This is a genomic window from Denitromonas ohlonensis, from assembly GCF_007625205.1.
GTDB lineage: Bacteria > Pseudomonadota > Gammaproteobacteria > Burkholderiales > Rhodocyclaceae > Nitrogeniibacter > Nitrogeniibacter ohlonensis.
The window spans coordinates 55,017-112,687 of the sequence record NZ_VMNI01000004.1 but is presented as its reverse complement, the minus strand read 5'-3'; the positions used below and the strand labels follow the sequence as shown (position 1 = coordinate 112,687).

The 57,671-nt window shown below is 66.4% G+C and carries 52 protein-coding genes (1 of these 52 only partly in view); 28 read left to right on the top strand and 24 right to left on the bottom strand.

Annotation, left to right across the window (positions count from 1 at the left end; genetic code table 11):
• Positions 1-139: 139 nt before the first annotated feature.
• Complete coding sequence (locus FHP89_RS04320; protein WP_144179222.1) at positions 140-1,981, top strand: phosphoenolpyruvate carboxykinase (GTP); 1,842 nt, start codon at positions 140-142, stop codon at positions 1,979-1,981.
• 124 nt (positions 1,982-2,105) lie between these two features.
• On the top strand, positions 2,106-3,275 hold the full coding sequence (locus FHP89_RS04315) for a pyridoxal phosphate-dependent aminotransferase (protein ID WP_144179221.1): 1,170 nt from the start codon (positions 2,106-2,108) through the stop codon (positions 3,273-3,275).
• A 45-nt stretch (positions 3,276-3,320) separates the two neighbouring features.
• Here FHP89_RS04315 and FHP89_RS04310 read toward each other — a convergent pair whose 3' ends face one another.
• A complete protein-coding gene (locus tag FHP89_RS04310) occupies positions 3,321-4,052 on the bottom strand; it encodes a transglycosylase SLT domain-containing protein (RefSeq protein ID WP_144179220.1) in 732 nt (243 codons plus the stop codon).
• 147 nt (positions 4,053-4,199) lie between these two features.
• On the opposite strand from FHP89_RS04310, the gene FHP89_RS04305 reads away from it, so the two are divergent.
• The gene (locus tag FHP89_RS04305) at positions 4,200-4,442 is read left to right on the top strand and encodes a hypothetical protein (RefSeq protein ID WP_144179219.1); all 243 of its coding nucleotides are present in this window, start codon (positions 4,200-4,202) and stop codon (positions 4,440-4,442) included.
• 16 nt (positions 4,443-4,458) lie between these two features.
• On the opposite strand, the gene lysM is transcribed toward FHP89_RS04305, so the two are convergent.
• From lysM to FHP89_RS04275, 6 genes are all read right to left on the bottom strand, one after another.
• Complete coding sequence (gene lysM / locus FHP89_RS04300) at positions 4,459-4,962, bottom strand: peptidoglycan-binding protein LysM (RefSeq protein ID WP_144179218.1); 504 nt, start codon at positions 4,960-4,962, stop codon at positions 4,459-4,461.
• 104 nt (positions 4,963-5,066) lie between these two features.
• Positions 5,067-5,609 carry a 1,6-anhydro-N-acetylmuramyl-L-alanine amidase AmpD gene (gene ampD / locus FHP89_RS04295; protein ID WP_222105306.1) on the bottom strand — a complete coding sequence of 181 codons (543 nt, stop codon included), beginning with the start codon at positions 5,607-5,609 and terminating at the stop codon, positions 5,067-5,069.
• A 5-nt stretch (positions 5,610-5,614) separates the two neighbouring features.
• Positions 5,615-6,994: a sigma-54-dependent transcriptional regulator gene (locus FHP89_RS04290; RefSeq protein WP_144179216.1), complete on the bottom strand. Its 1,380-nt coding sequence runs from the start codon at positions 6,992-6,994 to the stop codon at positions 5,615-5,617.
• Positions 6,991-8,544: a two-component system sensor histidine kinase NtrB gene (locus tag FHP89_RS04285; RefSeq protein ID WP_144179215.1), complete on the bottom strand. Its 1,554-nt coding sequence runs from the start codon at positions 8,542-8,544 to the stop codon at positions 6,991-6,993. Before FHP89_RS04285 ends, FHP89_RS04290 begins: the two co-directional genes overlap by 4 nt.
• Before the next feature lie 3 nt (positions 8,545-8,547).
• Complete coding sequence (locus tag FHP89_RS04280; RefSeq protein WP_144179214.1) at positions 8,548-8,805, bottom strand: PP0621 family protein; 258 nt, start codon at positions 8,803-8,805, stop codon at positions 8,548-8,550.
• A 68-nt stretch (positions 8,806-8,873) separates the two neighbouring features.
• Positions 8,874-10,031 (bottom strand): pyridoxal phosphate-dependent aminotransferase, encoded by a 1,158-nt coding sequence (locus FHP89_RS04275; RefSeq protein WP_144179213.1) that lies wholly within the window; start codon positions 10,029-10,031, stop codon positions 8,874-8,876.
• 89 nt (positions 10,032-10,120) lie between these two features.
• On the opposite strand from FHP89_RS04275, the gene mtnA reads away from it, so the two are divergent.
• The 6 genes from mtnA to FHP89_RS04245 all read left to right on the top strand — a co-directional run bounded on the left by mtnA (position 10,121) and on the right by FHP89_RS04245 (position 16,522).
• A complete protein-coding gene (mtnA, locus tag FHP89_RS04270; protein ID WP_144179212.1) occupies positions 10,121-11,179 on the top strand; it encodes an S-methyl-5-thioribose-1-phosphate isomerase in 1,059 nt (352 codons plus the stop codon).
• The gene (locus tag FHP89_RS04265) at positions 11,176-11,850 is read left to right on the top strand and encodes a class II aldolase/adducin family protein (protein WP_144179211.1); all 675 of its coding nucleotides are present in this window, start codon (positions 11,176-11,178) and stop codon (positions 11,848-11,850) included. The genes mtnA and FHP89_RS04265 overlap by 4 nt, the downstream gene beginning before the upstream one ends.
• The gene (locus FHP89_RS04260) at positions 11,847-12,167 is read left to right on the top strand and encodes a metal-sulfur cluster assembly factor (RefSeq protein ID WP_144179210.1); all 321 of its coding nucleotides are present in this window, start codon (positions 11,847-11,849) and stop codon (positions 12,165-12,167) included. Before FHP89_RS04265 ends, FHP89_RS04260 begins: the two co-directional genes overlap by 4 nt.
• Complete coding sequence (locus tag FHP89_RS04255) at positions 12,160-13,233, top strand: hypothetical protein (RefSeq protein ID WP_144179209.1); 1,074 nt, start codon at positions 12,160-12,162, stop codon at positions 13,231-13,233. The genes FHP89_RS04260 and FHP89_RS04255 overlap by 8 nt, the downstream gene beginning before the upstream one ends.
• A 75-nt stretch (positions 13,234-13,308) precedes the next feature.
• Complete coding sequence (locus FHP89_RS04250; RefSeq protein WP_186300368.1) at positions 13,309-16,053, top strand: putative bifunctional diguanylate cyclase/phosphodiesterase; 2,745 nt, start codon at positions 13,309-13,311, stop codon at positions 16,051-16,053.
• Positions 16,046-16,522, top strand: coding sequence for a hypothetical protein (locus FHP89_RS04245; protein ID WP_144179207.1), 477 nt, complete (start codon positions 16,046-16,048; stop codon positions 16,520-16,522). Before FHP89_RS04250 ends, FHP89_RS04245 begins: the two co-directional genes overlap by 8 nt.
• A gap of 807 nt (positions 16,523-17,329) precedes the next feature.
• Here the strand turns inward: FHP89_RS04245 and FHP89_RS04240 are convergent.
• The 4 genes from FHP89_RS04240 to FHP89_RS04225 all read right to left on the bottom strand — a co-directional run bounded on the left by FHP89_RS04240 (position 17,330) and on the right by FHP89_RS04225 (position 20,725).
• Positions 17,330-17,821 carry an LEA type 2 family protein gene (locus tag FHP89_RS04240; RefSeq protein ID WP_144179206.1) on the bottom strand — a complete coding sequence of 164 codons (492 nt, stop codon included), beginning with the start codon at positions 17,819-17,821 and terminating at the stop codon, positions 17,330-17,332.
• Entirely contained in the window at positions 17,818-18,708 is an 891-nt protein-coding gene (locus tag FHP89_RS04235; RefSeq protein ID WP_144179205.1) for an NAD(P)-dependent oxidoreductase, read from the bottom strand. The genes FHP89_RS04240 and FHP89_RS04235 overlap by 4 nt, the downstream gene beginning before the upstream one ends.
• Entirely contained in the window at positions 18,705-19,574 is an 870-nt protein-coding gene (locus tag FHP89_RS04230) for an NAD(P)-dependent oxidoreductase (protein ID WP_144179204.1), read from the bottom strand. Before FHP89_RS04230 ends, FHP89_RS04235 begins: the two co-directional genes overlap by 4 nt.
• A gap of 68 nt (positions 19,575-19,642) precedes the next feature.
• Complete coding sequence (locus FHP89_RS04225) at positions 19,643-20,725, bottom strand: CobW family GTP-binding protein (RefSeq protein ID WP_144179203.1); 1,083 nt, start codon at positions 20,723-20,725, stop codon at positions 19,643-19,645.
• 71 nt (positions 20,726-20,796) lie between these two features.
• On the opposite strand from FHP89_RS04225, the gene ybiB reads away from it, so the two are divergent.
• The 7 genes from ybiB to FHP89_RS21140 all read left to right on the top strand — a co-directional run bounded on the left by ybiB (position 20,797) and on the right by FHP89_RS21140 (position 31,461).
• Positions 20,797-21,717: a DNA-binding protein YbiB gene (gene ybiB / locus FHP89_RS04220; protein ID WP_144179202.1), complete on the top strand. Its 921-nt coding sequence runs from the start codon at positions 20,797-20,799 to the stop codon at positions 21,715-21,717.
• A gap of 127 nt (positions 21,718-21,844) precedes the next feature.
• A complete protein-coding gene (locus FHP89_RS04215) occupies positions 21,845-24,553 on the top strand; it encodes a nitrate reductase (RefSeq protein WP_144179201.1) in 2,709 nt (902 codons plus the stop codon).
• A gap of 136 nt (positions 24,554-24,689) precedes the next feature.
• Complete coding sequence (locus FHP89_RS04210) at positions 24,690-26,519, top strand: monovalent cation:proton antiporter-2 (CPA2) family protein (RefSeq protein WP_144179200.1); 1,830 nt, start codon at positions 24,690-24,692, stop codon at positions 26,517-26,519.
• Between the two features lie 163 nt (positions 26,520-26,682).
• The gene (locus tag FHP89_RS04205) at positions 26,683-28,008 is read left to right on the top strand and encodes an HD domain-containing phosphohydrolase (protein ID WP_144179199.1); all 1,326 of its coding nucleotides are present in this window, start codon (positions 26,683-26,685) and stop codon (positions 28,006-28,008) included.
• Positions 28,005-28,805, top strand: coding sequence for a response regulator (locus tag FHP89_RS04200; RefSeq protein ID WP_144179198.1), 801 nt, complete (start codon positions 28,005-28,007; stop codon positions 28,803-28,805). The genes FHP89_RS04205 and FHP89_RS04200 overlap by 4 nt, the downstream gene beginning before the upstream one ends.
• Positions 28,806-28,808: 3 nt before the next feature.
• The gene (locus FHP89_RS04195; protein ID WP_144179197.1) at positions 28,809-29,648 is read left to right on the top strand and encodes an HDOD domain-containing protein; all 840 of its coding nucleotides are present in this window, start codon (positions 28,809-28,811) and stop codon (positions 29,646-29,648) included.
• A complete protein-coding gene (locus FHP89_RS21140) occupies positions 29,641-31,461 on the top strand; it encodes an ATP-binding protein (RefSeq protein ID WP_144179306.1) in 1,821 nt (606 codons plus the stop codon). Before FHP89_RS04195 ends, FHP89_RS21140 begins: the two co-directional genes overlap by 8 nt.
• Here the strand turns inward: FHP89_RS21140 and FHP89_RS04185 are convergent.
• The 5 genes from FHP89_RS04185 to FHP89_RS04165 form a co-directional block, all read right to left on the bottom strand.
• Complete coding sequence (locus tag FHP89_RS04185; RefSeq protein ID WP_144179196.1) at positions 31,458-32,018, bottom strand: sensor histidine kinase; 561 nt, start codon at positions 32,016-32,018, stop codon at positions 31,458-31,460. The two genes, FHP89_RS21140 and FHP89_RS04185, sit on opposite strands and share 4 nt — an antisense overlap.
• A gap of 8 nt (positions 32,019-32,026) precedes the next feature.
• Entirely contained in the window at positions 32,027-32,467 is a 441-nt protein-coding gene (locus FHP89_RS04180; protein ID WP_186300367.1) for a GAF domain-containing protein, read from the bottom strand.
• Between the two features lie 340 nt (positions 32,468-32,807).
• Entirely contained in the window at positions 32,808-33,134 is a 327-nt protein-coding gene (locus FHP89_RS04175; protein ID WP_144179194.1) for an AzlD domain-containing protein, read from the bottom strand.
• Positions 33,131-33,835, bottom strand: a complete 705-nt coding sequence (locus FHP89_RS04170) for an AzlC family ABC transporter permease (protein WP_144179193.1) — start codon at positions 33,833-33,835, stop codon at positions 33,131-33,133. Before FHP89_RS04170 ends, FHP89_RS04175 begins: the two co-directional genes overlap by 4 nt.
• Before the next feature lie 3 nt (positions 33,836-33,838).
• A complete protein-coding gene (locus FHP89_RS04165; protein ID WP_144179192.1) occupies positions 33,839-34,753 on the bottom strand; it encodes a hypothetical protein in 915 nt (304 codons plus the stop codon).
• Between the two features lie 259 nt (positions 34,754-35,012).
• On the opposite strand from FHP89_RS04165, the gene FHP89_RS04160 reads away from it, so the two are divergent.
• Positions 35,013-36,092, top strand: a complete 1,080-nt coding sequence (locus FHP89_RS04160; RefSeq protein WP_144179191.1) for a calcium:proton antiporter — start codon at positions 35,013-35,015, stop codon at positions 36,090-36,092.
• Positions 36,093-36,838: 746 nt separating this feature from the next.
• Here FHP89_RS04160 and FHP89_RS04155 read toward each other — a convergent pair.
• The 8 genes from FHP89_RS04155 to nhaR form a co-directional block, all read right to left on the bottom strand.
• Positions 36,839-37,162 carry a hypothetical protein gene (locus tag FHP89_RS04155; protein WP_222105305.1) on the bottom strand — a complete coding sequence of 108 codons (324 nt, stop codon included), beginning with the start codon at positions 37,160-37,162 and terminating at the stop codon, positions 36,839-36,841.
• A 24-nt stretch (positions 37,163-37,186) separates the two neighbouring features.
• Positions 37,187-37,636 (bottom strand): DUF411 domain-containing protein, encoded by a 450-nt coding sequence (locus FHP89_RS04150; protein WP_144179189.1) that lies wholly within the window; start codon positions 37,634-37,636, stop codon positions 37,187-37,189.
• Between the two features lie 27 nt (positions 37,637-37,663).
• Positions 37,664-38,113: a c-type cytochrome gene (locus FHP89_RS04145; protein WP_144179188.1), complete on the bottom strand. Its 450-nt coding sequence runs from the start codon at positions 38,111-38,113 to the stop codon at positions 37,664-37,666.
• Positions 38,114-38,175: 62 nt separating this feature from the next.
• Positions 38,176-38,514 (bottom strand): hypothetical protein, encoded by a 339-nt coding sequence (locus FHP89_RS04140; RefSeq protein ID WP_144179187.1) that lies wholly within the window; start codon positions 38,512-38,514, stop codon positions 38,176-38,178.
• A gap of 1 nt (position 38,515) precedes the next feature.
• Positions 38,516-41,632: an efflux RND transporter permease subunit gene (locus tag FHP89_RS04135; protein WP_144179186.1), complete on the bottom strand. Its 3,117-nt coding sequence runs from the start codon at positions 41,630-41,632 to the stop codon at positions 38,516-38,518.
• Complete coding sequence (locus FHP89_RS04130) at positions 41,632-42,627, bottom strand: efflux RND transporter periplasmic adaptor subunit (RefSeq protein WP_144179185.1); 996 nt, start codon at positions 42,625-42,627, stop codon at positions 41,632-41,634. The genes FHP89_RS04135 and FHP89_RS04130 overlap by 1 nt, the downstream gene beginning before the upstream one ends.
• A gap of 87 nt (positions 42,628-42,714) precedes the next feature.
• Positions 42,715-43,488 (bottom strand): hydroxypyruvate isomerase, encoded by a 774-nt coding sequence (gene hyi, locus FHP89_RS04125; RefSeq protein ID WP_144179184.1) that lies wholly within the window; start codon positions 43,486-43,488, stop codon positions 42,715-42,717.
• Between the two features lie 69 nt (positions 43,489-43,557).
• Complete coding sequence (gene nhaR, locus FHP89_RS04120) at positions 43,558-44,487, bottom strand: transcriptional activator NhaR (RefSeq protein ID WP_144179183.1); 930 nt, start codon at positions 44,485-44,487, stop codon at positions 43,558-43,560.
• Positions 44,488-44,653: 166 nt separating this feature from the next.
• Here nhaR and FHP89_RS04115 point away from each other — a divergent pair, with 166 nt between their 5' ends.
• The 11 genes from FHP89_RS04115 to FHP89_RS04065 all read left to right on the top strand — a co-directional run.
• The gene (locus FHP89_RS04115) at positions 44,654-45,331 is read left to right on the top strand and encodes a Bax inhibitor-1/YccA family protein (RefSeq protein WP_144179182.1); all 678 of its coding nucleotides are present in this window, start codon (positions 44,654-44,656) and stop codon (positions 45,329-45,331) included.
• Positions 45,332-45,556: 225 nt separating this feature from the next.
• The gene (locus FHP89_RS04110; protein WP_144179181.1) at positions 45,557-47,842 is read left to right on the top strand and encodes a TonB-dependent receptor; all 2,286 of its coding nucleotides are present in this window, start codon (positions 45,557-45,559) and stop codon (positions 47,840-47,842) included.
• Entirely contained in the window at positions 47,842-49,095 is a 1,254-nt protein-coding gene (locus FHP89_RS04105) for a sialidase family protein (protein WP_144179180.1), read from the top strand. The genes FHP89_RS04110 and FHP89_RS04105 overlap by 1 nt, the downstream gene beginning before the upstream one ends.
• Positions 49,092-49,580 (top strand): TlpA family protein disulfide reductase, encoded by a 489-nt coding sequence (locus tag FHP89_RS04100; RefSeq protein WP_144179179.1) that lies wholly within the window; start codon positions 49,092-49,094, stop codon positions 49,578-49,580. Before FHP89_RS04105 ends, FHP89_RS04100 begins: the two co-directional genes overlap by 4 nt.
• A 48-nt stretch (positions 49,581-49,628) precedes the next feature.
• Complete coding sequence (locus FHP89_RS04095) at positions 49,629-50,450, top strand: AraC family transcriptional regulator (RefSeq protein WP_144179178.1); 822 nt, start codon at positions 49,629-49,631, stop codon at positions 50,448-50,450.
• Positions 50,451-50,522: 72 nt separating this feature from the next.
• Positions 50,523-51,488, top strand: a complete 966-nt coding sequence (locus tag FHP89_RS04090) for a DMT family transporter (protein WP_144179177.1) — start codon at positions 50,523-50,525, stop codon at positions 51,486-51,488.
• 509 nt (positions 51,489-51,997) lie between these two features.
• Complete coding sequence (locus tag FHP89_RS04085) at positions 51,998-52,336, top strand: hypothetical protein (RefSeq protein ID WP_144179176.1); 339 nt, start codon at positions 51,998-52,000, stop codon at positions 52,334-52,336.
• Between the two features lie 176 nt (positions 52,337-52,512).
• Positions 52,513-53,013 carry a disulfide bond formation protein B gene (locus tag FHP89_RS04080; RefSeq protein ID WP_144179175.1) on the top strand — a complete coding sequence of 167 codons (501 nt, stop codon included), beginning with the start codon at positions 52,513-52,515 and terminating at the stop codon, positions 53,011-53,013.
• Between the two features lie 227 nt (positions 53,014-53,240).
• Positions 53,241-55,682 (top strand): nitrite reductase large subunit NirB, encoded by a 2,442-nt coding sequence (nirB, locus tag FHP89_RS04075; protein WP_144179174.1) that lies wholly within the window; start codon positions 53,241-53,243, stop codon positions 55,680-55,682.
• Positions 55,683-55,779: 97 nt separating this feature from the next.
• Positions 55,780-56,121: a nitrite reductase small subunit NirD gene (gene nirD / locus FHP89_RS04070; protein ID WP_144179173.1), complete on the top strand. Its 342-nt coding sequence runs from the start codon at positions 55,780-55,782 to the stop codon at positions 56,119-56,121.
• Positions 56,122-56,251: 130 nt separating this feature from the next.
• On the top strand, positions 56,252-57,671 hold the 5' portion of the coding sequence (locus FHP89_RS04065; protein ID WP_144179172.1) for a NarK family nitrate/nitrite MFS transporter. It continues 50 nt past the right edge of the window; only the first 1,420 of its 1,470 coding nucleotides appear in the window; it begins with the start codon at positions 56,252-56,254; the stop codon falls past the right edge of the window.

Here is a 57,671-nt window from a genome sequence, read left to right as displayed (position 1 = left end):
TAGCACCTGACGCTCGCGTTTTTTGCCCAACGGCCGCGACGCTCGTTCAGATGCGCTCCGAGAGGACCGCTCGCCACGGCTGTATTGCCGGTGGCGGGCGTTACGGTTTACAACCTGCAATCCTGGAGAATTCCGCGCCATGAACCAATTCGCCGAGGCCGCTCTGTCTGCCGCTCCGGACTACGTCCGCCAAGAAAAGCTCAAACAGTGGGTCGCTGAAATTGCCGCCCTGACCGAACCCGACCGGGTTGAGTGGAGCGACGGAACGCAGGAAGAATACGACCGCCTCTGCGCTGAAATGGTCGACTCCGGCATGCTGATCAAGCTCAACCCGGAAAAGCGCAAAAATTCCTACCTCGCCTTCTCAGATCCGTCCGACGTTGCCCGGGTCGAAGACCGCACCTTCATCTGCTCCGCCGACAAGGGCGACGCCGGCCCCACCAACAACTGGGAAGATCCGGCCGTCATGCGCGGCACGCTCAGCGGCCTGTTCAAGGGTTCGATGCGCGGCCGCACCATGTATGTGGTGCCCTTCTCGATGGGCCCGCTGGGCTCGCCGATTGCCCACATCGGCATCGAAATCACCGACAGCCCCTACGTGGTCACCAACATGCGCACCATGACGCGCATGGGCAAGGCTGTGTATGACGTGCTCGGCACCGACGGCGAGTTCGTGCCCTGCGTGCACTCGGTTGGCGCCCCGCTGGCGCATGGCGAAAAAGACGCCCGCTGGCCGTGCAATCCCGACACCAAGTACATCGTGCACTTCCCCGAGACCCGCGAGATCTGGTCCTACGGCTCCGGCTACGGCGGCAATGCGCTGCTGGGCAAAAAGTGCTTCGCCCTGCGCATCGCCTCGACCATGGCCCGCGACGAAGGCTGGCTGGCCGAACACATGCTGATCCTCGGCGTCGAGTCGCCCGAAGGCGAAAAAACCTACGTGGCGGCCGCCTTCCCGTCGGCCTGCGGCAAGACCAACTTCGCCATGCTGATCCCGCCCAAGAGCTTCGATGGCTGGAAGATCACCACCGTCGGCGACGACATCGCCTGGATCAAACCGGGCAAGGATGGCAAGTTCTACGCCATCAACCCCGAAGCCGGCTTCTTCGGCGTGGCCCCCGGCACTTCCGAAAAAACCAACTTCAACGCCATGGCGACGCTGAAGGAAAACATCATCTTCACCAACGTCGCGCTGACCGACGACGGCGATGTGTGGTGGGAAGGCATGAGCAAGGAAGCCCCCGCCCACCTGATCGACTGGCAGGGCAAGGACTGGACGCCTGCGATGGCCAAGGAAACCGGTCGCAAGGCCGCTCACCCGAACTCGCGCTTTACCGCCCCGGCCAGCCAGTGCCCGTCGATCGACGACAACTGGGAAGACCCCGCCGGCGTGCCGATCTCGGCCTTCATCTTCGGCGGCCGTCGCGCCACCACCGTGCCGCTGGTGTACCAGGCCTTCAACTGGAACTTCGGCGTCTACATGGCTGCCACCCTGGGCTCCGAAACCACCGCCGCCGCCTTTGGCGCGCAGGGCGTGGTGCGTCGCGACCCGTTCGCCATGCTGCCCTTCTGCGGCTACCACATGGGCGACTACTTCAACCATTGGCTGAAGATGGGTCATGTGGTCGAGAACACGCCGAAGATCTTCTGCGTGAACTGGTTCCGCATGAACGAGAAAGGCGAATTCATGTGGCCGGGCTTTGGCGAAAACATGCGCGTGCTCAAGTGGATCGTCGATCGCTGCAAAGGCACCATTGCCGCCAAGGAAACCGCGCTGGGCTGGATGCCGCGCTTCGAGGATATGGACTGGACTGACGCCGGCGTCACCAAGGCCGAGTTCGACGCCCTGACCACCATCGACGCCGACGCCTGGAAGAAAGAGCTCGAGATGCACAAGGAGTGGTTCGACAAGCTGCAAGATCGCCTGCCGCGCCAGATGCTCCTCAAGCGCGAGCTGTTCCAGCTGGCCCTGTCGGCCTAAGCCGCACCACCGGCCGCCTCACGGCGGCTCGTCGCACCAACAAGCGCCGCCGGTCGGCGCTTGTTGCGTTTTCACGCCGCCCCGCGCGCTCTATGATGGCAAGACCCCGCCCCGGAACTCCCCAATGACACGCTCGCCCCTGTCCCTCGCCGACCGCATGACCGACATCCGCCCCTTCCATGTAATGGAGCTGCTGCGCCGCGCCCGCGAACTCGAAGCCCAGGGCCGCGACATCATCCACATGGAAATCGGCGAGCCGGACTTCCCCAGCCCGCCGCCGGTGGTCGAAGCCGCCACCCGCTTTCTGGCGCGTGGCGATGTGCACTACACGCCGGCGCTGGGCATCGCCCCGCTGCGCGAAGCGATCGCACGTTTCTACCAGGACCGTTTCGGTGCCAATGTCGCCCCCGAGCGCATCGTCGTCACCCCCGGCGCCTCGGGCGCCCTGATGCTGGCCCTGGCCGCCACCACCAACCCCGGCGACAGCTGGCTGCTGCCCGACCCCACCTATCCGTCCAACCGGCATCTGGTACGCGCTTTCGAGGGCGTCGCCCGCGCCGTGCCGGTTAATGCCGACAGCGCCTATCAGCCGACGGTCGCCGCGGTCGAAGCCGCCTGGCAGCCCAACACCCGCGGCCTGATCGTGGCCTCGCCCGCCAACCCGACCGGCACCCTGCTCACCCAGCCCGAGATCGAGGCGCTGCGCCAGTCCGTGCGAGCGCGCGGCGGCCACCTGATCGTCGACGAGATCTATCAGGGGCTGACCTATGGCGTGGATTCGAGCACCGCGCTGCAGAGCATGGACGACGTGTTCGTGGTCAACAGCTTCAGCAAGTACTTCGGCATGACCGGCTGGCGGCTCGGCTGGCTGGTCGCGCCCGAAGGCTATGCGCGCGAGATCGAACGCCTCGCCCAGCACTTCTTTATCTCCGCCTCGACCATTGCCCAGCAAGCCGCGCTGGCCGCGTTCAGCCCGGCTTGTCTCGACATCCTCGAATCACGCCGCCAGGCCTTCGCCGAACGGCGCAACATCCTGCTGCCAGCACTGCGCGATCTCGGCTTCAAGGTCGCGTCCGAACCGCAGGGCGCCTTCTATATCTACAGCGATGTCAGCGCGCTCACCGACGACAGCGAAACCCTCGCCCGCCGGCTGATCGAAGAGGCCGGCGTCGCCGCCACGCCGGGCATCGACTTTGGCGACAACCGCCCGCGCCAGCACCTGCGCTTCGCCTACACCACCAGCCAGTCCCGACTGGCCGAAGCCGCCGAGCGGATCCGCCGCATACTGGCGTAAAAAAAGGACGGCGCAATAGCCGTCCTTTTCTTGAAGCCTTGATACTCAGGCGTCGGACTTCGCCGCCACCTCAGCAAGGCGTGCCTGCATCGACAACACCTTCTTGGCGTAGCGCGCGTTCTCGTCGCGTAGCGCGCCACCGTAGTACTGCAAGGCGGACTGCAGCGAGCCGTAGCGGCGCAGCCCTTCCTGGATCACCAGCGCCCCGACCCGCACATTGGTCACGGGGTCAAACAAAGACTCGGGCGTCGCGTCCGGGCCGATCTTGTCCTGATGGAAACGCGGAATCACCTGCATCAGACCTTGCGCCCCCACGGTGCTTTCGGCCATCGGGTTGAAGCTCGACTCAATCGCCATCACCGCCACGATCAGCAGCGGATCCAGGCCCAGCTCTTCGGCCGACTGCTCGGCACGGGCCAAGGGGCGCAGCAAGGCCGTTTGCGACACCCGGTAACGACGTGCCACGTAGCTGCGCACGCGCTCCAGCTCGGGTGACAACTCGGCATCGGCCGTGGCCACGACTGGCGGCGCCTGCAACAGGGCTTCGGGTTCATCAGCCAGCTCGACCGTGGGGCGCACCGGCACCACGGCTTCAGCATGGGCTTGCGCCAGACTGACGATCGGCAAGCCGCGGGCGGCTGACTGAGGTTCGATAACAGAGGCCACCAGGGCCGCTGCCGACAGGAGACCCAGGGCGATCAGACTGCCGTGAGCAAAATGCTTCAGAAATGCGCCGCTATGACAGATGGCGCGCTTCATGACCGTTGCGTTCTTCATGGTGGTCCTCCAAGAGGCCCGCCTCTGCTCACCAGTGCCGCCGTCATGGAGAACGTCGGTACAGCGTGGATCCAGTCCGCCCGGATGGCTTGTCAGCCGGCCGGAGCAGCGAATCCTCGGAGAGTCGGGTCGCCAGTGGTGTCCCGCGTGACCGGTAAGATCACGCACTCACTCGATTTGACGATCCCACCAGGTCAGGGAGCGATCGCCACGCACATGCTGCAACGCAGCACGGATCGCACTCTATTGATTCATATGGATTTTGTCAATTTTGCACCGCTCAAAACGGTGGCAAAAATACCACAAATATGGCGGCGCGCCAGCAGCGGCGCGGCTTCCGGCGGCGAAAAAAAACGGAGCCGAGGCTCCGTTTTTTTCCCATGCAATTAGCAGGGTTTTCTGTCGCTCAGCCTTGCGCCGGAATCCGCAGCATCTGACCCGGATAGATCTTGTCCGGGTGCGACAGCATCGGCTTGTTGGCCTCGAAAATGACCATGTATTTGTTGGCACTGCCGTAGTAGGTCTTGGCAATCGCCGACAAGGTGTCGCCACGCGCCACGGTGTGGAACTTGGCCTCCGGCTCGGGGTTGGTCACCACAATGGTGTCCTGCACCTCGCCCACGCCCGCCACGTTGCCCGCCGCCAGCAGCACTTTCTCGCGCGTGGCCTGATCGGGCGTTGTCCCGCCGACCGACACCACGCCGGCCGCGCCGTCGAACACCACGCTCAACCCTTCGATTGGCAGATTCAGCGTGCGCACATAGTTGGCGATCGCCTCGGCCGCTTTCGCGTTCGCTGCAGCCAGCTTGTCGGCGGACGGATCCTTGGCGGCAGCCTCTTGCGCGGCCTTGGCCTCACCCGTGCCAAACAGCTTCTCGCCCGCTTCCTTGATGAAGTTGAACAGTCCCATAACACCTCCTGCAGTTGGTCAATCGATTCCGGCCATTGCCCGGCTCAGGCCACTTTATACGGCACCCACATGACACGTGCACGCCGGGACAACAAACGTAACACTCAACGCAGCAGCGGAATGACCACGCGCGACCAGTCGAAACACGGGCCCGGATCGGTCTTGCGACCCGGCGCGATGTCGCTGTGGCCGACCACGTCTTCAATCGGGTGCTGGCGGGCAAGGTCGTCGATCAGCGCGTTGAGTTGCGCGTACTGGGCCTCGCTGAACGGCTGGGTATCCGAGCCTTCGAGTTCGACGCCAATCGAAAAATCATTGCAGCGCTCGCAGTCGCGCCAGGTGCTGACGCCCGCATGCCAGGCCCGCGCATGCGTCGGCACGCACTGAATCAGCTCGCCATCGCGGCGAATGAAAAAGTGCGCCGACACGCGCAGATGCGCAATGTCCGCAAAGTAGGGATGCGCCGCCGGGTCCAGCCGGTTGCCAAACAACGCGAGCACGCCGTCGCCGCCGAACTGCTCCGGCGGCAGGCTGATCGCATGCACCACCAGCAGCCGCGCCACCTGGCCGGCCGGGCGGCGATCAAAATTGGGCGAAGCGATCCAGCGCGCGCCATCGAGCCAGCCCGCGGCGTCGAGTTGGCGCACGCGGGTCAGTCCTTCATGCCCAGCCGCTCCATGCGATAGCGCAAAGAGCGGAAGGTCACTTTCAGCAAGCGCGCCGCGGCGGTGCGATTGCCCTCGGTTTCGGCCAGCGCTTCGACAATGGCCTGGCGTTCGGCGGTGTCGAGATAATCCTGCAAGCCGGTGCGCATGGCGTCGCCATGGCCATTTCCCGCCGTGGGCTCACTGCCGATCAGCGGCTCCAGCGCCAGATCCTCGACATGGATGATGTCGCCGGATGACAGCGCCAACGCCCGCTCGAGAATGTTTTCCAGCTCCCGCACGTTGCCGGGGAAGCTATAGCCGCACAGCGCTTCGATCGCTTGCGTCGACAAGCGCGGCAAGGGCATGCCGGCCTCTTCGGCCAGGCGGGCAAGCAAGGCCTCGGCCAGCGAGCCAATGTCTTCGCGCCGTTCGCGCAGCGCCGGCATCTTGAGTTCGATGACATTCAGGCGGTAAAACAAGTCCTGCCGAAAGCGGTTTTCCTCGACCAGCACACGCAAGTTCTGGTGCGTGGCGCTGACGATGCGCACATCCACCGGCTGCTCGGCGGTGTCGCCAATCCGGCGAACGCGCTTCTCCTGGATCACGCGCAGCAGCTTGACCTGCATCGACAGCGGCAGATCGGCGACCTCATCCAGAAACAAGGTGCCGCCGTTGGCGGCCTGAAAGAAGCCATCGCGGTCACTGTCGGCGCCGGTAAACGCGCCTTTGCGATAGCCGAAGAACTCGCTCTCCATCAGGTTTTCGGGGATCGCGCCGCAGTTGACCCCCACAAACGCCCCCGCCACCCGCGGCCCCAGGCCATGAATGGCGCGCGCCGCGCGCTCCTTGCCGCTGCCGGATTCGCCCGACACATACACCGGCGCCTGGCTGCGGGCGAGCTTTTCGATCAGCTGACGCGCCTGCTCCATGGCCTGCGATTCGCCGATCAGAAAGGCGCTGGCGTCCTTGCGGGTTTCTTCATTGGCCGCGTCGGGCAGGCGGAACACCGACTTGATCAGCGCCCGCAGTTGCTCGAGCGACACCGGCTTGGCCAGGTAATCGAAGGCGCCGGCCTTGAGCGCGATGACCGCGTTTTCCATGCTGCCGTAGGCGGTGATGACGGCCACCGGCAGGTCAGCACAGTGCTCGTTGATATAGCGCACCAGCTCCAAGCCCTCGCCATCGGGCAGGCGCATGTCGGTCAGGCACAGGCGGTATTTGTTTTTGGATAGCAGCTCGCGCGCCTCGGCCACCGAGCCGGCGGAGTGGGACCCCAGGCCCATGCGAGTGAGCGTCATCTCCAGCAGTTCGCGGATATCTTCTTCGTCGTCGACCACCAGCACATCGGGGCCGGGTGGGCGGTTGCGTCGTTCAGTCTTGCTCATGGCTGGCTCATTCCGGTGAGGCAGAAGTGCGCGCCGGCCGCGCTATCGCGCAAGGCCAGCGTGGCCCGGTTGGCGTCTGCCAGTTCGCGCGCGATATACAGCCCCAGGCCGGTTCCCTTGGCATGCGTGGTAAAGAAAGGCTCAAACAGGTGCACCCGGTGTTCGGCGCTGATGCCTGGCCCGTCGTCTTCAATGTTCAAACGTGTACGGCCCCCGTCGCTATCGGCAGACACACGGATCGCCCCCGGCGTTGGCGGCGCGTAGCGTCGGGCGTTGACCAACAGGTTCCACAGGATCTGGTGCAGGTGCGCCCGATCAAAGGCGAGCGTCAGCGATTCAGGGATATCGACCACCACTTGCGCCTTGTCGGCCTCGCCGTGCAAGGTGAATTCATCGAGCAGTTCGACGACGAAGGCATGCAAAGGCAAAGCCTCCTGCAAGGCACGATCACGACGCCCCAGCGAGAGCACGTCGCGCACCAGTTGCTCAATGCGCAGCGCGTTGTTATTGATGATGCGGATCAGCTTCGCCTGACTTTCGGCGCGCTTCTCCTCGCCCAGCAACTCGGCCGCTTGCGTGACGGCGGTGAGCGGATTTCGAATTTCGTGGGCAATGCTGGCGGTCAGCCGCCCCAGCGCGGCGAGCTTGATCTGCTGTGCCTGCGCCTGGATTTCGTCGAGATCCTGCAAATAGATGACGGTGTGGCCGGCGTCGCCCTCGGCGCGCACGACGCGGCAGCGCAGCGGCTTGCCGCCCTCGGGGAGGCATTGATGCCCCTCACTGGCCGCGGCGGGGTCCGCCAGCGCGCCGGTGAGCGCCGGAAAGAGATCACTCATCACCTCGCCAATCGGCAAGGGCGCGCCGAGCAAGGCGGCAGCCTGCGGGTTGGCCTGACGGATGCGCAGATTGGCGTCGAGCACGATCGCGCCGTCGTGCATGTCCTCGATGATGCGCTCGTTGATGGCCTGCTGACGGGCCAGATCCGCGCCGCGCGTGCGTGCCAGCAGTTCATTGGTCAGCGCACGCGTTGCCAGCAGGCGCGCCGTCAGTGCGACGCCGAAGAACCCGATGCACACCATGCCGACCACGAAAAAGTCGTTGGCCTCGCCACGATTGAGGAAGCGCACGCTGTTCTCGGCCAGCACGGCCACCGTCGCCGACGCCGCGTAAAACAGCACCCAGCGCCCGTAACCGACCAGACCACCCCCGGCCAGCAAGACCGTGAGCAACATCGGCAGGCCGCCGCGCGTGCCGCCGCTGACCGCCATCATCATCGTCAAGGCGGCGATATCCAGCAGCATCTGCAGGGTCACCACCCGATTGAAACCGAGCCGCTGCACCGCGTCGGGAAAACCCAGCGCCAGCACACCAAACAGGTAGAACGCGGCAAAGGCCAGGAACAGCCCGGGCGCTTCTTCGCCCAGGCCGATGCTCTTGCCGAAGAACAGGAAGATCGCCGCCATGGTCAGGCGGAACAGATTCAGGTAGCGCAGGGAGCGCCGGCGCGCCAGATCGGCGGAGATATCCTCGAAGCTCTCCGTGACGACCATATCTCAGCTTTCGTCGCGGCCGCGCGCGTGCGCTTCGCAGCAAAAGAACACACCGCCGACGCGCACGCCTTCGCTCTCGGGCACATGCACACCGCAGCGCTGGCAGGAGAGCATCCGGGTCGAGGCCTGCGTCTGGCCCGCGCGATCGCGCGAGGCACCCGACTGAGGGCCGGCGCCCGGCGGATGCTTGGGTTTGCTCAACATGCGGCGAACCCAGTAAATGGCAAACAGGACGAGGAGGAAAACGAGGAGTTTCGACACGATCTCGGTGCGCCGCGATGGAAGCGAAAAAGTTTAGCACGCGAGGCGGCACGCGCCCCGCGCTTGGTTCAAAGCGCGACCAGCCGTTCGCAAGCCGCATCCAGCGTGTCGTCATGCTTGGCGAAGCAGAAGCGCACCACGCCCTCATCCTCGGCGGCGGCCGAAAAGGCCGACACCGGAATCGCCGCCACTTTCTTGTCGCGAGTCAGCCATTCGACGAAGGCCATGTCGGACTCGTCGCGAATCGCGCGGTAGCGCGCCAGCTGAAAGTAGGTACCCGAACACGGCAGCAGCTCAAAGCGCGAGTCGGCCATGGCGGCGCGGAAACGGTCGCGCTTGGCCTGGTAGAAGGCGGCCAGGCCGAGGTGACGCGAAGCGTCGGCCATGTAATCGGCCAACGCGTACTGCATCGGCGTGTTCACGGTGAACACATTGAACTGGTGCACCTTGCGGAACTCGGCCATCAGCGCCGCGGGCGCCACCACGTAGCCAATCTTCCAACCGGTGATGTGATAGGTCTTGCCAAAGCCGGACACAATCACGCTGCGCTCGGCCAGCGCCGGGTGGCGGGCGCAGCTCTCGTGCCGGCGGCCGTCGAAGACGATGTGCTCGTACACCTCGTCCGACACGATCACGATGTCGGTGCCACGCACCAGCTCGGCCAGACGCGTCATGTCCTCGGCCGACCACACGCTGCCGGTCGGGTTGTGCGGGCTGTTGATCATGATCATGCGGGTGCGCGGGGTGATGGCGGTAGCCACCGCCGCCCAGTCGGGCCGGTAGTCGGGCGCGTGCAAGGCCAGGCGCACCACGCGGGCGCCCTGCAACTCGATGGCCGGCGCGTAGGCGTCGTACACCGGCTCGAAGACGATCACCTCGTCGCCCGGGTGCACCAGCGCCGTGACGGCGGTGAACAAGCCCTGCGTCGCACCGGCGACGACCGTCACCTCGGTCTCGGGGTCGTAGGCCGTGCCGTACAGGTTGGCCACCTTGGCCGCGATCGCCTCGCGCAGCACCGTCACCCCGGCCATCGGCGGGTACTGGTTGTAGCCCTCACGCATCCAGTGCGACACCCGCTCGAACAGCACCGGCTCGGCATTGAAGTCCGGAAAGCCTTGCGACAGATTGATTGCCCCGGCCTCGGCGGCCATGCGCGACATCACGGTAAAAATGGTGGTGCCCACATTTGGCAGGCGGGACGAAACGGTAACGGCGCAAGCGGGCATGACAATCCAGGCAGCAAAGGCAAAAGCCGATTCTCGCAGAGCGCCTCCGGCACGCCAAGCAAAGCCGCGTCAGCGATACAATGGCGGCCATGAGTGTTCCCATCCCCGCCCCCACCCTGATCCGCGACGGCGCCCGTGTGCGCATCCTCGACCAGACCGCCCTGCCGCATCACCGCGTCACGCTCGCGCTCGACAGCCTCGATGCCGTCGCCCATGCGATCCGGTCCATGCAGGTGCGCGGCGCCCCGCTGATCGGCGCCACCGCCGCCTGCGGTGTCGCGCTGGCGCTACAGACGGCGGCCGACGACGCCACGCTGGAACACGCACTCACCGAGATCGGCGCCACCCGCCCGACGGCGGTGAATCTGCACTGGGCGCTCGCGCGCATGGCCCGCGTGCTGCGCCCGCTGCCGCCGGCCGAACGCCTCGCCGCCGCCGAACGCGAAGCCGACGCCATCATCACCGAAGACATCGCCACCAACGCGGCCATCGGCCAGCACGGCCTCGCGCTGATCGCCGACATTGCCGCCAAGCGCCACGGCCCCGTGCGCGTCATGACCCACTGCAACGCCGGCTGGCTGGCCACGCTCGGCCACGGCACGGCGCTGTCGCCGGTGTATGCCGCACAGGCGGCGGGCATCGACGTCGAGGTGTGGGTGAGCGAAACCCGCCCGCGCAACCAGGGCCTGCTCACCGCCTGGGAGCTGCGCGAGTCCGGCGTCGCCCATCGCCTGATCGCCGACAACGCCGCCGGTCTGCTGATGATGCGCGGCGAGGTCGATCTGGTCATCACCGGCGCCGACCGCGTCGCCGCCAACGGCGACACCGCCAACAAGGTCGGCACCTATCTCAAGGCGCTGGCCGCCGCCGACAACGGCGTGCCCTTCTATATTGCTGCGCCGGTGTCGACCATCGACTTCGCCTGCCCCAACGGCGCGGCGATTCCGATCGAAGACCGCGACGGCGAGGAAGTGCGCGTGCTGCATGGCCGCGATGCCATCGGCGCCACGGCGCAGCTACGCATCGCCCCGGCCGACACCGCCACCGGCAACCCGGCCTTCGATGTCACGCCGGCCGCGCGCATCACCGGCATCATCACCGAACACGGGGTCATGGCGCCCCACGCGCTGGCCACACTCGCCCCATGAGCGCACTCGCCAACAACCTGCTCGCCGTCGCCCGCGGCATGACCGCCGCCCGCCTGTCGGTGGGCACCGCCGGCAATGTCAGCGTGCGCGACAACACGGACGCGGCCGACGGTTTCTGGGTCACGCCCTCCGGCATGGTGCCCGAGCGCTGCGAGGCCGCCGACATGACCCACGTGAGCGCCGACGGCTCCGCCCACGGGCGTCGCGCGCCCTCCAGCGAATGGCGCCTGCACCGCGACATCTACGCCGCGCGGCCCGACGTCGGCGCCATCCTGCATGCCCATGCGCCCTTCGCCACTGCACTGGCCTGCCACCGCCTCGACGTGCCCGCCTTTCACTACATGGTGGCGCGCTTCGGGGGCGACAGCGTGCGCTGCGGCAGCTACGCCACCTTCGGCACCCAGGCGCTGTCCGACGCCACCGTCAAGGCCCTCGAAAACCGCTGCGCCGCGCTCATGGCCAACCACGGCATGATCGTACTGGCGCCCGACCTGGCCACCCTGCTCGACCGCGCCATCGAACTCGAAATGCTCTGCGAACACTACTGGCGCGCCCGCTGCCTTGGCGAGCCGCCCTGCCTCGACGACGCCCAAATGCGCGAAGCGCTGGTGCAGTTCCGCTGGTATGGCCGCCCGCGCCCCCTCGACGCCGACCCGGACGCCCCGCAATGAACACCGCCCTCGACGAAGCCGCCGTACGCGACGCCCTCAAGCAAGTCCTCGACCCCGAAGTCGGCATGAACATCGTCGACCTCGGCCTGATCTACACCGTCGCGCTCACCGACACGCAGATCACCGTCGAGATGACCATGACCAGCCCGGCCTGCCCGATGGGTCAGATGATCATGGATGATGTCGAGGCGACACTGCGCCGCCTCGCCCCCGACCACACCCCTGCCGTCGAACTGGTCTGGCAACCCGAGTGGACCCCCGCCATGATGAGCGACACGGCCAAGGCCCACTTCGGCTGGCAAGCCGGCGATGTCTGATCTGCCCCCCTGGCAGCGCGCGCCGCTGCTGGTACTCGGCTTTGCGGGGCTGATCACCGGCGTGCTCGCCGGCCTGTGGCGCCTCGCCTGGCCCACGCCCGACTTCGTCGCCGGTGCGCCGCATGGCGCGCTGATGATGTGCGCCTTCTTCGGCACCCTCATTTCACTCGAACGCGCCGTCGCCGTCGGCCAGCGCTGGGCCTATCTGGGCCCGCTGGGCGGCGGCCTCGGCAGCGCGCTGCTGATCAGCGGCATCGCGCCCGCCATGGCCACCGTGTGCTTCATCGCCGGTGGCATCGTGCTGGTGCTCGCCTCGCTACATGCCCAGCGCAAAGCACCCGCCCTGCACGCCCGCGTGCTGACCCTCGGCGCGGCGGCCTGGCTGGTCGGTGTGCTGGTGTGGGCGCTCACCGGCACGGTCGACCTGGCGCTGTGGTGGTGGGCCGCCTTCCTGATCGTCACCATCGCCGGCGAGCGGCTGGAGCTGTCGCGCCTGATGCGGGTCAGCCCGCGCATGCAGCAGATCTTCATCGCCCTGATCGGCCTGCTGATTGCCGGCGCCTCGCTCGCCGCGCTCCCCGTCGGCCCGCACCTGTTCGGCCTCGGCGCGATCGGCCTGGCGATCTGGCTGCTCAAGCAGGATGTCGCCCGCCGCACGGTCAAAACCACCGGCCTCACCCGCTACATCGCCGTGTGCCTGCTCTCGGGCTACCTGTGGCTGGCGCTGGGCGGCGCGGTGCTCGCCGTGCTGGCCCCCGGCGCCGGCAGCATCGGCTGGGACACCGCGCTGCACAGCCTGATGGTCGGCTTCGTGTTTGCCATGGTGTTCGGCCACGCGCCCATCATCCTGCCGGCGGTGCTGCGCGTTCGGTTGCCATATCACCGCGGTTTTTATGTACCCTTGGCCCTGCTGCACCTGAGCCTAGTCCTGCGCGTGGCCGGCGACCTGTTCGAACACCACGGGCTGCGTGCCGATGGCGCGCTGGGCAACGCCGCTGCCATCGGCGTGTTTCTGCTGATGATGATGACTGCCGTCGTGACCCGCCACGGCAGCAAACACCCATGACCGCCGTATGCCCACAAGGCCCGGCGGCACACACTGGAAGCTGCATCGCATGAATTCGCGACGCGCACGATGCGCGTGATCCGGCCCCTTCGCCGACTCCTGAAGCACTTCGGCCTCGCCATGCTATTGGCGGGCGTCCTCGCTGCGGCCACCGAGGCGGTCTACAAGAATGCGCTCGATGCGCAGCGCGACCGCGTCTACGCCGAATTCCAGCTCGCCGCGGGTCAGCACATCGGCACCCTGCGCAAACGCGTCGAAGCCGTACTCGATCTGCAGCACCTGCTGGGCGACCATGTCGACGTGGCCGGCGCCGGCAGCGCAAAAGACTTCGAGCAGATCAGCGGCTCGCTGATGCGGGTGCACACCTTCATCAAGGCCATCGCACTGGCTGACGTCGACAACAGCGTCACCCCCCCGCTGCGCTTCCCCGCCCGCCATGTCGCCACCCGCGCCGCCTGGCCCAGGCGCGGCACCGATCTGGCCATGGAAGGCCTGCAAGCGCAGGAAGCCGTCCAGGCCGCGCTGCGCACCGGCGCCATCATAGCCACCCCGCTGCTCAGCCCTGAAGCCGAAAACGGTGAAGGCATCCGCCTGTTCTCGCGTGCGGGCCAGCATGTGCTCGGGATCTACATGCACCTGAGCGAGCTTGCGCAAAGCACGCTCTGGGCCGGCATGGACCCCGACGCGCGCAACATGGCCTTCACCATTCTGGACACCACCACCGACCCGCGCAGCGCGCCCGAGGTGTACCGCGACACCATCGGTGACAACTTCGAGACCGCCTACGTTGAGGTCATCGAGTTCGCCGCCCGGCGCTGGCTGATCATCGCCACCCCCACGCCCAACCACTTCGAACTGGCGCCCGCCGCATCCATCGAGCGCCAGCGCGCCACCGGCTGGGCCATCACCCTCCTCGCCGCGCTGCTGGTCGCCTTCTTGCAAACCCGCAACGCCGTCATCCGCGATCGCGTGCGCAGCAGCACCGCCGAACTGGCCGAGACCAACCGCATCCTGGCCGACACCAATGCCACACTGCAGGCCGAGGTCGCCCAGCGCACCGCCTCCGAAGCCGCCCTGCGCACCAGCACCACGCTGCAGCAAGCCATCTTGCACAGCGCCGACTACGCCATCGTGCTCACCGACACCGACGGCATCATCCGCGTCTTCAACCCCGCCGCCGAAAACATGCTCGGCTGCGCCGCCGACCTGGTGGTCGACAAGCGCACCCCCATCGACTTCATCAACACCGCCGCCATGGCGCGCATGGAGCGCGCCACCGGCAAGCGCGGTTTTGCCGCCGTGCTCGACACCGCGCGCGGCCTGTCGACCAACGAACCGGTCGAAGTGGAGCTGACCGGCGCCGACGGCCGCAACATCCCGGCCGCCGTATCGATCTCCCCGCTCATCGACGCGCAAGACGGCCGCATCACCGGCTACCTCACCATCGCCTCCGACATCACCCACCGCAAGGCTGCCGAAACCCGCATCCTGCATCTGGCCCATTTCGACCCGCTCACCGAGCTGCCCAACCGCAGCCTGCTCGGCGTGCGACTCGAGTCCGCCCTCGAAGCCGCCGGTCGCTTCGAGCAATCGCTCGGCGTCCTCTTCCTCGATCTCGACCGCTTCAAGAATGTCAATGACTCCCTCGGCCACCAGGCCGGCGACGCCCTGCTCAAAGCCGTGTCCGGACGCTTCCAGCACTGCGTGCGCGAACAGGACACCGTCGCCCGCATGGGGGGCGACGAGTTCATCGTGGTGCTGCCCGAACTCGAAAGCCGGGAGCAGGCCGCCGAAGTGGCCGAGCGCATCGTCGAAGCCCTGAGCGCGCCCTTCGACATCAAAGGTCACCGCCTCACCGTCACCCCCAGCATCGGCATCGCCATCTACCCCGAAGACGGCAGCACCGCCGATACGCTCATCCAGCACGCCGACGCCGCCATGTACCACGCCAAGGACGCCGGCCGGAACAACTACCAGTTCTACGAATCGCGCCTGTCCACGCTGGTGTCCACCCGACTTACCCTCGAAAACCGGCTGCGCCGGGCGCTCGAGCGGCAAGAGTTCGAGCTCTATTATCAGCCTCAGGTCGACATCGCCTCCGGCGACTTCATTGGCCTCGAAGCCATGCTGCGCTGGAACGACCCCGACGAAGGCCCGGTCGAACCCGACACCTTCATCCCCATTGCCGAAGACAGCGGCCTCATCGTCCCCATCGGCGCCTGGGTATTGCGCACCGCCTGCGCCCAGGCCGAAGCCTGGCGCCGCAAACACCTCATCGACGTCCCCGTGGCCGTCAACCTCTCGGCCCGCCAGTTCGACGAAGCCAGCCTGCTCGACACCGTCGCCGAGGTCCTCGAAGACACCGGCCTCCCCGCCGATCGCCTCGAACTCGAACTGACCGAATCGCTGATCATGCGCAACCCCGAACTCACCGCCGACGTCCTCGACGGCGCCAAACGGCTGGGCGTCATGATCGGCGTCGACGACTTCGGCACCGGCTACTCCAGCCTCGCCTACCTCAAACGCTTCCCCATTGACCGGCTCAAGATCGACCGCTCCTTCATCGCCGACATCGAAACCGAACCCGACGACGCCGCCATCGCCGAAACCATCATCGCCATGGCCCACACCCTGCGCATCCAGGTCCTCGCCGAAGGCGTCGAAACCGTCGGCCAGCTACGCATGCTCCGCGGCTGGGCCTGCGACGCCTACCAGGGCTACCTGTGCAGCCGACCGCTGCCCGCGGATGACATGAACGCATTGCTGAAGGGATTGCGGGCAGCGCGCTTGTGCGGCTTGCCGGAGATGGGGAATGGGTGACCGGCCCCCTTACGGACTGTCACGTTTTGCTAAACGCTCGCTATCACTATGGATTGTCAGCGCATCCGTGTTCGCAACAGCACAAACAACCGATGAAGATCTCGGTCGGCAATGGGCCAGGTGCGCGGAAGAGGCTCGCTTAGCAGAAGAATTCCTGGCCAAGAGTCCCGGCCAGAAGCGAACGCTACGCGAGACGTCCTCAATCTTGGGCGCCTATGCGGCGGCCGCCTTGGGAGAGAAGCGGGCCGAAGACGAGCGAATTCGTATTCACGACGATTTCGTGTTTAGCTCCCTGAGACAAACATCGGATCTTCTCAAAGACAAGTTCTCGCGTTGGAGCGTAACTGCATCCGTAAACGCAAAGGCCTGCGCCGCGAGTTTCGGCGACCACCGCCAGCGTTTCCAAGCACGCGTTCAAACGCTACTAAGAGCCTCTTCACGGCGAAAAGACGCCAAAGATATCCAATAAGCCGCATTTGGCTGCGCGAAGTCATGTGGCCTACGCTTCGACGTTCCGTTGGCCGGGTTTCGCCCCGGCGGGCGACCTACTTTCTTGCTTGTGCAAGAAAGCTAGGCAAAGAAGCACAGCCCGCTTTCGCGCCCCTGCGGGGTTCCCGCCCTCCGGACGCCCCGGGCGGGGTGCTTCGCGAACTCGCCCTGCGGGCTCAAACAGCGAAGCCCCTTTTTCCGCCCGGCACATCCTCCGGTTGGCGCGGCAGAGGGCGGATCGATCGCACCCGACTCGACCATTGGGGGCGTAGGGTGGTCAGCTTTGCTGCCCACCAAGCGGCGTTTGTCGTGAGGCACGATGGTGGGCGGCAAGCCGCTAACCCTGCGGCGTAGCACCGTGGCCTCTCAAAGAAGGCGATGGCGAAGCCGAGCCCGCGGGCCTCTCCCCTTCTGTACCGCCGAACGAAGCCGGCGGTACAGCGGGGGCGTTTTCTTGGTGACTTCTTTGTCGCGACAAAGAAGTCACTCGCCCGCCGGGGCGAGACCCGGCCAACGAACCGCCGCAATCCGCAAACCCCGAGTCAGTAGCACTCACACCGTGACGTTCCTCGCCCTCGCATCCCCGCCGTTTGACTAGCGGCGTAGTTATCCACCAATCGGCCAGCACGATTCTCGGCGGCACATCGCGACACGCACGCAGCGGCCTCGCTCGGCACCTCCTTAAGTAGATATGAAGCCAAAAAGAGCAGTGCTATCACACCAACGAAAACCACGGTAACCATGACGCTCACGGGCAGGTGACTCTTGCGCTTACGCGGCAGCAACATCAGAACCGACTCGTCCCCGCCGGCACCCCCAGATCCGCAAAATCCACCTCGCCCTTCTGGTCGAAGGGCACGCCGCCGAACAGCCCACCGGTGTAAAGCGTGCCGTGAATCCGGTAGTCAATGCGCTCCTGCCCCTTGGCCATGGCGCCGAACTGGCGCAGCAGGCCGGAGAGCGAACTGACGGCCTCCACCTCCAGCATCGCTTCGCTCAGCCGCGGCACGGTGACGGTCTGGTTGCTGACGCCCTTGGCGAAGGGTTTGCCGTTGAGTTCAACGGTGAAGCTCAGGCCATCGACCGGGATCTCGGCGTCGTTGGGGTTGAGCACCCGCAGGCTGAGGCCGAAGCGCTGCTCGAGCAGGCCGACATCGATCAGGCGCAAATCCGACACCGAGACTTCGGGCGGTTTCATATTGAGCGGCAAGCTGGCGCAGGCGGCCAGGCCGAGGGTGGCCAATGCGACGAGTGCGGTGCGGCGAGTGATGGGCTTCATTCGGTCGTCCTCCTGTCCTGCGGTGCCATGGCGTCGAGCACGGTGATCAGCGCGGCGGTGTCTTGCCGGGCGCCGCCGCGGGCCATCAGGGCATTGAGCTGTTGTCCGACGGCGGCGGCGATGGGCAGCGGTGCGCCGAGGGCATGGGCGTCGGCCATGATGAGGCCGAAATCCTTGTGGTGCAGCCGGGCGTCGACGCCTTTGTCGAAATCGCCGGTGACCATGCGCTCGCCCATCACCTCGAGCACCCGCGAACCCGCCGAGCCGCCCATCAGGGCGGTGCGCACCTTGGCCACATCGACGCCGTTGGCGGCGGCCAGGTGCAGGGCTTCGGCGCTCGCTTCAATCGCGGCGACCATGATCATCTGATTGCAGGCCTTGGCCACCTGACCGGCACCGGCCTCGCCGATGTGCACGATGCGACTGCCCAGCACCGCCAGCACCGGCTGCAGCCGCGCCAGCGTGGCCGCGTCGCCGCCGACCATGATCGCCAGCGTCGCCTCGAGCGCGCCTTTGGGCCCGCCGGAGACCGGCGCATCCAGCCAGTCGATACCGCGCTCGGCGTAGCGGGCGGCGAGTTGCCGGGCGGTCGCCGGCGCGATGGTGCTCATGTCGACATGCGCTGCGCCGGCGGCAAAGCCGGCGAGCAGGCCATCGCTGCGCAAGACCAGATCGTCCACATCGGCGCTGCCGCCGACCATAGTGATCACCAACTCGCTGCGCGCGGCCAGTTCGGCAGGTGACGCGCACCAGGCGGCGCCCTCGGCAAGCAGCGCAGACGCCGACGCTTCACGCCGCGCCCAAACCGCCAGCTCATGCCCCGCACCGATGAGGTGGCGGGCCATCGACTGGCCCATATCGCCCAAACCAATAAAGCCGATCTTCATGCCGCGCCTCCGCTCATCGCCTCAAACAGCTTGAGCATGGCGACCGAGTCGTCCTCGCCCATGCCACGGCCGACCAGCGCATTGAAGAGCTGCGCCGTGGCCGCGGCGGCAGGCAAGGCAAGGCCGTGCGCATGCGCTTCTTCCATGACGATGCGCAGGTCTTTCTGGTGCATCCAGGCCTTGAAACCGGGGGTGAATTTTCGGTCGATCATGCGCTGACCGTGGTTGTCGAGGATGCGGCTGTTGGCAAAACCGCCGAGCAGCGCCTCGCGCACACGGGCGGGATCGACCCCACTCATCTGCGCAAAGTTGAAGGCTTCGGCCACGGCAGCCACACCCACGCCGGTGACGATCTGGTTGCAGGCCTTGGTCACCTGACCGGCGCCCGACTCGCCCACCCGCGTGACGCTTTTTCCCATGGCCTGAAAGGCCGGCAAAGCGGTGTCAAACGCGGCTTGCTCACCACCAACCATGATGGTCAGCGTGCCGGCAATGGCACCGGTCTCGCCGCCCGAGACCGGCGCATCGAGCATGCTCACGCCGCGCGACTTGAGTTGCGCGGCGATATCGCGCGCCGCCGCCGGGGCGATGGTGCTCATGTCGGCAAACACCAGGCCGTCATGCGCGCCGTCGGCCACCGCCTGTGCCACCTCAGCCACCTGTGGCGCATCCGGCACGCAGGAGAACACCACGTCCGACGCCGCCGCCACCTCGGCGATACTCGCCCGCGCCACCGCGCCCGCCGCCGTCACCGCCGCCAGCGAGGCCTCGCGCCGCGCCCACACGCTGACCGGGAAACCGGCCTTGCGCAGATTGAGCACCATGGGCCGTCCCATCAGGCCCAGACCGATAAAACCGATGTTCATGCACGCACTCCGAGCAGATCCGATCCGTCGATTCTACGCGTGCGGGCCCGTCGATTGGTCAGGGGACGTTACAGCACGCTGACGCCCACGCCGGTGAATTCGCTCAAGGTCTGCATCACGGTCTCGCTCGGCAGGCCACGCACGATGAACACCAGCCGGCTGCAGCGATCGTCAAAGGGGGGGGTGTCGGGCCAGGCCGGCAGGCTGACCGCGGGGTAGATGCTGTGTTGCACGCACTGGATGACGCGCGGCAGCGGATCGCCGCGCACATTGAGCACGCCCTTGATCCGCAGGATGCGGTTGCTATAGGCCTGCAGGATCAGGTTCAGCCCATCGGAAAACTCCCACCACGGCAGGGGCGCGTCGAAGCGCAGCACATAGCTTTCGACGCCGTCGGTGTGATACGTCACCGGGCCGGTCGGCGCCGCTTTGCCGGGCTTGCGCCACGATGGCACCGCCGCGGCGGCGGCACGGACCTGCGCCTCGCCCAGCCAGTCGGCGACTTCGGGCAGCTTGCCGGTGGCGGTGTACAAGCCGCAGCCAAACAAGGCATCGACCGAGACCACGCCTTGCGACACCGGAATCTGCCGCGCGCCGGGGTTGAGCGTGGCGAGCGTCGTTTGCAACGCGGCAATATCGGCCGGCGCGGCGAGGTCGCACTTGGTGAGCAGCAGGCGGTCGGCCATCGCCACCTGGCGCATGGCTTCGCGGTGTGCCTTGAGTTGGCCGGCGGCGTGGGTCACGTCGACGGCGGTGACCACGCCGTCGCAACGGTAGCGGTCGGCGATGAAGGGTTCTTCCATCAGCGTGTGGATGACCGGCGCCGGATCGGCCAGGCCGGTGGTTTCGAGCAGCACGCGGTCGATGGGCGGGATCTCCTTGCGGAATGCCTGCATGAACAAGCGCTTGAGCGCCGCCACCAGATCGCCCTGCACGCTGCAGCACACGCAGCCGCCGTCGAGCACGATCAGGGTTTCATCGACCTGCTCGACCAGATGGTGATCGACGCCGACATCGCCCAACTCGTTGATCAGCACCGCCACCCGCTCGGCGCCGGGGTGGCGCAGCAGGTGGTTGAGTACGGTGGTTTTGCCGGCGCCGAGAAAGCCGGTCAGCACGGTCACCGGAATCCGGCGGTCAGTGTCAGTCATGGTTTGATCCTGGTCATAATCACGATGCGTGGCCGTCGCCGGCCACCCGGAAGCCTGCCATAATCCGCGCCATGACCTACGCCCCGTTTATCAAGGAAATCGGCCGCGGCGCCAAAGGCGCCAAGCCGCTCACCGTCGACCAGGCCGCCAGCCTGTTTGGCGACATGCTCGACGGCCGCGTGCCCGATCTGGAACTGGGCGCGATCATATTGTCGCTGCGCATCAAGAGCGAATCGCTCGACGAGCTGGTCGGCTTCAAGCGCGCCATGGACGCCCGCAACGCAACGCTCACGCTACCCGACGGCCCGCGCTGCGTGCTGCTGCCCAGCTACAACGGCGCCCGTCGACAGCCGAACCTGATGCCGCTGGTCGCGCTGCTGCTGGCGCGCGAGGGCGTGCCGGTGCTGATTCAGGGCCGGCATGACTTCGACAGCCGGGTCAGCCCCTTCGACCTGCTCGCCGCGCTCGACGTCCCGCTGCGCGCCGACGCCGCGGCCGCCAGCGCCGCGCTGGGCTCACACAAGATTGCCGCGCTCTCGCTCGAGGCGCTGCTACCCGGCCTCGACCGCCTGCTCGCCCTGCGCCCGCGCCTGGGCGTGCGCAACAGCGGCCACACGCTGGCCAAGCTGCTCGACCCGATGCCGGGGCGCAGCGTACGCGTGGTGGCGGTGACCCACCCCGAGTATCTGGTGCGGATGGACGAGTTCCTGCAAGTCGACGGCGGCTGCGCGATGCTGATGCGCGGCACCGAAGGCGAGGGCTACGCCAACCCGCGACGCCGCCCGACCATGGCGCTCTACAAGGGCACCGGCGCGGCCGAGACGATGGAAGGCGAAGGCGGCGGCGCGCCGCCCAACCCACAGGTGCCCGACCTGCCCGATGTCGCCGGCAATGCGCAACTGATCCGCGCCATGCTCGACGGCACCACGCCGGTGCCGGCACCGATCCGCACCCAGGTGGACGCCCTGATCCGGCTCGCGCACGGCGACTGACGCCCCAAACTGGTGCGGGCGTTTTGCGCGCCGCACCATTTGCAATCTTGATTCAGAGCAAATTTAAGCCAAGCCCTTATTCGGGGCATGGCATGGCGGTTGCTACTGTCCGGACAAAGGAGATTCAATGTCCGAGACGAAATCCACCTGCTGTTACTGCGGCGTCGGCTGCGGCCTCATCGTCGAACACGATGCCGGCCAGATCACCGGCGTGCGCGGCGACCCCGACCACCCGGCCAACTTCGGCCGGCTGTGCACCAAGGGCGCCACGCTGCACCTGACGGTCGCCGCCGACACCCGCTCGCAACGCGCGCACACACCCGAGCTGCGCACCGACCGCAGCGCCACGCGCCAGCCCACCGACTGGGCCACCGCGCTCGATCATGTCGCCGACCGCTTTGCCGCGATCATTCGGGAACACGGCCCCGACGCCGTCGCCTTCTACGGCTCCGGCCAATGGCTGACCGAGGACTACTACGTCTTCAATAAGCTGGCCAAAGGCCTGATCGGCACCAACAACCTCGACACCAACTCGCGCCTGTGCATGTCCAGCGCAGTGGCCGGCTACAAGCTGAGCCTGGGCGCGGACGCCCCGCCGTGCAGCTACACCGACATCGACGCCACCGATTGCCTGTTCATCGCCGGCTCCAACACCGCCTTTGCCCACCCCATCGTGTTCCGGCGCATCGAGGCCGCGCGCGAGGCCAATCCGGACATGAAACTGGTGGTGGTCGACCCGCGCCGCACCGACACCGCCGAAGCCGCCGACCTGCACCTGCCGATTTTGCCGGGCACCGACATCGCGCTGTTCAACGCCATGCTCCACGTCATGCTGTGGGAGGGCTGGCTCAACCGCGACTACATCGCCGAGCACACCGAAGGCTTCGACGCGCTCAAGCGTCTGGTGCGCGAATACACCCCGGCCATGGCCGCGGCCGTGTGCGGCGTGCCCAAGCGGGACATCGAACAGGCGGCGGAATGGTTTGCCACCCGCCCGGCCACGCTGTCGATGTACTGCCAGGGCCTCAATCAGTACGCCTCGGGCACCCACAAGAACGCCGCACTGATCAACCTGCACCTGGCCACCGGCCAGATCGGCCGCCCCGGCGCCGGCCCCTTCTCGCTCACCGGCCAGCCCAACGCCATGGGCGGGCGCGAAGTCGGTGCCCTGGCCAACCTGATGTCCGGCCATCGCGACATGAGTGACCCCGCCCACCGCGCCGAAGTGGCGCGCCTGTGGGGTGTGCCCGAAGTGCCGTCGGCACCGGGCAAACCGGCGGTTGAACTCTTCGAAGCGCTGAAGAACGGCGAGATCAAGGCCGTGTGGATTGCTGCCACCAACCCGGCCCAGTCCTTGCCCGACCAGGCCATGGTCCACGCCGCGCTCGAAGCCGCCGAACTGGTGGTGGTGCAAGACACCTACCGCCACACCGAAACCGCGGCCTACGCCGACGTGCTGCTGCCAGCGAGCGGCTGGGGCGAAAAGGACGGCACGGTCACCAACTCCGAGCGCCGCATCAGCCGCACCCACGCCGCCGTGCCGCCGATCGGCGAGGCCCGGCACGACTGGGAGATCGCCTGCGACTTCGCCCACCGCCTCGGCCCGCGCATCGGCAAGGGCGCGCAGGCCTATGCCCAGTTCGGCTTCGACTCGGTGGAAGCGGTCTGGCAGGAGCACCGCGAAAGCACCCGCGGGCGCGATCTGGACATCACCGGCCTGAGCTACGCCAAACTCGACGCCGACGGCCCGCAGCAATGGCCCTTCCCCGACGGCGCCACCGCCGGCCGGGTGCGCCTGTATGAAGACGGCGTGTTCCCCACGCCCTCCGGCAAGGCGCGCTTTGTCGCCACCGACTACGTGGTCACTGCCGAGAGCCCGAGCGCGCGCTACCCGCTTCACCTGATCACCGGCCGCCTGCGCGACCAGTGGCACAGCATGACCCGCACCGGTCTCGTGCCACGCTTGTACAACCATGAACCCGAACCGCAGCTGCACATGCACGCCGAGGATCTGGCGCGGCGCGATCTGGCCGACGGCGACATCGTGCGCGTGCGCTCCCGTCAGGGTGCCGTGGTGCTCAAGGTCATCGCCAGCGACACCGTCCGCCAGGGCCAGAGCTTTTTGCCCATGCACTGGGGCGGCAACACCATGGCCGGCACGCTGGGCATCAACGCCCTGACCCCGTCCGTCACCGATCCAACCTCGAAACAACCCGAACTCAAGCACGCCGCCATACAGGTCGAAAAACTGGCCGCCGGCCACGCGCTGATGGCCATGCGCCGGATTACCGACACCAGCGCCTTCGACGTGCTCGAAGCGCTGCGCGCGCAGATGAAGGATCTGCCCTACGCCAGCCTGACGCTGGCCGGGCGCGAGGTGCCGGTGGTGGTGCTCAAGGCACGCGCCGACGAAGCCGACACCGCGCTGCTCGACGCGGTCGACGCCGCCATGGGCCTGGACGACCCGGCGCACACCCTGGTGTATGCCGATGCCCACCGCGATGTGGCCAAGCGCGCCCGGGTCGACGACGACATTCTCAATGCGGTGCGACTGTCGGGCGAGACCCGCGCCGCCGAGTGGCTGACCGAACTGATGGTGCGCGGCGAGCCCGCCGCCCCGGTGCGCCCCTGGCTGCTCGCCCCGCTCACCCAGCCGCCAGCCGGCCAGCCCGCGCGCGGCAAAGTGGTGTGCAACTGCTTTGATGTGTCGGAGGAGGCCATCGTCACCGCTTTCCATGCTGGCGAAAGCCTCGAACAACTGCAGACACGCACCCGGTGCGGCACCAACTGCGGCTCCTGTCTGCCCGAGCTGAAGCGACTCGCCGCACGGTCGTGAGGGCGGAAATGATATAACTAGGCCACGGCAGGGCATCGAAGGCCCCGCCGTCGGCCGGCCCTGCACCGACATCGCGGGGGGACACAAGATCGCCCGCGCCACTGCAGCGCAGGGCGGCACGCAAGGAGACCCCCCGATGCAATCCGTTGCCACCTTCGCGGCCCTGTTGGCTGTGGCCGTGCTCTTGGTCCCCCTGTTCAAGCGTGCCGGCCTGGGCACCGTCCTTGGCTACCTTGCCGCCGGCGTCCTCATTGGCCCCTCGGGCTTCGGCGTCGTCACCGACGGCGAGAACCTGCTGCACACCGCCGAACTGGGTGTGGTGCTGCTGCTATTCATCATCGGCCTGGAGCTTCAGCCCTCGCGTCTGTGGGCGCTGCGCAAACCGGTGTTCGGCCTGGGCGGCCTGCAGTTTTTTGGCGTGGGAAGCTTCCTGATCGCCGGCGCCTGGCTGCTCGGTTTTGACTGGCCCATCGCCATCATGATCGGCCTCACCCTGGCGCTGTCCTCCACCGCCTTCGTGCTGCCCACGCTGGGCGAGCGTCACGAACTGCACAGCCGCTACGGGCGCGAAACCTTCGCCATCCTGCTGTTTCAGGATCTGATGGTGATCCCGCTGCTGGCGCTGCTGCCGCTGCTCGGCGCCGCGCGCTCGGAGGGCGATGTCTCGCCCCTGGTGGGCCTCGGCTTTCTCGCCGTGGTGGTGTTGATCGGCCGACCGGTGCTGGACGCCATCTTTCGCCATGTCACCCGCATCAACAGCCGCGAAATGTTCACCGCCGCCGCGCTGGCGACCGCGCTCGGCCTGGCGCTGCTGCTGCAACTGGGCGGCCTGTCGATGTCACTGGGCGCCTTTGTGGCCGGCGTCCTGCTGTCGGACTCGGACTTCCGGCATGAGCTCGAAGCCTCGATCGCGCCCTTCCAGGGACTGCTGATGGGCTTCTTCTTCATCGCCGTCGGCATGACCATCAACCTGGGCATGATCGTCGAACATCCGATCAATGTGCTGGGGCTCACCATCGCGCTGATCCTGGTCAAGGGCGGCGGCATGTATGGGCTGCGCCGGCTGGCCCGCGGCAGCAAACAGGTGTCGCGCATGCAGGCGCTGGCGCTGGCGCAGTGCGGCGAATTCGCCTTTGTGCTGTTTGGCGTCGCGCAGGCCAACCAGCTGCTGGCGCCGGAAGTCGTCGCGCAGCTGAATCTGTCTGTTGCGCTCTCGATGGCCACCGCGCCGCTGCTGTTCATCCTGGCCGATCGCCTCAATGCCCGCGAAGCGGCCGCCACCGCGACCACGGAACCTGAGGCCGAAGAGATGCCCGACCTGCCCAACCCGGTGGTGATGGCCGGCTTCGGCCGTGTCGGCCAGATCGTCGGGCGCGTGCTGCTGGCCCGCAACGTGCCCTTCACCGCGCTGGACATTGACCACGAAGAGGTCAAGACCATGAAGCGCTTCGGCATCCAGGCCTACTACGGCAACGCCGCGCACCTTGAAGTCTTGCATGCCGCGCGCATCGAGGACGCCAAAGTCTTCGTGCTGGCCATCGACGACATCGAGACCTCGCTGCGCTGCGCCGAGATGGTGCGCAAGCATTTCCCGCAGGTCACCATCGTCGCCCGCGCCCGCAACCGCTTTCATGCCTACCGGCTGATGGATCTGGGGGTCGAGTTGCTGATGCGCGAGACCTTCCGCTCCAGCCTCGACATGACGCGCATGATCTTCGAGGTGCTCGGCAAAACACCCGAAAAATCGCAGCAGATTGTCGACCGCTTCGCCGAGCACGACGGCGAGCTGCTCAAGCGCGAACAGGCGCTTTACCATGACGAACACCAGCTGATTCAAAGCGCTCGTGAGGCCACCGAAGAACTCAGCCTGATCCTCGAACAGGAACTCGGAGACGCGCTGCCGGAGAGTCCGTCGCCGGACGATGCGGCCTCGGACACCGCCACCGCGCCGCGCCCGGCCAGCTAGCGACGCGCCGGTGCGCCGGTGCGCCGGTGCGCCGGCAAGCGCATCATGCCCCGGCGAGGCCAGGCCGCCCGCCACCACTGGTGATCGTCGGCGCGACATCGCCTCAAGTTTCGCCAGCATCGTCCGTAAGGGAGGTACATACGTCTTTCCCGGACGACCCTCGATGACACAAACCGAAACAACCGCCAGCCCAGGCACGGTGCTCTTTGTAGACGATGAGCCCAATATCCTGAGCTCGCTCAAACGCCTCTTCCGCCCCACCGGCTTTCGCGTGCTGACGGCGCCCAGCGGCCAGGACGGGCTGAATCTGCTCGACACCGAAACCGTGGATGTCGTCGTCTCGGACATGCGCATGCCGCAAATGGACGGCGCGGCCTTTTTGAAAGCGGTCCGCGAGCGCCACCCGCAGATTGAACGCATCTTGCTGACCGGCTTCGCCGACATGGAATCGACCGTTTCGGCGGTCAACGATGGCGGCATCTCGCGCTATCTGAACAAGCCCTGGAAAGACCACGAGATCCTGACCACGGTCAAAGACGCGGTCAATCGCGGCCGCTTGCAGGCCGAAGTGACCCGCCTGCATGCGCTCACCGCCGACCAGAACGCCAAGCTCAAGAACATGAACACCGAGTTGGAGGCCCGTGTGCTGGCGCGCACCCGCGACCTGCAAACCGCGATTGGCAAGATCAAGGAAGCTAACGAATCGCTCAAACAGAACTTCCTCACCACGGTCCGGGTTTTCAGCGATCTGGTCGAGATGCGCAGCGGGCACATGGCCGGACACAGCCGCCGGGTCGCACAGCACGCCCGCCAGCTGGCGAAAGCGTCTGGCCTGGACGATGCCGCCACGCAAAACATCATGCTCGCCGGCCTGCTCCACGACATCGGCAAGATCGGCCTGCCCGACGATCTGCTCGGCAAGCCCTACAACACCTTCAAGCCCGAAGAGCGCAGCCTCTACATCCGCCACGCCGAGCGCGGAGAAGCCGCGTTGACCGCGGTCAGTCAGCTCAAGGCGGTCTGCAAGCTGGTGCGCCACCATCATGAGATGTGGGACGGCACGGGCTTTCCGGACAAGCTCACCGGCCTGGCCATTCCGCTCGGCGCGCAGATTCTGGCCATCGCCAATGACTACGACGGCCTCATGCAAGGCCATCTGACGGCCCGCCCGCTGCCCGCACGCGAAGCACTGGTCTACATCTCGCAAAACGCCGGCAAACGCTACAACCCCGAACTGGCCAACACCTTCGTCCGCATGGTGTCTGAGGCCAGCGGCCGACCCGCCGACGGTATCAGCCTGCGCCCGGGCATGCTCAAGCAGGGCATGCGCCTGGTGCAAGATCTACTGCATCCCGATGGCTACCTGCTGTTGCCCAAAGGGCATGTTTGCGACGAAGATACGATCATTCAATTGCGCCGCCTGGAGACTTCCAGCAGCCGCAACATCACCGTGCAGGTCGAGGACAGCCCGCGGGGAGCATCCACATGACTGAAGTCGACACGCATCAACCCACGCTCCTGCTGGTCGACGACGAGCAGAACATCCTGTCCGCGCTGCGCCGGCTGCTGCGCACGGAGGGGTATCGCATCCTCACCGCCAACAGCGGCGCTGAGGCGATTGAGCTGCTCAAGGCAGAAACTGTCGAAGTCGTGATGTCCGACCAGCGCATGCCGGGCATGGCCGGGGTGGACTTGCTGCGCATCGCCAAAGACATGCAGCCCGAATGCGTTCGCATCGTGCTGTCCGGCTACACCGAGTTGCAGGCCGTCACCTCGGCCATCAACGACGGGGCCATCTACAAATTTCTATGCAAACCGTGGGACGACGCCCATCTCAAGGCGAATATCGCTGAAGCCTTCGCGCGCCGCCGCATGGCCGATGAAAACCGTCGACTGACACAGGAACTTGAAGTCAAGAACACCCAACTTCAGGAACTGCTGGCCGAACGCTCGGATCAGGTTCAGATCCGCTCGGAGGCCCTCGGTGTATTCCATGAAGCGCTAGAGGCATTGCCCGTCGGTGTGATCGGCGTCGACGACGAAGGCGTCATCGCCTTTTGCAACAGCACCGCGGTCGCTCAACTCGAGGGCTATCCCGTCGGTCTGGGAATGGCCGCCCGCGAGAACCTGCCGGCCGAACTGCTGAACGAGGCGGGCAGCCTCCAACTCGGCGACAAACGCCTCCTGGTGTCTCGAACCCGGCTCGGTCAGCGCTCAACCAGCCGCGGCTATCTGCTGGCCCTGCTCGACGCAAGCACTTTTCGCGCCGCCAACGAGGGGACGTAAGCCATGTCCCTGAGCGCTGAACAAATCGTCCGCAACGCCGAGCAGCTCCCGCCGCCACCCAAGGTCATGACCGACCTGCTGGCGCTGTTTTCCCGCACCGATGTCGACGCCCGCAGCATTGCCGACACCATCGCGTCCGACCTGACACTCAGCTTGCGTACGCTCAAAGTCGCCAATTCGCCGTTCTACGGCCTCAGCAAGCGTATTTCCACGGTCCACGATGCGATCGCCATCCTCGGCTTCCGGGCGCTGCGCATGCTGGCACTGGCGGTCGGTTCAGCCCAGCTGATGCACCTGCCGCCCGCGCTGCGCGCATCGATGGGGCATTTGTTACGGCACAGCACCCGCTGCGCCATGCTCGCCCGGCTGCTGGCCGAAAAAACCGGATCGGCAGGCGAAGAAGCCTTCACGGCCGGCATTCTCCACGACGTCGGAAAAATCTTGCTGGCCCAGACCGAGCCCGTCCAAACGCCAGAACACGGCACGACAAGCGACTGGATTCTGCATAGCGACACCATCGCCGAGCGCGCCGCCTTTGGCACCGACCACGCAGAGGCCGGGCAGATCCTGTTGCGTCACTGGAAGTTTCCCGAGGCCCTGTGCGAAGCGGCCGGCCGTCACCACCAGCCGCCTGACACCTTGCCGCCCCTGTGCGCTTTGATTGGCCTGGCCGACCAGCTGGCAGACATCCCGCTCGACGGCACGGAAGACTTCCCTCCGGCCACCCTGGCGCCGTGGATTGCCTGCGCAATGGGCGACACGCCTCTACCCGACACCGCCGCGCTGGCGGCGGTGATCGCCGAGGCCGACGCCTTGGCGAACGTGCTTGAAGCCGATGCCTGACGGGGTCGCCGCCCTCCGCCCATCGCCGCCGACCGAGCTCTGGTGCGACGCCCTCGCGCTGGCCGGCCATGGCACCTTGCTGCACCGGGGCGAGCACCCCGTATGGGCCGACGCCACACTGGCCGAGCAATTGGGCTGCACGCTCTCTGCCTTGTATGACCGTCCCTTTCATGCGCTCGACGATGCCAACAGCGCCGAGCGACTGCGCCAGCAAGGCGAAGCCTGCCTGGCGGGTCGCGACGCGGCACCGGTTGACATCACCACCGGCCAGCCCCCGTGTGCTGTACGCCACTTTGAAGTTCGCGCGCGCCGGCTCGAAGACGCGGCCGGACCGCAGGTGCTGCATGTCTTCATCGAGCGTACCAACGCCGCGCCGACACACGACCCATCGACACGCGCCGTGCTCGATCAGATCATCCGCGAGCTGCCCATTGCCGCCTTCATCCTCGACACCGAGCATCGCGTCACTCACTGGAATATGGCCTGCGAGCGCATTTCCGGCATCACAGCCCCGCGCCTGATTGGCACCCGCGACCCCTGGCGCGCCTTCTTCGATGCCCCCCGCCCGGTCATGGCTGACATGATCCTCGACCATGCCGACGCCGACACGCTCGAACGCCTCTACCCCGGCAGCTGGCAGCGCTCGACCCACACGCCCGACGCAATCGAAGCCGAGGGCTTCTATCCCAGCCTCGGCGAATCCGGCCGCTGGATCTACTTCCTGGCCGCGCCCCTGCGTGGCGCCGACGGCAGCATCATCGGCGCCATCGAAACCCTGCAAGACATTACCGAGCGCAAGACCGCCGAAAACGCGTTGGCCCTGACCAACGAACGCCTTGAAGCGATCGTCGCGGACCGCACCCGTGAGCTCGCCGAGGCCAATGCCCGGCTCGCCGAAGACATCGACCAGCGCGAGACCGCCGAGCAGGAGCTACTCAAGCGCTATATCGAACTCACCGAGCTCAACTGCCAGCTTCACGATGCGCAGGAACAGCTCGTGCAGTCCGAAAAGCTGGCCTCCATCGGTCAGCTCGCCGCTGGCGTGGCGCACGAAATCAACAATCCGATCGGCTATGTGCTCTCCAACATCACCAGCCTGGGCGGCTATCTCGATGATCTGCTTCGCCTGTTCGACAGCTTCGAGGCGCTCGAAGCGGGTCGCGCGCCCGACGACCCCGCGCTGCTCGCCGTGCAAAAGCTCAAGCAGGAAGTCGACTTTGATTTCCTCAAGGAAGACCTGCCGGCGCTGCTGCGCGAGAGCGAGGAAGGCGCCTCACGCGTACGCAAGATCGTCGCCGACCTGAAAGACTTCTCGCATGCCGATCAAACCCAGGAATGGGTGTGGGCCAATATCGTCAAGGGTATCGAAAGCACCCTGAACGTGGTGAACAACGAGGTCAAATACAAGGCCAGCGTGGCGCGCCACTACGCCGAGATCCCGGCCATTCAGTGCATGCCCTCGCAGCTCAACCAGGTGTTCATGAACCTGCTGGTCAATGCTGCCCATGCCATCGAAGCGCCGGGCACCATCACGATCACCACCTCGCAGCCCGACGCCGAGCATGTGCGGGTCAGCATTGCCGACACCGGCTGCGGCATCCCGGAGGCCGTCAAGGCGCGCATCTTCGAGCCTTTTTTCACCACCAAGGGGGTCGGCAAGGGCACCGGGCTGGGACTGTCACTGTCTTACGGTATCGTTCAGAATCACCACGGCCGCATCGACATCGACTCCACGCCCGGCGAAGGGACGACCTTTCACGTCACCTTGCCCATCCAGCAGCCGGATGCCGAGCGCACGCCAGCGGCGGACTAATCCGCATGTTCGCCGCCTTCTTGCGGCGAATCCACCTGCAAGGTGACGTAGAAACAAGCGCCGCGCTGGACCTCGGCCTCAACCCAGACCTTTCCACCATGACGCTCGATGACCCGCTTCACGGTCACCAATCCGATGCCCGTGCCGGGATAGGTCTCAGCCGAATGCAGCCGCGAGAAGGGCTCAAACCGCTTGCCCGCGTAAAGCATGTCAAATCCCACGCCGTTATCCCGGACGAAAAAGCGCGTGCCGTCGCCGGTGGTTTCGCTGCCGATGTCGATGCGCGGCGTACCCGCGTTGGCGCTGAACTTCCAGGCGTTGCCGATCAGGTTGTCGAGCGCCAGCCGGATCAGACGCGGATCGCCCCGGACGCGCATGTCGGGCTGAGTGCTCACGGTCAGTGCCGAGTCCAGATTGTCGCGCCGGCAACGCGCGACGGACTCATCCGCCAGCGCGGACAAATTGACTGACGCCTTGGAGATCGGCGCGCGCACGGCGCGCGACAGATACAGCAAATCATCAATCAGCCGCGCCATACGCTTGGCCGCGTCTTCCACGTCGGAGATCAGCTCGAGACCGTCTTCGTCGACTTTTCGCCGTGCTCGACACGCAGCAAATGGCTGAAACCCGCCACCGTGCGCACCGGCGCCCGCAGGTCGTGCGACACGGCATAACTGTAGGCATCGAGCGCCTGGTTGAGCTCCGCCAGCTCACGCGTCTTGAGGCGGACGTCAAACAATCTGAGCGCAGGGTTGCGCATCAACTGCAGCGCATCTTTCTGCATCTCGCTGAGCTCGCGCGGCTTGGTGTCGATCACGCACAAGGTCCCGAGGCCATGGCCCTCGGCGGTGAACAAGGGCGTCCCCGCATAGAAGCGGATATTCGGCGGCCTGATGACCAGCGGGTTGTCAGCAAAACGCGGGGCGGCCAGCGTGTCGGGAACAATGAAAACACCCGGCTGGAGAATGGCGTGCGCGCAAAACGAAACGCTACGCGCCGTCTCCAAGGCCTCCAGCCCCACACAGGCCTTGAACCACTTGCGAGGTATCGATCAAAGAGATCAGCGCAATCGGCGCCTCGCACACACGCAGCCAACGAGGTCACCTCGTCGAACAGCGCCTCTCGCGCCGAATCGAGCACATCGTATTGGCGTAGCGCCCAGCGTCGATGAGCCTCGTTGGCAGGCAGAGTAGCGGACTGCATGGCCGGACTCCCCTCTGGGCAGCGAACATGCGCCAGCCTAGACGCTCGACGTTAGGGTAACTTCGCCCCGATTGTTGCGCCGATTGGCACTGCTCACGAGCCGTAAGCGGTGGCCCGGACAAGGTGTCGCAGCTCTGCGCGCCTCAGAACCCCAACCCCTTGCGCAAGCCAAGCAGCACGCCCATGCCGATGATGAACGGCAACCACGGGTTCTTCCAGCGCAGCGCGATCATCAATACCACCACCGCCGCGGCGAACTTGGGGTTGAAGGGCTGCACCGCGCCGTCCACCACAAAAACACTGGGTGCCACGATTGCCGCCAGCGCCGCAGCCGGCGCATAGCGCAGCGCGCCCTGCACCGCCGGCGGCAGGCTCGCCCGCTGCCCGAGCACGATGAAACTGCCGCGCGGGAGATGGGTCGCCATCGACACCAGGGCAAAACTGATCCACAACCAGATACCGTCCATCATGCCTCCTTGCGCTCAGGCAGCACTCGGCCGGCCACAAAACCGGCAATAATGCCGATCACGATCGCCACGATCACGCCCAGCTTGAGTGGCATGCCGCGCAACAGCACCGAAGACACGCCCCCCACCAGCGCGGCCACCAACATGGCCCGGTTCTTTGACAAGGGCACCAGAATCACCATCAGCGCGATGGTCGCCATGAACTCCAGCGACCAGTCCTGCGGCAAGGCACCCGCCCCCAGCACACCGGTCAGCACAAAGCACTGCCACAGGCCCCAGCCCCACAGCGACGGCCCCAGAAAATAGCCGAAGCGCCAATGCCGGTCGCGCACCGACAGCATGCGTTCGGTACACACCGCAAACACCCCGTCGATCAGCAGATAGCCCGACGGAATGCGGAGCTTGAGCGGCACGTCGTGGAAACCCTTGGCAATGGCGGCGCTGAAAATCAGAAAGCGCAGGTTGAGCGCCAGCGCCGTCAACCCGATCAGCCACAGCGGCGCCCCGGCCACAATCAGCGGCAAGGTGGCAATCTGGGCCACGCCGGCATAGACCATCAGGTTCATGCCCATGGCCTCGACCACGCTCAGCCCGGCCGAGGTCAGCGCCACGCCGGTGACCAACGCCCACGGAATCAGGCCGATCGACAGCGGCAGAAAGATGCGGAACCCGGACCGGGCGCCGGCCAGAAAGCGGCGATTCATGCCTTAGCCCGCCACGCCCGGCGCCAGCCACACGCCGCCATCTTCGGCGCGGCGCAGTTGCAGGCCTAGGCTGCCGAACACCGCCAGCAGCGTGTGCTGAATCTCGCTGCGTGCCGCTTCGATCGCCGACGGCGCGCTGGCATGGAACAGCGCATCGAGCTGACGCCCGAGCGCGACCCAATGCGGGCCAAAAAAGCTCGCCTCGATCGCCGCCGCCATCTCGGGACTGATGGACGCCACCGGCCGCACCAGCCCGGCGAGATAGCCCTGCACATGCGCCGCCGTCTGCAGCAGATGCGCAATACGCCCCAGGCTGCGCACAAACAGACCATCCAGATCGGCAGCGCCGGTCGCCAGGTCCTCGGCCGTGGCCGCCGGCAAGGCGTCGATCACATCGAGCAAATGCTTGAGCATCAGATCGGCATCGTTGGGCAAGGACCAGACCGTGCGCCGACTCACCGCGTACTCGCCGCGCATGGCCTCCACCACCGGCCGCAGCTGGCTGTCGAACACCGAATCGCGCCAGGCGCCCAAGCCCGCCTGGCCTGCCGCCAGTGCGTCCAGATGCAGCCGCACGCGCCACAGTTCGCCGTGCAGCAAATGAACAAAGCGCGCCATGGCATCCACCTCACTGCCCAGCGCCGCCACCACCTGCGCGCCTTCGAGCACCAGCACCGGGCCGGCATCGAGGTAAAGCGTGCGGGCGACAGTCGGCACGATCGCCCCCGCCGGCGCGGGCGCTTCGCCCAGCGACACCAGCGCCGCGGGAAGGTCATCGGCCACCACGATCTGCTCAAGCACGCCATCCAGCGCGCTGTCGCGCTCGCAAATGCGCCGCGCCAGTTCCTTGAGCACGATCTCGATCGTCGGCCCCACGGCCTCGATCTTGTCTCCCCGACACACCACTCGCGTAATCACAAACCACTCTCCTCGTCTCGCCGACACGAACCGGCATCATCGCAGCATTTTAACCACCCACCAGCGCTTTGCCCCGCGACGCCGATGTCGCCTTCGGCCTCGCATTGGGTCTTGATTTTTTAAGCGACATGCCCTCCACCGCAGCCCGCGCACAAAACACGCACCGGCCGAGAATTCGCGAATCGTCACATGTTGCGGGTGGTTTCATGCGCGGTGGCAAGGCACAATCGAACTCCTTTCTGCCCGACATCCCATTGCCATGCGACTCGCCCTCAAGGCCGAAACCCCCATCTTTGTTGCCGGCGCCGTCCTCGCCATCGGCATCGCCCTCGAACATGGTGCCGTCGAGCACGGTGGCTTCATGCTGTGGGGATTGCTCGGACTCATCCTCGCCGCCATCATCGGCGTCGCCTTCCGCATCAGCCACCACGCCGAGGTGCTGGCAGTGCGCTGGGGCGAGCCCTACGGCACGCTGATTCTGACCATCGCCGCGGTGTCGGTCGAGGTGGTCATCCTCGTCGTGCTGCTGCAAGGCGCCCCCAACCCCACGCTGGCGCGCGACACCGTGTTCGCCGCGCTGATGCTCGACATCAACGGCATCCTGGGCATTGCCGCCATCATCGGCGGCCTCAAGCACGGCACCACGCGCTACAACCTCGACTCGGCCAACTCCTTCATGGCCATGCTGATCGTCGCCATCGGCATCGGCATGTTCATCCCCGACTTCGTGCCCGACGAACACTGGAAGGCCTATTCGTTGTTCAGTGTCGGCACCATGGTGCTGATGTACGCCGCCTTCCTGCGCCTGCAGACCGTCGAGCACCGCACCTTCTTCGAACATGTCGCCGCGGTGGATGAAGAGGCCCACGACACCGCGCACAGCCCCTCGTGGCTGCATGTGGCGATCATGGTTGGCGCCATCGTCCTGGTCGGCCTGCTGTCCGAAGTGCTCTCCGTACTGCTCGACGCCGGCCTGGCCGGCAGCGACCTGCCCAAGAGCCTGCCCGCCGTGCTGGTGGCCCTGCTCTCGGCCAGCCCGGAGATCCTCACCGCCGCCCGCGCCGCCGCGGCCAACCGCATGCAGACCACGGTCAACATCGCCCTCGGCGCCTCGCTCGCCACGGTGCTGCTGACCTTGCCGGTGATCGAGGGCATCGCCCTGCTCACCGACGACCGCATCGTCATGGCGCTGACCCCGATGCAGGGCGGCATGCTGCTGCTGACCATGCTCGCCGTCATGAACAACCTGCACAATGGCGAAACCAACGCCATCGAAGGGGTCAGCCACCTGGCGCTGTTCTTTGCCTTTGCCGGGCTGGTGGCGATCGGCCTGCTGTAGACGCGACGCGGCTTGCGGCATCCGGGCGGCGCTGGGGTGCGCTTTGCCCGATTCCGCGGGGCGTGGCTTCGGGAAGGGGACGTTGGCCGGGTTTCGCCCCGGCGGGCGACTTACTTTCTTGCTCGTGCAAGAAAGGTAAGCAAAGAAGCACGCCCCACTGTCGTGGCCCTTCGGGCTTCCCTCCCTCCGCAAGCACGGGGCGGGCGACTTCGCAAACTCGCCCTTCGGACTCAAACAGCGAAGCCGCTTTTTCCGCCCCGCACTTGCTGCGCTCGGCACGACAGAGGGGAATGAGGTGCCAGCCGGCCACGCCAAAGCAAATTGAGGGTTTCGTGGGGCGGATTTAAATCCGCCAATGATTTGCGAACGAGTACCTACGGCGGGTTGAAACCCGCCCTACGCTACGCCGCCCGAGCGGGCAACGGCGAAGCCGAGCCCGCATGCCCCTCCCCTTCTGTGCCGCCGAACGGAGCCCGGGGACGGCGGGAATTGTCGTGTCGCTGTCTGAGCCAGCAGGGCGAGTTTGCGACACGACCCGCCGGCGTCGGGCGTAGAGAGGGCACCGGCGAAGCCGGCGGCACAGTGGGGCGCTTTCTTTGCTTCCTTTCTTGCGCGTGCAAGAAAGGGAGTCGCCCGCCGGGGCGAGACCCGGCCAACGTCCGGCCACCGAAGGCAACACCGCCCCAAGAACGGCAACGCACAACCTGACCGAGCCCGATCGAGGCGTGGCGCAACCCCTCATCCCGTTACGGCGAATTCCCGCAGGGATGCCGATCCGCCCCGCACTGGTCGAAATTGCCCAGCGGCCGGTTGAAGGTGTACTCCAGCGGCTCGCCGATCCACGCTTCGGCGGTTTCACCCACCGAGCCGCTGGGCACAGTGAAAGGCAGGGCCAGCACGAAGCCGACCGTGCCGATCACCGCGCCGACAAAGCCGAGGGGTCGCACCACCACGAGATCGACCGCCATGTCGGTGGCCTTGTCACCCGTGACCGAGCCGGCCTCTTGGGCGTAGACCGGGGCCGCGGCCAGCGCCGCCGCCAACACCAGCATCCCGCAGAACGATTTCATGGCCATGCCTCCTCGAGTGCTCGCTCAATGGCGCGCGAACACGGTCTCGCCGCCATCGGCATTAAACTGCACCACATCATAGCGGTCCGGGGTGCCACCCTCCATGCCCGGCGAGCCCATCGGCATACCGGGGGCTGAAAGACCGCGGGCGCCGGCGGGTTGTTCGGCCAGCAGCTGCTTGACGTCGGCGGCCGGCACATGGCCTTCGATGACATAGTTGCCGATCCGTGCGGTGTGGCAGGAGCCAAGCGCCTCGGGGACGCCCAGTTGCGACTTGATGCGCCCCATCTCCTGGCTGGGGACTTCCTTGACCGAGAAGCCGGCGGCGCGCATGTGCTCGGCCCACTTGCTGCAGCAGCCGCAGTTGGGGTCCTTGTACATGGTCGCTTCAGGCAGCTCGGCCCAGGCCGTGCCGGCACTCATCGAGACAGCGGCGACCAGCGCCAGTTGGCGAAACATCTGAATGGTGTTCATGTTCGGTTCCTCGTTCGGCAGGCGCGCTCAGCGCCCGCTCGTCTGGGGTTTGAATCGTTCGGCGCGCATTTGTTTCACCTCATCGGGCCATTGGCTCTCGATGTAGGCCAGCACGGCGCGGATCTCGTCGTCCGACAGGATGTGGCCAAAGGCCGGCATGTCGCTCTGATAGCCCTCGGGCGCCAGCGGCGGCACCATGCCGTCGCGGGTCATCTGGAAGAGCATGTCCATCGGGTGATGCCAGGTGTGGCCGCTGGCGTCGTGCGGCGGTGCGGGCAGGCGGCCATCCGGTTTGCGCTCGCGCCAGTCCGGCTGGCCCTCGCCATTTGCGCCATGACAACTGGCGCACTGCGCGGCGTAGAGTGTCGCGCCCTGGGCCAGCGCAGCATCCGTCGCGGGCGCAGTCGCCGTCGCGGGTGGGTCACCACAGGCGACCAACACGGCGCTGGCCAGCATGGCCAATCCAAGTGTTTTCATTCTGTGAACTCCTAAATCTCGATAGGGAATGCGGGGCAACATACGCCCCGACGGGATCGGATTCAGGCGATGGCGATGGGTGGCCGGTCGTGACGGGAGACCGTGACCGAAGCAAACCGGGGCATCGGCGCGGCGCTCAGCACATGCGCGCGAGCGCTCAGATCGGCGCGCACAACCGGCAAGGCGAAGTGCATTGCGGCCGAGGCGCAATCGATTTGAGTGCAGTCGCTGAGCAGCCCGTCGTCGGGACAACACGGCACAGCGGCCTCATCGCCCATGTCGGCCATGGCGTGCGATGTAGCCGGCACCTCCACGCAGGTACCGGCCCAGCCGGCCAGCGACGGCAGCGGGAGAGCCAGGATCAGCAACAGGATGACGAGTCGGCGCCACATGCGCTTCATGCTACGCCATCAGCGCCGCCGGACCTTGATCCAGATCGACCGACGGCTTCGGCGCGCGCATCACCAAGCGGTACAGCAGCGGCACGGCAAACAAGGTGAGCACCGTCGAAAAGCCCAGGCCCCACACGATGCTGGCCGCCACCGGCCCCCACATCAGCGACTTGCCGCCGAGCCCGACCGCCAGCGAGAACAGGCCACCGATGGTCGTGGTAGTGGTGATGAGAATGGGCACCACGCGCCGCCGCGCGGCATACACCGCGGCGTGCAGCACGCTCATGCCCTTGCGCAGCCTGTCGTTGGCCGCGTCGATCAGCACGATGGCGCTGTTGACCGCGATGCCGGTCAACGCGATCACGCCATACAGGGTGTACAGCGACATCGGGTTGCCGGAGACGAACAAGCCGAGCACCACGCCGGTGAAGGCCAGCGGTACGGTCACCAGGATCAGGATCGGCTGCCAGTAGCTCTTGAACTGGGTGGCGAGGATCAGATAGATCAGGCCGAGGCCGAAGGTGAACAGTTTGACCATCGAATCCAGACTCTCCTGGATGTCGTCCAGCTCGCCCGAGAAGTCCAGCGCCACGGTCGGGAAGCGCGGCTGCATCTCGGCCCAGGCGGCCTTGAGCTGCGCGTTGGCGGTCACGGTGTCGGTGGTGTCGGGCGCCAGATCGGCCTCGACGGTAATCGCCCGACGCAGCTGATAGTGGCGGATATAGCCCTTGGAGATGCGCATCTCGGCGTCGACCAGCTCGCCCAGTTGCACTTGCCGGCCGTCGTCGAGCGGCACGGTGCGCTGGAGCAGCGCGTCGATGTCGCTCAGCGTCTGGGGCTGGGCGCGCACGATCAGATCGACCTTCTCGCCATCGACGCGCACGCTGGCCAGCGTTTCGCCCTCGCCATACAGGCGCAGCAGCCGCGCCACGGTGGCCGGCTGCACGCCGGCGCGGGCGAGTTTTTCGCGGTCGAGCGTGAGGCGCATTTCGGTGCGGCCGGGCACGTCGTCGTCGGTCAGGTCCTTCACGCCGACAATTTTCGCCACCTCGGCCTTGAGCGCATCCGACGCGGCGCGCAGCGTGGCGTAGTCGTCTGCCTTCACCTTGACGCTGATCGGCTTGCCCGAGGGCGGCCCGCCCTTCATCTCAAGAAAAGACAGCTTGGCCTCTCCGGTGTGCGCCATCACCGCGTCGCGCAGGCGCTCGATGATCTCGCCGGTGAAGGCGCCATCGGTCTGGCGCGGCGCCAGCGACACCAGCACCTGACCGTACTGGTCGCCGTAGAGCGGCTCGGTTTCGGTAAATTTGAGGCCGGCGTATGCGGTGACGGTGCGCATCTCGGCCGGGTCGAGTTGCTCGCGGATGGTATCGGCCACCCGGTCCGCCTGACTGAGCGTGCGCTCCAGCGCCATGCCGGCAGGCATGTCGACGTTCACATAGAAGAGCCGCATCGAGTCGAAAGCGAAGAACTGCTGCTTGACCACCCCGCTGCCCACCATCGCACCGGCGCCGACCACGGTCAGCAAGACCACCAGCAACGCCAGCTTGGGCCATCGCATCACGCGGATCAGCGCGCGCGAGTAGCGCAGCCGCACCCAATGGGTGAAGCGCACCCGCCGCGCCTGGCCAGCACTCTGGCCCCCACCGGCTTTGGGGCGAATGCTCAACACATGGGTCGGCAGAATCCAGAAGGCTTCAAACAGACTGACCCCGAGCGCCACGGTGACCACAAAGGGCACGACAAACATGAACTTGCCGAGAATGCCCGGCAGCAACATCAGCGGCAAAAAGGCGGCCATGGTGGTGAGCACTGCGCTGGTCACTGGCGCCGCCACTTCGAGCACGCCGTTGATCACCGCCTCGCGCGCCGGTTCGCCGCGCTGCATGCGGTAGTAGATCGCCTCGATCACCACCACCGCGTCGTCCACCAGCATGCCGAGCGCAATCACCACGCCGAGCAGCACGGTGAGGTTGAGCGTCGAGCCGATGGCATTGACCACCAGAAAAGTGCCCGCCAGCGAAAACGGCACGCCGATCCCGACCAGCAGCGCCATGCGCGGGCCGAGAAACGCCCAGCACATCACCAAAACCGCGATCAGGCCGAGCAGCGCGTTGGATTCCATGATGCCGATCGCGTTGCGGGTCATGTCGGTCTGGTCGTCTAGCATCACCAGCTGCACGCCCTGACTCTCAAGCAGCGGGTTGCGGGCGCTGGCGAAGGCGCGCAGCTCTTCGACCAGCGACAGCGTATTGACCCGGCTCTGCTTGGTCACCGACAACATCACCGCCGGCTGGCCGTGCACGCTGACGCGTTGCGTGGTGCGCTCATGCCCGCGGCTGACCTCGGCCACCTCGCCCAACGCGACCCGGCCTTGCGGCGTGATCAGGGCCGTCGCGGCCAACGTGTCAGGGTCGTCGGTCTTGCCTTCGAGGCGCACCAGCCATTCGCGGTCCTGCACGCGCACCCGGCCGCCCAGCGTATTGCGGAACCAGCCGAGCACCGAATCGGCCACCTGCACCGGCGACAGCCCACGCGCGGCCAGCGCCGCCGGGTCGAAGTCGACATGCAGCTCCGGATCGTCCAGACCGGCGGCGATCACCTTGTCGACGCCGGGCAGGCGTTCGAGGTCTTTCTTGAGGTCGAAGGCCGCCCGGCGCAGGCGCTCATCCAGCGCCGGGCCATACACCGCCAGAATCGCGGTCGGAAAGCCGTTGGAGGTGGTGATCTCCACCACCTGCGGGTCGGTCGCCTCCTCGGGCAACTCGTCCGAGGCCTTGTTCTGGATCTCGCGGCGCAGGTCGGCGATGCGCTTGTCGAACTCGCGCTCGGACAACTCATTGAAGCGCACCAGAATCGACGACAGGTTTTCGCGGCTGGATGAAGACACATACTTGATGTCCTTTACCTGCGCGATGGCGTCTTCCAGCGGCGAGGTCAGCTCCTGCTCCACGTCTTCGGCCGACGCCCCCGGCAAGACCGTGGTGATGTTCACCCAGTTGAAATTGATCTCCGGGTCTTGCGCCCGCGGCATCAACACATAGGTGAGTGCACCGCCGATCAGCACCAGCGCAAACGCGATATTGGCCAGCGGGTGGTTGTCGATCAGGCGGCGGTAAAAGCCCATCACTGCGTCGCCCCGACCGGCTTGAGCCCGATCTGGAAGCGGCCTTCATCGACCACCGGCAGCGTCGCCGGCCAGTCGGTGGGCACCAGCACCGGCCGCCCCTGCTGGGCCTCGGGCAGGGCGCGGAAGACCGGCGCATCGCCGGTCAAGACATACACGCCGAAGACGCCGTCGCGCTTTTGCACATAGGCCGGCGGCAGCATCGGCCGTTCGCCCTGCCAGCGCACTTCGCCCGCCAGACCGATCGGCATCGGGCCGGTCGGCGCAAAGATCACGTCCTGCGCCTGGGCCACGCGGTCGACCAGCGGCGATACCCGCTGGAGCGCCAGCGGCACCTCGAGCCCGGCGGCGTCGAGCACCCAGGCCTTGGCCGCGCGTACGCTGGCAATCTGCGACACCGGCACACTCGCCCGCACCTCGGGCGTGGCCGTCGCGGCCAGCACCAGCACCGGCGCGCCGGGCGAAACGTAATCGCCCACGCTGGCCAGCCGGGACTTGACCACCCCATCGAAAGGCGCGGTGAGCGTGGTGCGCGACAGCGCCAGGTCGGCCGCGGCGAGCTGTTGCCGGGTGGCGGCGAGTTCGTTCTTGCGCACCACCAGCTCGGTTTCCTTCACCCGCAAGGCGTCCGCGCTCAGGAACTCGCGCTTGGCCAGCGCCCGGTTCTGCGCCAGCTGCGATTCGGCCAGCCGCAGCTGGCTGGCCACCAGCGCCACCTGCGCCTTGGCGCGATCGCGCTCGATGCGGTGTTCGCGGTCATCCAGCGCCAGCAAGGTCGATCCGCGCTTGACGGTTTCGCCAACGCGCACGGGTAGCGTCTTGATGCGCCCGGACACCGCCATGCCCAGCTGGGCTTCATCCAGCGCATTGGCCGTGGCATTGACGCGATAGACCGGATACACCGCCAGCTCGGACAGCGGGCGAGTGGTCAGTTCGGCGGCCTGTGCAGCCAGTGGCAGCAGGGCGCACAGAGCGAGAAAGCGCAATGAAGTCATGTGGCATGCGGCCGGCCAATGAGGCCGGCGCGTCCCGTCACTGAAAGCGCAGAGTTTAGCGCGCCCGCATGACGGATGCAGGCACAATCACTCCGCCGGCCGCCAGCCCAATCCGCTCAGCGTGTCGGCGATCGGCTTGTACTCGCAACCGATCCAGCCCGTGTAGCCGAGCGCATCGATGTGCCGGAACAAAAAGGGAAAGTTGATCTCGCCCGTGCCCGGCTCATGCCGCCCGGGGGTGTCGGCCAGCTGCATGTGGCCGATCATCGGCAGATAGCGCGACAACGTATTGGCCAGCTCGCCCTCCATGCGCTGCGCATGGTAGATGTCGTACTGGATGAACAGATTGTCCACACCCACGGCGGCGGCGATCTGCGCGGCCTGCTCGGTGCGATTGAGGAAGAAACCGGGGATATCGAAGGTATTGATCGGTTCGATCAGCAGCCTCAGGCCGGCCGCCTTCAAGGCGCTGGCGGCGAAGCGCAGGTTGTCGACAAAGGTCGCCAGCGCGCGCTCGGGGTCCACACCCTCGGGCCGAATCCCCGCCAGGCAGTTGAGTTGCGGGCAGCCCAGCGCCCGCGCGTAATCGATGCCGCGACCGACGCCATCCTGAAATTCCCCCACCCGATCCGGATGACAGGCAATGCCCCGCTCGCCGGCGTCCCAGTCGCCCGGCGGTAGGTTGTGCAGCACCTGCACCAGTGCGTTGGTCTGCAGCGCCTCGACCAGCTGTGCGGCGGGCCAGGCGTAGGGAAACAGGTACTCGACGCCTTCAAAGCCCGCGTCCGCCGCGGCGGCAAAGCGATCGAGAAAGGCCTGCTCGTTGAACAGCAGGGTCAGGTTGGCGGCAAACTTTGGCATGGCGACGGTCCGGCGATAAAGGCAATCGCCGCCAGCATAACCGCGGCGCCGGCGGCACGAAACCCGCGCTCAGCCACCCCGACGCTTTTTACGCGCGGGGGCGACCGCCCCCGCCGGCTGGGTGGCGGCACTGATGGCCACAATCGCCGGATGGGTCAGCTTGCGCTCGGTGGTGATGCCGTAGGTCTGTTCGGTCAGCCCCGGAATCTCGCCCACCGCCGCCACGCCGTACTGCGCCTGCACATCGGGCACCACCGCGCTCGGCGCACAAAAGAATCCGGCCCCCGCACCGCCAAAAGCCTTGAGCAGCGCGCTATCGTCGAACTCGCCCACAATCTGCGGACGCAAGCGCTCCGCCTCGAACCACTGCATCAGCGGCACGCGCACCGCCACGTCTTCGCCCGGCAACAGAAACGGCGCCTCGTCCAGACAACGCGGAAAGTCGCCGGCAAACCGGGCGAGCAGCGCCGGTGTCGCCATCACGGTCAGCCGGCTTTCACCCAGCAAGTGGCTGTAGGCCCGCACGTTGTAACGCGCCGGCATGGGTCGGTCAGCAATCACCATGTCGAGGTGATGCACCGACAACTCCGCCAGCAGTGGCGCCAATCGCCCCTCGCGACACACCAGCCGCACCGGCGCCTCCAGCGTCAGGGTCGGCGCCACCAGCCGGTAGGCCATCTGCTTGGGCACGGAGTCGGCAATACCGACCCGGAACGGCGGCGCCTGCGCGGCATGGGCGTCGTGCAATACATCGAGCAACTCATCACCGAGCGCGAAGATCTCCTCCGCGTAACGCAGGATGCGCTGGCCCGCCTCGGTCACCACCAGGCGTCGCCCGGTACGTTGAAACAAGGCCACCCCCAGCCGCTCTTCAAACGCCGTGATCTGACCGCTGATCGACTGCGGCGTCAGGTGCAGCTGCTCACTGGCGCGGGCAATGCTGCCGGCCTTGGCCACCATCCAGAAGTAGCGCAAATGCTTGTAGTTGAGTGTAGCCATGCCACCAACACCTCGGATTTTTCTAACAACACATGAACTTTATTCGATTTGTTCGTACCAATCACTACGACTACACTGCAACGCGTAGAAACGGCTTTTGAGCGAGGCTTCGCTTCGGGCGACCCGCCAGCCGGCAACAAACATCAGAAACCATACGGAGCGCACCATGAACCGCACTTCCCCCTTCCCCACCGACGTCGGTCGCGGCCAGCAAAGCTCGGTCCTGGCGACCAACAAGGTCATCCGCAACACCTACATGCTGTTGTCGGTCACGCTGCTGTTCTCGGCCCTGACCGCGGGTGTGTCGATGGCGTTGGCCCTGCCGCACCCGGGCATGATCATCACCCTGGTCGGCTACTTCGGCCTGCTGTTCCTGACCAGCAAGCTGCGCAACAGCGCCGGCGGTATCGTCGCCGTGTTCGCGCTGACCGGCTTCATGGGCTACACCCTGGGCCCGATCATCAGCCACTACCTCAACATGCCCAACGGCACGCAAACCGTCATGACTGCCATGGCCGCCACTGGCGCCATCTTCCTCGGTCTGTCGGGCTACGCGCTGACCACCCGCAAGGACTTCTCCTTCATGGGCGGCTTCCTGATGGTGGGCATCATCGTCGCCTTCCTGGCCGGCCTGGGCGCGATCTTCTTCAGCATCCCGGCCCTGTCGCTGACCGTGTCGGCCGCCTTCGTGCTGCTGATGTCCGGCCTCATCCTGTATGAGACCTCCAACATCATCCACGGCGGTGAAACCAACTACATCATGGCCACCGTCACGCTGTTCGTGTCGATCTTCAACCTCTTCACCAGCCTGCTGCACCTGCTGGGCTTCATGAACGACGACTAAGCGCTCCACCCCGCTGCGCGGGGCTTCTGGCATCCACATCGGGCAGCCCATCGGGCTGCCCGATGTTTTTTGGCGCACCGCCGGCGCTGCGACGGATCGTCGCGATCACGGGTTTTCGGGAAATAGATTCATACAATAAGTATCTTTATTTTTATTTGATGCATTCTTGATGTATCTTAAAAATCCTCCCGCCCACCCCCGGCCCACCGTCAAGGACTCTCGAAGATGTTGATCCGCGCTTACGCCCTGCCCGCACCCTTTCCACGCCACACCCTCACCGCGGCCTTGCTCGTAATCTGCCTGCCCCCGACCGCCCTGGCCGACGGTGTCACGCAACTGCGCGACGTGGTGGTTACCGGCACGGTCGATTCGCCCACCCACTTCACCAGCCCGTCCGTCCTGATCAGCCCCGAGCAGGCCGAGCAGGTCAACGCGACCTCGGTCGAGGATGTGTTCAAGTACGAACCGAGCATGGTGGTGCGCAAGCGCTACATCGGCGACTCCAACGGCACGGTCGCCATGCGCGGCGCCAACATGTTCCAGACCGCACGCACCATGGTCTTTGCCGACGGTATGCCGCTGCATTCGCTGCTCGAGACTCGTTGGTCGGGCGCGCCGCGCTGGGGTCTGGTGGCGACCGACGAGCTGGAATCGGCCGAGGTCATCTATGGTCCCTTCTCCGCCGAATACAGCGGCAACGCCATGGGCGGCGTGGTCAACATGAAGACCAAACTGCCCACCGAGCGCGTGCTGCACGCCGAAGCCGCGAGCTTCCACCAGCAGTTCGACCACCTCGGCGCCGACCAGACCTACTCGGGCCACCGCGAATACCTCGCCTTTGGCGACGCCTTCGGTGACCTGCGCCTGTTCGTGTTCCACAACCATCTGGAAAACAAGGGCCAGCCGCAGACCTTCCGCAGCCGCAGCGTGGGTACGCCGGCCGGCGGAGCGACCGTCATCACGGATGGCGCCGTCCGTGGCCGCGACAGCCAGAGCAGCGACGTGATCTGGGTGGGCGACTCCGGCCCCGCCGCCACCCTCACCGACCTGACCAAGTTCAAGCTTGGCTACACCCTGGGCGAATGGCAGGCCACCGCCACCGTCGCCTATGAAGACCGCGACTGGCGCACCCGCCCCACCAACTATCTGCGCGATGCCGCCGGCAACACGGTGTGGAGTGGCAACGCGGTCTATAACGGCGCCGGCTTCAGCGTGAGCTCGAGCCACTTCGCGGTCAGCGACCAGATCCGCCAGACCCTGCAACTCGGCCTTGGCCTGGAAGGCCCGCTCGGCCACAGCGGCTGGACGCTGGAGACCAACCTGAGCCACTTCGATGTGCTCAAGGATCACACCCGCAGCTCAAACAAGAACCCCGACGACCCGACCTACACCACCGCCGGCTCGGTGTCGGATTACGAAGACACCGGCTGGCTGTCGCTGGATGTGAAAGCCCGCACCGACCGCTTCGCCGGCCGCGACGACATGAACTTCGTCACCGGCTACCACTTCGACCGCAACAGCCTGGCCATCGACAGCTACGACTCCACCGACTACACCGTCGGCGCCAAGTCGGTGCACAACCAGACCACCGGCGGCAAGACCCGCACCCACGCCATGTTCGGCCAGTGGGGCTGGGACTTTGCGCCGCAGTGGGATATGGCCGTCGGCGCGCGTTACGAGCAATGGCAGACCTATGACGGCTTCTACTACAAGCACAAGACCGCCGCCCTGCTCGACTTCGAAGACCGCGACGCCACCGGCTTCTCGCCCAAGTTCTCGCTCGGCTTCCAGCCCGCAGACGCGTGGCAGCTGCGCTACTCGCTCGGCCGCGCCTACCGCTTCCCGATCGTCGAAGAGCTGTTCAGCAACGAAGAGAAGATCAACAGCAGCACCATCGCCAACGCAAAGCTGCGCCCCGAGGTCGGCATTCATCACAACTTCATGGTCGAGCGCATGCTGGCCAACGGCTTTGTGCGCGCCAACCTGTTCCATGAAAACGTCAAGGACGCCATCTGGAGCCAGACCGACGTCATCAACAGCGTGAGCACCTTCCTGCCCGTCGACAAGGTGCGCACCACCGGGCTTGAGCTGGTGCTGCAACAGAACCGCGTCTTCGCCCTGCCGGTCGACCTCAACGCCAACATCACCTGGACCGACAGCAAGATCGTCAAGAACAGCGCCGACCCGAGCACCGAGGGCAAGATCTTCCCGCGCATGCCGCGCTGGCGCGCCAACCTGCTCGCCACCTGGCATGTCGGCGACACGCTCGACACCTCGCTCGGCCTGCGCTACGCCAGCAACAGCTATGGCAACCTCGACAACTCGGACAAGGAAAGCAATGTGTACGGCGCGCAGGACGACTACCTGTTTGTCGACCTCAAGGCCACCTGGCGGGTCACCCAAACCGGCCACCTCGCGGTGGGCATCGACAACCTCTTCAACGACGAGGCCTTCGTCGCCCACCCCTGGCCGCAGCGCACGCTGTATGTCGAAGCCAAGCTGAGCTTCTGATGCACGCCCCCAACGCCCTGCGCCTTGCGCTACTGCTCTCACCGCTGATCGCCGGCACGGCCACGGCCGCCTCGCACGGCGGCCACGCTGCCGCCGCCGGCGGCCCGACCCTCGCCCAGTGTCAGGATGCCGCGGCCCTGCCCTCGCCCCACTGCGGCCGCGCGCCCAGCCCGGCCTTCGACGCGCAAGGCCGGCTGTGGCTGGCTTTTGTGCAGGGCGGCCATGTGTATGTCACCCATGGCGAGGATGGTGAAAACCGCTTTGCCCCCGCCGTGGCCGTGAATCCGCAGGCCGAGTCGATCTACAGCGACGGCGAAAACCGCCCCAAGATCGCCTTCACCCCCGCCGGCACGCTGGTGGTGAGCTGGACGCAGAAGATCGCCGGCGCCTACGCCGGCGATATCCGCTTTGCCCGCTCAAGCGATGGCGGCGGGCGCTTCGAGGCGCCAATTACCGTCAACGACGACCGCGCACCGATCAGCCACCGCTTCGATTCGCTCATCGTCGACGGTGCCGGGCGCATCACCCTGACGTGGATCGACAAGCGCGACCTCGCCCTCGCCAAGCAAAGCGGCACCGACTACGCCGGCGCGGCCATCTACACCGCCACGTCCCACAACGACGGCGCCAGCTTCGCCCCCAACCAGAAGCTCGCCGACCACAGCTGCGAATGCTGCCGCATCGCGCTCGCCACCGACGGCGAGCGCCCACCGCTGGCGCTGTGGCGCCATGTGTTCCCGGTCAATCAGCGCGACCACGCGATCGCCCGACTCGACCCCGCCACGCTTCCCGTCGCCGAGCCCATGCGCGCCACCGACGACGGCTGGGTGATTGAAGGTTGCCCGCATCACGGCCCCGACCTGAGCGTCGATACAGGCGGTCAAGCGCACATGGTGTGGTTCGCCGGCGGCGGCAAAGCGCCCGGCCTGCACTACGGCCGCATCGACCCGGCCACCGGCAAACGCAGCGCCGCCCACCGCCTCTCCCATCAGCCCGGCGCCAGCCGACCGCAAGTGCGCGCGCTCGGCAACGGTCGGGTCTTCGTCGCCTGGAAAGCCCTGCAGCCAAATGGCACGGTCCTGCTGATCAGCGAATCAAAAGACGGCGGCCAGCATTGGTCGCCCGAGCGCACGCTGGCCAGCACCGCAGGCGGCTCCGACCACCCGCTGATGATCGTCCGCCAGGGCGAGCTGTTCCTCTCCTGGCAAACCCAGGCCGATGGCTATCGCCTGATCCCGGTGCCGGCACCATGACGCGCCTCGCCGCACTCTTCATCGGCCTGCTCCTGCTCACGCGCCCTGCGCTGGCCGAGTTCAATGCCTTCGGCGCCGACAGCCTCGCGCAGATCGAGGCCCGCCGCGCCGGCAGCGACTTCGTGCTGGTGCTGTGGTCGGTGGACTGCCCCCCCTGCCTCAAGGAGTTGGCGCTATTCGGCACGCTCACCGACGCCCGCGCCCGCCAGCGCCTGGTGCTGATCGTCACCGACGACCCCGAGCGCCACGCCGAGGCTGACGTACTGCTCAAGCGCTTCGGCCTGACCGATCTGGAACACTGGGCCTTCGACGCCAGCGAGCCCGAGCGCCTGCGCCAGCGCGTCGACCCCGCCTGGTTCGGCGAGCTGCCGCGCAGCTATTTCTACCCCGCCGGCCAGCCCCGCCAGGCCCGCAGCGGGCTGATCGACCCACCCACACTGGGCCGCTGGCTCAGCACGCCGATCCCGAGCGCCCGGCACGACTGACCCGGCGCGGGGCGTAGAATCGGGGCTCCTGCCCAACACGCCCCGCCCATGTTCGAACACCCCGGCGAATTCGTCACCTTCCGCCCGGCGCCCTTTTTGCCGGGCGTGGAGCTGTACACCGCGCGGCTGATCGAGCACGCCTTTTCGGCGCATGTGCATGAGGGCTTCTCGGTCGGCGTGATCGCCAGCGGGGTCGAGCGTTTCCGCTATCGCGGCAGCGGCCACATCGCCGATCCGGCCACGCTGGTGCTGCTCAACCCCGACGAGCCGCACACCGGCGAGGCCGCCTCCGAGGGCGGCTGGCGTTATCACATGGTGTACCTGCAGCCGGCGGCGATGAGCGCAATTGCCGGGCCGCAGGTGTACTTTCCGCAGGCCACGATCAAGGACGCGGCGCTGGCGCACGCGCTCTCGACTGCCTTCGTGCGCATGTGGCAAGCCGACGAGCCGCTGGCCGCCCAGACCGCACTGACCGACGCCATCCTCGGCATCGCCGAGCGCCACGGCCGCCATGCGCGCCGTGTGGCCGATCCGGCGGCGCTGCGCTTCGATCGCGTGGTGGACTACATCGAGGCACATCTCGACCAGGCGCTGGACCTCGAACAGCTCGCCGCCATCGCCGGATTGTCGATGCACCACTTTGCCCGCGCCTTCGCCAACCACTTCCACCTCAGCCCGCACCGCTATGTGCAGGCGCGCCGGGTGTTGCGCGCCAAGCAGTTGCTGGCCGGCGCACAGCGACCGCTGGATGTCGCGCTGGACGCCGGCTTCACCGACCAGAGCCACCTCACCCGCTGGTTTCGCCAGGCCTACGGCGTGACGCCCGCCGAGTATCAAGCGCAAATCGGTACAAGACCGGCGCGCCGCTAAGCCCTAGTCTGACGGCTCATTCACAGCCCTCAGGCCGATCATGTCCTTCTTTCTGTCCGCTTCGGCGAGCGCATGCTCGCGGGTCTGAGCGCCGCCCTTGGCGCCGGGCTGCTGTGGGGGCTGGTGTTCATCGTGCCGCTGATGTTGCCGGACTACTCCGGCGTGATGCTGGCGGCCGGGCGCTATATCGCCTTCGGCGTGCTGGCCCTGTTCCTCGCCCGCGCCGACCGTGCCGCGCTCAAGCGCCTGACGCGGGCCGACTGGATCGACGCGGCCAAGCTGGCCCTGATCGGCAACGTGATCTACTTCGCCGCGCTGGCCAGCGCGATCCAGCTCGCCGGCGTAACCGTACCGACCATGATCATCGGCACCTTGCCGGTGGCCATCGCCATCACCGCCAAACTCACCAGCCAGGATGCGGCCGACCATGGCCTGCCGTGGCGCCGGCTGCTGCTGCCGCTGACCGTGATCCTGGCCGGCCTGATGCTGGTGCACGCCCAGACCGACGACGCCGGCGACATTGCGCACGACGCCCGCTACTGGAGTGGTCTGGCGGCGGCTGTCGTGGCGCTGGTGTGCTGGACCTGGTACCCGCTCAACAACAGCTACTGGCTGCGTCGCCAGCCGACCGGCCTGGCCCGCGCCTGGGCCACCGCGCAGGGGCTGATGACGCTGCCGCTGGCCCTGTTGGCGCTGGCCGGTATCGCACTGTGGCAATGGACCTCCACTGGCACCGTCGACATCGCCGGGCCGCGGCCGGGGGTGTTCATCGCCCTGATGCTGCTCACCGGTCTGCTCGCCTCGTGGCTGGGCACGCTGCTGTGGAACCGCGCCAGCCACCTGCTGCCGCCGGGGCTGGCCGGCCAGCTGATCGTCTTCGAGACCCTCGCCGCGCTGGCCTACGGTTTTGTCTGGTACGAACGCTGGCCGAGCCTCGCCGAGATGGGCGGCATCGCCTTGCTGCTGACCGGCGTGATCCTCGCCGTACAGGCCTTCCGTCGCCGGCCCGCGGCCGTGGCACAAGCACTTGGCAACTGAGCGCGTGAAGAAATCGTAGCGAGCGTAGTCGATGTGTTCATGACGGCTGAGCCGGCCAGCCCCCCGGCGCGCCCGACTGTCGGCGATCTTTACACGCCACTCATCCCCCCCGCCGCGCTTGAACGCCCACCCGGTACGGGTTGTCGGCAGACATGCCGGAACGGCGCCGACCCGGGTGTGCCATCCAGGGAACACAATCGATGCGAATCACCACCGCGCCCGCCCGCCACCGACCGGGAATCGCCCGTAACTCATTGATTGTTTTGCGATGTCATAAGCGGCACGAATAATGCCGAGAGAGTTCAACACGGCAGAGGGAGCATGCACATGGACTCGCAAACGCAAAAAACCGGCCTTGTCTGGCTGACCGCCGTCGTCACCGCGCTTGGCGCAGGCCCGGGCGCACTGGCCGCATCGCTCGCGCCCGACACCACCATCGAAGCCAAGGGTGAGCGCGCGCACAGCACCGCGAGCATCGCGGCGGCCCAGCCACCCGGCCTTGGTCGGGGATGGCACTTCGCCACACGCCGGGCGCCGTCGGCCTACACCTCCACCCGGCCTGGGCGTCGTCCACCGACGCGACTGCGGCGCAGCACCTGCGCGGCGGGGTGTTCAAGGTCGCATTCGCCGATCCGCGCGGGCCCGACCGCCCGGCCGCCCTCCCGCCGCGTGGCGACACCCTCCGGCTCGATGCCGATTGCGTCGCCGTCGACGCCCACGGCGCCTGCCAGCGCGAGACGCCACCGCAAGCGCGCGCGGCGGCTCAGTCCCATGCCCGAACCGCAGCCGCAAATGGCATTGCCTTGTTGAGCCTGATCGCGCTCTGGCAGCGCCTGGCACGCCGCTGACGCCGGCACCACCCGGGGCATCGACCGGACAGGTCAGCGCACGCACCTCCGGATCAATATCACCCCGCCTCGCCAACGGCCCGGTCGCGAAGGAACTTGGTCGCGCACAACGCGTCAGACGGACTGCGCCCGCCACGGGCTGCTAGAATCCGCCCATCATTTTCCTTGCGACCGCCATGTTCAGCCTGCTCGACCGCCCCCGCCTGCCCTTCTTCGCACTCTTTCTGGTGGGCAGCGGCCTGCTGGGTTTCGGCCTGTACCTGCAGCACGTGGTCGGCCTCGAGCCCTGCCCCATGTGCATCATGCAGCGCTACGCCTTCGCCGTGGCCACCTGCTTTGGCCTGATCGCCGGCCTGCACGGCAGCACCGGTGGCGGGCGCAAAGTGTATGGCGTGCTGATCACCCTGTTTGCGCTGGCCGGTGGCGGCGTGGCGGCATGGCAGAGCTGGATGCAGCGCTTTCCGCCGAGCATTGCCGAGTGCGGCCCGGGCATTGAATATCTGATGGAGAGCTTTCCGCTCACCGAACTGCTGCCGATGATCTTTCGTGGTGCAGGCGACTGCACCGCCATCGACTGGACCTTCCTCGGCCTGTCCATCGCCAACTGGTCGCTGCTGTCCTTCCTGGGCGTGCTGGCCTTCGGTCTGCATGTGATTTTCCGACGCGTCGCGCGCTAAGCCGTCGCCGCCCGCCTCACGCCTCTCGGCGGTGCGCCGCGCACTGCCATGGTGCAAAAACAGGCCTTCACAGGCCTTTTTTTGCGCGCTGCACCATTCCATCCCGCGCCAGCACACGGCTGGCACACCCCTTGCTAAATCCCGTCTGATACGGCGCCTAAGCTGCGCTGCACTGACAACGGATGACGGTTCGGCCCATGGGCTGGGCTGCAAGCAAGGGACACGACATGCGCAAACTGAAACTGGTGATGGTGGGCAACGGCATGGCCGGCGTGCGAACGCTGGAGGAGCTGATCAAGATCGCGCCCGACATGTACGAGATCACCGTGTTCGGCGCCGAGCCGCACCCCAACTACAACCGCATCCTGCTCTCGCCGGTGCTCGCCGGCGAGATGACGATTCAGGACATCATCCTTAACGACAAGCAGTGGTATGCCGACAACGGCATCGACCTGCGCCTGAACAACAAGGTCGTGAAGATCGACCGCAAGGCGCGCAAGGTGTTTGGCGAGGACGGCTGCGAGGTCGAATACGACCGCCTGCTGCTGGCCACCGGCTCCAACCCCTTCATGCTGCCGATCCCGGGCGCCGACCTGCCGGGCGTGATCGCCTATCGCGACATCGCCGACACCGACGCCATGATCGAAGCGGCCGCCCGCCACAAGCACGCCGTGGTCATCGGCGCCGGCCTGCTCGGCCTCGAAGCGGCCAACGGCCTGGCGCTGCGTGGCATGGATGTGAGCGTGGTGCACATCAGCGACTGGATCATGGAGCGCCAGCTCGACCAGACCGCCGCCAACATGTTGCGCAAGTCGCTCGAAGCCAAGGGCATGAAGTTTCTGCTGCCCAAATTCACCGCCGAGCTGCAGGCGGGCGAGTCGGGTCGGGTGTCGAAAGTGGTGTTCAAGGATGGCGACGCTGTGCCGGCCGATCTGGTGGTGATGGCCGCCGGCATCCGCCCCAACACCGCGCTGGCCGAATCCGCCGGCATTCATTGCAATCGCGGCATCGTGGTCAATGACACCATGCAGACCTACGATCCGCGCGTGTACGCCGTGGGCGAATGCGCCAACCACCGCGGCATCGCCTACGGTCTGGTGGCGCCGCTGTTCGAGCAGGCGAAGGTATGTGCCAACCACCTGGCGATGTTCGGCATCGGGCTGTACAAGGGCTCGGTCACGTCCACCAAGCTAAAGGTCACCGGCATCGATGTGTTCTCGGCCGGCGACTTCATGGGCGGCGACGGCACCGAGGACATCGTGCTCAACGATCCGGGTGCCGGCATCTACAAGCGCGTGGTGCTCAAGGGCGACAAGCTGGTCGGCGCCGTGATGTACGGCGACACCAAGGACGGCGCCTGGTATTTCCAGATGCTCAAGGACGGCCAGAACATCGGCGAGATTCGCGACCACCTGCTCTTCGGCAACAGCCACCTGGGCGACGCCGGCCACAAGGGCGTGAACTCCGCCGCGGCCATGCCCGACACCGCCGAGGTGTGCGGCTGCAACGGCGTGTGCAAGGGCGACATCGTCAAGTCGATCAAGGAAAACGGCTTGTTCACGCTGGACGAGGTGCGCAAGCACACCAAGGCGTCGAGCTCGTGTGGCTCCTGCACCGGCCTGGTCGAACAGATCCTGGCCTCGACCATCGGCGGCGCCTACCAGCCGGCCGACTCCAACAACAAGGCGGTGTGCGGCTGCACCGACCACTCGCACGGCGAAGTACGTAAAGCCGTGCGCGAACACAAGCTGCTGTCGCCTCAGGCGGTGATGGACTTCATGGAGTGGAGCACGCCCAACGGCTGCGCCTCGTGCCGCCCGGCGCTCAACTACTACTGCATCTCGACCTGGCCGCATGAAGCCAAGGATGACGCGCAGAGCCGCTTCATCAACGAGCGCGCTCACGCCAACATCCAGAAAGACGGCACCTACTCGGTGGTGCCGCGCATGCTCGGCGGGCTGACCACGCCGGCGGAACTGCGCGCCATTGCCGACGCTGCCGACAAATACCAGGTGCCGACGGTGAAAGTCACCGGCGGCCAGCGCATCGACCTGCTCGGCGTCAAGAAGGGCGATCTGCCGCTGATCTGGCACGACCTCAACCAGGCCGGCATGGTCTCGGGCCACGCCTATGGCAAGTCGATCCGCACCGTCAAAACCTGCGTCGGCTCCGAGCATTGCCGCTTCGGCACCCAGCGCTCGATGGAGATGGGCGTCAAGCTGGAGAAGATGCTGTTCGGCATGTACAGCCCGCACAAGGTCAAGCTGGCGGTGTCCGGCTGCCCGCGTAACTGCGCCGAGGCCGGCATCAAGGACGTGGGCGTGATCGGTGTCGATTCGGGCTACGAAATCTACGTCGCCGGCAACGGCGGCATCAAGACCGAAGTGGCGCAGTTCTTCTGCAAGGTGCAGACCGACGAGGAAGTGAAGGAAGTCTCCGCCGCCTTCCTGCAGCTCTACCGAGAAGAGGGCTTCTACCTCGAGCGCACCGTCCATTACATCGAACGCGTCGGCCTCGACTATGTGAAGAAGCGAGTGCTCGACGACACGGCCAACCGCAAAGCGCTCTACGAGCGGCTGTTGTTCGCGCTGCAGGGCTACGTCGATCCGTGGCAAGAGCGCGCCGAGCAGCCCGAGCTGCGCCGCAACTTTGAAGACGTGACTGCGTGAGGCGCCTGACATGAATGAATGGGATCACTGGTGGCCCGTCGAGACCGACGATGAAGGCACGCCGCTCTAAGCACATTTCCTCGAATTGAGACACACCATGACGACACAATCACTCGACACCCCCACCGATCTGACCTGGCGGCCGGTTTTCAAACTCGACGAGATTCCGGTGCTCGGCTCGCGCGTGGTCGGCAGCACCGCCCACGGCGACATCGCGGTCTTCCGCAACCGCGAGGACGAAGTCTTTGCCGTGCATGACAAGTGCCCGCACAAGGGCGGCCCGCTGTCGCAAGGCATGGTGCATGGCCGATCGGTGACCTGCCCGCTGCACAACTGGAAGATCCAGCTCGAAAACGGCGAGGCGGTCGCGCCCGACAAGGGCTGCACCAAGCCCTTCGCCGTCAAGGTCGAGGACGGCATGGTCTTCCTCCAACTCTAAGCACGCCGCCGGCGCCAGGCCGGCCCGCACATCCATCACACAAGCGCAGGCAACTTGCTGCCCGCGCCGGCCCCGCTCGGCCCCAAGCCCGGCGAGACCCCAGATTTTTTACAGCATCACGAGGTGACACATGTCTAACGAGAAAGGCTTCAACCTGCTCTCTTTCACGGGGAAAATGAAGATCCTCCACCTGTCATGGATGGTGTTCTTCATCACCTTCTTCGTGTGGTTCAACCACGCACCGCTGCTGGGCGCCATTGCCAAGTCACTGGGGCTGGAGCCCGGGCAGGTCAAGACCCTGCTGATTCTCAACGTCGCGCTCACCATCCCGGCGCGCATCCTGATCGGCATGCTCACCGACAAGTACGGCCCGCGCATCACCTACGCCGCGCTGCTGTTCATCTCCAGCGTGCCCTGCTTCATGTTCGCGCTGGCCGACACTTTTACCCAGGCGGCCATCGCGCGCTTCCTGCTCGGCTTCATCGGCGCGGGCTTCGTGGTCGGTATCCGCATGGTCAGCGAGTGGTTTCCCGCCAATGAGCTGGGCACGGCCGAAGGCATCTACGGCGGTTGGGGCAACTTCGGCTCCGCTGCCGCGGCCATGCTGCTGCCGACGCTGGCCTTGGTGTTCGGCGGTGACGACGGCTGGCGCTACGCCATCGGCATCACCGGCGCGCTGAGCCTGATCTTCTCATTCATCTGGTACTTCAACGTCAGCGACACACCCAAGGGCTCGACCTATTTCAAGCCGAAGAAAAGCGGCGGCCTGGAAGTGACCAGCACCGGCGACTTCTACTTCCTGCTGCTGATGAAGATCCCGATGTATGCCGCGCTCGCGCTGCTGACCTGGAAGCTCTCGCCCGCCGGCGTCAAGATGATCTCCGAGTTCGCCGCCACCGCCGTCTATGTCGGCCTGGCCGCCATCTATGTGTATGACTGCTACAGCGCCTACGCGGTAAATCGCGAGATCTTCACCACCCCGGTGCCGGAGATGCATCGCTACAAGTTCAAGCAGGTCGCGGTGCTCAACATCCTGTACTTCGCCACCTTCGGCTCCGAGCTGGCCGTGGTCTCGATGCTGCCGCTGTTCTTTGCCGAAACCTTCAACCTCGACCCGGTGTATGCCGGCCTGGTGGCCTCGGCCTACGCCTTCATGAACCTCATGTCGCGCCCCGGCGGCGGCTGGATCTCCGACCGCTTCGGCCGCAAGAAGACGCTGCTCATCCTCACCGCCGGCCTGGCCGGGGGCTACGCCCTGATGGCGATGACCAACAGCAGCTGGCCGCTGTGGCTGGCCGTGGGCGTAGCGATGGCCTGCTCCTTCTTCGTGCAGGCTGGCGAAGGCGCGGTGTTTGCCGTGGTGCCGCTGATCAAGCGTCGCCTGACCGGCCAGATCGCCGGCATGACCGGCGCCTACGGCAACGTCGGCGCGGTGGTGTACCTCACCGTGCTGTCGCTAGTCAGCTACGAGATCTTCTTCAGCGTGATCGCACTCACCGCCGTGCTCGGCTTCGTCACCCTGCTGTTCATGGAAGAGCCGAAAGGCCACA

Bases quoted from the DNA above. Each gene is read 5' to 3' on its own strand.
- FHP89_RS04320 (WP_144179222.1), top strand. From the start codon at position 140: ATGAACCAATTCGCCGAGGCCGCTCTGTCTGCCGCTCCGGACTACGTC.
- FHP89_RS04315 (WP_144179221.1), top strand. From the start codon at position 2,106: ATGACACGCTCGCCCCTGTCCCTCGCCGACCGCATGACCGACATCCGC.
- FHP89_RS04310 (WP_144179220.1), bottom strand. From the start codon at position 4,052: ATGAAGAACGCAACGGTCATGAAGCGCGCCATCTGTCATAGCGGCGCA.
- lysM (WP_144179218.1), bottom strand. From the start codon at position 4,962: ATGGGACTGTTCAACTTCATCAAGGAAGCGGGCGAGAAGCTGTTTGGC.
- FHP89_RS04290 (WP_144179216.1), bottom strand. From the start codon at position 6,994: ATGAGCAAGACTGAACGACGCAACCGCCCACCCGGCCCCGATGTGCTG.
- FHP89_RS04285 (WP_144179215.1), bottom strand. From the start codon at position 8,544: ATGGTCGTCACGGAGAGCTTCGAGGATATCTCCGCCGATCTGGCGCGC.
- FHP89_RS04275 (WP_144179213.1), bottom strand. From the start codon at position 10,031: ATGCCCGCTTGCGCCGTTACCGTTTCGTCCCGCCTGCCAAATGTGGGC.
- mtnA (WP_144179212.1), top strand. From the start codon at position 10,121: ATGAGTGTTCCCATCCCCGCCCCCACCCTGATCCGCGACGGCGCCCGT.
- FHP89_RS04265 (WP_144179211.1), top strand. From the start codon at position 11,176: ATGAGCGCACTCGCCAACAACCTGCTCGCCGTCGCCCGCGGCATGACC.
- FHP89_RS04260 (WP_144179210.1), top strand. From the start codon at position 11,847: ATGAACACCGCCCTCGACGAAGCCGCCGTACGCGACGCCCTCAAGCAA.
- FHP89_RS04255 (WP_144179209.1), top strand. From the start codon at position 12,160: ATGTCTGATCTGCCCCCCTGGCAGCGCGCGCCGCTGCTGGTACTCGGC.
- FHP89_RS04245 (WP_144179207.1), top strand. From the start codon at position 16,046: ATGGGTGACCGGCCCCCTTACGGACTGTCACGTTTTGCTAAACGCTCG.
- FHP89_RS04240 (WP_144179206.1), bottom strand. From the start codon at position 17,821: ATGAAGCCCATCACTCGCCGCACCGCACTCGTCGCATTGGCCACCCTC.
- FHP89_RS04235 (WP_144179205.1), bottom strand. From the start codon at position 18,708: ATGAAGATCGGCTTTATTGGTTTGGGCGATATGGGCCAGTCGATGGCC.
- FHP89_RS04230 (WP_144179204.1), bottom strand. From the start codon at position 19,574: ATGAACATCGGTTTTATCGGTCTGGGCCTGATGGGACGGCCCATGGTG.
- FHP89_RS04225 (WP_144179203.1), bottom strand. From the start codon at position 20,725: ATGACTGACACTGACCGCCGGATTCCGGTGACCGTGCTGACCGGCTTT.
- ybiB (WP_144179202.1), top strand. From the start codon at position 20,797: ATGACCTACGCCCCGTTTATCAAGGAAATCGGCCGCGGCGCCAAAGGC.
- FHP89_RS04215 (WP_144179201.1), top strand. From the start codon at position 21,845: ATGTCCGAGACGAAATCCACCTGCTGTTACTGCGGCGTCGGCTGCGGC.
- FHP89_RS04210 (WP_144179200.1), top strand. From the start codon at position 24,690: ATGCAATCCGTTGCCACCTTCGCGGCCCTGTTGGCTGTGGCCGTGCTC.
- FHP89_RS04205 (WP_144179199.1), top strand. From the start codon at position 26,683: ATGACACAAACCGAAACAACCGCCAGCCCAGGCACGGTGCTCTTTGTA.
- FHP89_RS04200 (WP_144179198.1), top strand. From the start codon at position 28,005: ATGACTGAAGTCGACACGCATCAACCCACGCTCCTGCTGGTCGACGAC.
- FHP89_RS04195 (WP_144179197.1), top strand. From the start codon at position 28,809: ATGTCCCTGAGCGCTGAACAAATCGTCCGCAACGCCGAGCAGCTCCCG.
- FHP89_RS21140 (WP_144179306.1), top strand. From the start codon at position 29,641: ATGCCTGACGGGGTCGCCGCCCTCCGCCCATCGCCGCCGACCGAGCTC.
- FHP89_RS04175 (WP_144179194.1), bottom strand. From the start codon at position 33,134: ATGATGGACGGTATCTGGTTGTGGATCAGTTTTGCCCTGGTGTCGATG.
- FHP89_RS04170 (WP_144179193.1), bottom strand. From the start codon at position 33,835: ATGAATCGCCGCTTTCTGGCCGGCGCCCGGTCCGGGTTCCGCATCTTT.
- FHP89_RS04160 (WP_144179191.1), top strand. From the start codon at position 35,013: ATGCGACTCGCCCTCAAGGCCGAAACCCCCATCTTTGTTGCCGGCGCC.
- FHP89_RS04155 (WP_222105305.1), bottom strand. From the start codon at position 37,162: ATGAAATCGTTCTGCGGGATGCTGGTGTTGGCGGCGGCGCTGGCCGCG.
- FHP89_RS04150 (WP_144179189.1), bottom strand. From the start codon at position 37,636: ATGAACACCATTCAGATGTTTCGCCAACTGGCGCTGGTCGCCGCTGTC.
- FHP89_RS04145 (WP_144179188.1), bottom strand. From the start codon at position 38,113: ATGAAAACACTTGGATTGGCCATGCTGGCCAGCGCCGTGTTGGTCGCC.
- FHP89_RS04140 (WP_144179187.1), bottom strand. From the start codon at position 38,514: ATGAAGCGCATGTGGCGCCGACTCGTCATCCTGTTGCTGATCCTGGCT.
- FHP89_RS04135 (WP_144179186.1), bottom strand. From the start codon at position 41,632: ATGGGCTTTTACCGCCGCCTGATCGACAACCACCCGCTGGCCAATATC.
- FHP89_RS04130 (WP_144179185.1), bottom strand. From the start codon at position 42,627: ATGACTTCATTGCGCTTTCTCGCTCTGTGCGCCCTGCTGCCACTGGCT.
- hyi (WP_144179184.1), bottom strand. From the start codon at position 43,488: ATGCCAAAGTTTGCCGCCAACCTGACCCTGCTGTTCAACGAGCAGGCC.
- nhaR (WP_144179183.1), bottom strand. From the start codon at position 44,487: ATGGCTACACTCAACTACAAGCATTTGCGCTACTTCTGGATGGTGGCC.
- FHP89_RS04115 (WP_144179182.1), top strand. From the start codon at position 44,654: ATGAACCGCACTTCCCCCTTCCCCACCGACGTCGGTCGCGGCCAGCAA.
- FHP89_RS04110 (WP_144179181.1), top strand. From the start codon at position 45,557: ATGTTGATCCGCGCTTACGCCCTGCCCGCACCCTTTCCACGCCACACC.
- FHP89_RS04105 (WP_144179180.1), top strand. From the start codon at position 47,842: ATGCACGCCCCCAACGCCCTGCGCCTTGCGCTACTGCTCTCACCGCTG.
- FHP89_RS04100 (WP_144179179.1), top strand. From the start codon at position 49,092: ATGACGCGCCTCGCCGCACTCTTCATCGGCCTGCTCCTGCTCACGCGC.
- FHP89_RS04095 (WP_144179178.1), top strand. From the start codon at position 49,629: ATGTTCGAACACCCCGGCGAATTCGTCACCTTCCGCCCGGCGCCCTTT.
- FHP89_RS04090 (WP_144179177.1), top strand. From the start codon at position 50,523: ATGCTCGCGGGTCTGAGCGCCGCCCTTGGCGCCGGGCTGCTGTGGGGG.
- FHP89_RS04085 (WP_144179176.1), top strand. From the start codon at position 51,998: ATGGCACTTCGCCACACGCCGGGCGCCGTCGGCCTACACCTCCACCCG.
- FHP89_RS04080 (WP_144179175.1), top strand. From the start codon at position 52,513: ATGTTCAGCCTGCTCGACCGCCCCCGCCTGCCCTTCTTCGCACTCTTT.
- nirB (WP_144179174.1), top strand. From the start codon at position 53,241: ATGCGCAAACTGAAACTGGTGATGGTGGGCAACGGCATGGCCGGCGTG.
- nirD (WP_144179173.1), top strand. From the start codon at position 55,780: ATGACGACACAATCACTCGACACCCCCACCGATCTGACCTGGCGGCCG.